Annotated in this window: 48 protein-coding genes (2 of these 48 cut by a window edge); 26 read left to right on the top strand and 22 right to left on the bottom strand. The window is 60.2% G+C overall.

Going from position 1 to position 57,671, the window contains the following annotated elements; genetic code table 11:
* Together PQR62_RS07640 and PQR62_RS07635 are read right to left on the bottom strand one after the other, a co-directional pair.
* On the bottom strand, positions 1-411 hold the 5' portion of the coding sequence (locus PQR62_RS07640) for a hypothetical protein (RefSeq protein WP_408156447.1). Its footprint begins 519 nt before the window's first position; 411 of the gene's 930 nt are visible here — the first part of the coding sequence; it begins with the start codon at positions 409-411; its stop codon lies off the left edge, out of view.
* Positions 412-445: 34 nt separating this feature from the next.
* Positions 446-1,492: a glycosyltransferase family 4 protein gene (locus PQR62_RS07635; protein ID WP_408156445.1), complete on the bottom strand. Its 1,047-nt coding sequence runs from the start codon at positions 1,490-1,492 to the stop codon at positions 446-448.
* Positions 1,493-1,871: 379 nt separating this feature from the next.
* On the opposite strand from PQR62_RS07635, the gene glmU reads away from it, so the two are divergent.
* Complete coding sequence (glmU, locus tag PQR62_RS07630) at positions 1,872-3,230, top strand: bifunctional UDP-N-acetylglucosamine diphosphorylase/glucosamine-1-phosphate N-acetyltransferase GlmU (RefSeq protein WP_408156443.1); 1,359 nt, start codon at positions 1,872-1,874, stop codon at positions 3,228-3,230.
* 96 nt (positions 3,231-3,326) lie between these two features.
* Here glmU and PQR62_RS07625 read toward each other — a convergent pair whose 3' ends face one another.
* Positions 3,327-3,797, bottom strand: a complete 471-nt coding sequence (locus tag PQR62_RS07625; protein WP_408156441.1) for an Lrp/AsnC family transcriptional regulator — start codon at positions 3,795-3,797, stop codon at positions 3,327-3,329.
* A gap of 155 nt (positions 3,798-3,952) precedes the next feature.
* Between PQR62_RS07625 and glmS the strand changes: the two genes are divergently transcribed.
* Positions 3,953-5,770: a glutamine--fructose-6-phosphate transaminase (isomerizing) gene (gene glmS / locus PQR62_RS07620; RefSeq protein ID WP_408156439.1), complete on the top strand. Its 1,818-nt coding sequence runs from the start codon at positions 3,953-3,955 to the stop codon at positions 5,768-5,770.
* A gap of 91 nt (positions 5,771-5,861) precedes the next feature.
* Here the strand turns inward: glmS and PQR62_RS07615 are convergent, their stop codons facing one another.
* Positions 5,862-7,823, bottom strand: coding sequence for a putative bifunctional diguanylate cyclase/phosphodiesterase (locus PQR62_RS07615; protein ID WP_408156437.1), 1,962 nt, complete (start codon positions 7,821-7,823; stop codon positions 5,862-5,864).
* Between the two features lie 604 nt (positions 7,824-8,427).
* Between PQR62_RS07615 and pdxR the strand changes: the two genes are divergently transcribed.
* On the top strand, positions 8,428-9,912 hold the full coding sequence (gene pdxR, locus PQR62_RS07610; RefSeq protein WP_408156435.1) for a MocR-like pyridoxine biosynthesis transcription factor PdxR: 1,485 nt from the start codon (positions 8,428-8,430) through the stop codon (positions 9,910-9,912).
* A gap of 81 nt (positions 9,913-9,993) precedes the next feature.
* Here pdxR and PQR62_RS07605 read toward each other — a convergent pair whose 3' ends face one another.
* A complete protein-coding gene (locus PQR62_RS07605) occupies positions 9,994-10,638 on the bottom strand; it encodes an FMN-binding negative transcriptional regulator (RefSeq protein WP_408156433.1) in 645 nt (214 codons plus the stop codon).
* Positions 10,639-11,202: 564 nt separating this feature from the next.
* On the opposite strand from PQR62_RS07605, the gene PQR62_RS07600 reads away from it, so the two are divergent.
* The 16 genes from PQR62_RS07600 to PQR62_RS07525 all read left to right on the top strand — a co-directional run bounded on the left by PQR62_RS07600 (position 11,203) and on the right by PQR62_RS07525 (position 30,611).
* The gene (locus PQR62_RS07600) at positions 11,203-12,066 is read left to right on the top strand and encodes a VOC family protein (RefSeq protein WP_408156431.1); all 864 of its coding nucleotides are present in this window, start codon (positions 11,203-11,205) and stop codon (positions 12,064-12,066) included.
* On the top strand, positions 12,063-13,169 hold the full coding sequence (locus tag PQR62_RS07595; RefSeq protein WP_408156429.1) for a M14 family metallopeptidase: 1,107 nt from the start codon (positions 12,063-12,065) through the stop codon (positions 13,167-13,169). The genes PQR62_RS07600 and PQR62_RS07595 overlap by 4 nt, the downstream gene beginning before the upstream one ends.
* 19 nt (positions 13,170-13,188) lie before the next feature.
* Positions 13,189-14,202, top strand: a complete 1,014-nt coding sequence (locus tag PQR62_RS07590; protein ID WP_408156427.1) for a quinone oxidoreductase family protein — start codon at positions 13,189-13,191, stop codon at positions 14,200-14,202.
* The gene (locus tag PQR62_RS07585; protein WP_408156425.1) at positions 14,199-14,633 is read left to right on the top strand and encodes a PaaI family thioesterase; all 435 of its coding nucleotides are present in this window, start codon (positions 14,199-14,201) and stop codon (positions 14,631-14,633) included. Before PQR62_RS07590 ends, PQR62_RS07585 begins: the two co-directional genes overlap by 4 nt.
* 13 nt (positions 14,634-14,646) lie before the next feature.
* Positions 14,647-16,269: an ABC transporter substrate-binding protein gene (locus PQR62_RS07580; protein ID WP_408156423.1), complete on the top strand. Its 1,623-nt coding sequence runs from the start codon at positions 14,647-14,649 to the stop codon at positions 16,267-16,269.
* Positions 16,270-16,280: 11 nt separating this feature from the next.
* A complete protein-coding gene (locus PQR62_RS07575; RefSeq protein ID WP_408156421.1) occupies positions 16,281-17,249 on the top strand; it encodes an ABC transporter permease in 969 nt (322 codons plus the stop codon).
* A gap of 1 nt (position 17,250) precedes the next feature.
* Positions 17,251-18,135: an ABC transporter permease gene (locus tag PQR62_RS07570; RefSeq protein WP_408156419.1), complete on the top strand. Its 885-nt coding sequence runs from the start codon at positions 17,251-17,253 to the stop codon at positions 18,133-18,135.
* Positions 18,136-18,165: 30 nt separating this feature from the next.
* Positions 18,166-19,701, top strand: a complete 1,536-nt coding sequence (locus tag PQR62_RS07565) for a class I adenylate-forming enzyme family protein (RefSeq protein ID WP_408156417.1) — start codon at positions 18,166-18,168, stop codon at positions 19,699-19,701.
* On the top strand, positions 19,698-20,462 hold the full coding sequence (locus PQR62_RS07560) for an SDR family oxidoreductase (protein WP_408156415.1): 765 nt from the start codon (positions 19,698-19,700) through the stop codon (positions 20,460-20,462). The genes PQR62_RS07565 and PQR62_RS07560 overlap by 4 nt, the downstream gene beginning before the upstream one ends.
* 21 nt (positions 20,463-20,483) lie before the next feature.
* Positions 20,484-22,124, top strand: coding sequence for an ABC transporter ATP-binding protein (locus tag PQR62_RS07555; protein ID WP_408156413.1), 1,641 nt, complete (start codon positions 20,484-20,486; stop codon positions 22,122-22,124).
* Positions 22,125-22,688: 564 nt separating this feature from the next.
* Positions 22,689-24,152, top strand: a complete 1,464-nt coding sequence (locus PQR62_RS07550) for an FAD-binding oxidoreductase (protein ID WP_408156411.1) — start codon at positions 22,689-22,691, stop codon at positions 24,150-24,152.
* A 70-nt stretch (positions 24,153-24,222) separates the two neighbouring features.
* Positions 24,223-25,539 carry a sensor domain-containing diguanylate cyclase gene (locus PQR62_RS07545; protein WP_408156409.1) on the top strand — a complete coding sequence of 439 codons (1,317 nt, stop codon included), beginning with the start codon at positions 24,223-24,225 and terminating at the stop codon, positions 25,537-25,539.
* Between the two features lie 31 nt (positions 25,540-25,570).
* Positions 25,571-26,407, top strand: a complete 837-nt coding sequence (locus PQR62_RS07540) for a TIGR02285 family protein (protein ID WP_408156407.1) — start codon at positions 25,571-25,573, stop codon at positions 26,405-26,407.
* 256 nt (positions 26,408-26,663) lie between these two features.
* A complete protein-coding gene (locus tag PQR62_RS07535; protein WP_408156405.1) occupies positions 26,664-27,245 on the top strand; it encodes an RNA polymerase sigma factor in 582 nt (193 codons plus the stop codon).
* 38 nt (positions 27,246-27,283) lie between these two features.
* Complete coding sequence (locus PQR62_RS07530; protein ID WP_408156403.1) at positions 27,284-28,108, top strand: FecR family protein; 825 nt, start codon at positions 27,284-27,286, stop codon at positions 28,106-28,108.
* Between the two features lie 79 nt (positions 28,109-28,187).
* Positions 28,188-30,611, top strand: coding sequence for a TonB-dependent siderophore receptor (locus PQR62_RS07525; protein ID WP_408156401.1), 2,424 nt, complete (start codon positions 28,188-28,190; stop codon positions 30,609-30,611).
* Positions 30,612-30,843: 232 nt separating this feature from the next.
* Here PQR62_RS07525 and PQR62_RS07520 read toward each other — a convergent pair whose 3' ends face one another.
* The 4 genes from PQR62_RS07520 to PQR62_RS07505 form a co-directional block, all read right to left on the bottom strand.
* Positions 30,844-33,390 (bottom strand): TonB-dependent siderophore receptor, encoded by a 2,547-nt coding sequence (locus tag PQR62_RS07520; protein WP_408156399.1) that lies wholly within the window; start codon positions 33,388-33,390, stop codon positions 30,844-30,846.
* A 239-nt stretch (positions 33,391-33,629) separates the two neighbouring features.
* The gene (locus tag PQR62_RS07515; RefSeq protein WP_408156397.1) at positions 33,630-34,649 is read right to left on the bottom strand and encodes a FecR domain-containing protein; all 1,020 of its coding nucleotides are present in this window, start codon (positions 34,647-34,649) and stop codon (positions 33,630-33,632) included.
* A gap of 3 nt (positions 34,650-34,652) precedes the next feature.
* Complete coding sequence (locus PQR62_RS07510) at positions 34,653-35,180, bottom strand: sigma-70 family RNA polymerase sigma factor (protein ID WP_408156395.1); 528 nt, start codon at positions 35,178-35,180, stop codon at positions 34,653-34,655.
* 312 nt (positions 35,181-35,492) lie between these two features.
* Entirely contained in the window at positions 35,493-37,664 is a 2,172-nt protein-coding gene (locus PQR62_RS07505) for a TonB-dependent receptor (RefSeq protein ID WP_408156393.1), read from the bottom strand.
* An 18-nt stretch (positions 37,665-37,682) separates the two neighbouring features.
* Here PQR62_RS07505 and PQR62_RS07500 point away from each other — a divergent pair, with 18 nt between their 5' ends.
* Complete coding sequence (locus PQR62_RS07500) at positions 37,683-37,904, top strand: hypothetical protein (RefSeq protein ID WP_408156392.1); 222 nt, start codon at positions 37,683-37,685, stop codon at positions 37,902-37,904.
* A 93-nt stretch (positions 37,905-37,997) separates the two neighbouring features.
* On the opposite strand, the gene PQR62_RS07495 is transcribed toward PQR62_RS07500, so the two are convergent.
* Both PQR62_RS07495 and PQR62_RS07490 read right to left on the bottom strand, forming a co-directional pair.
* The gene (locus PQR62_RS07495) at positions 37,998-38,729 is read right to left on the bottom strand and encodes a DUF2076 domain-containing protein (protein WP_408156390.1); all 732 of its coding nucleotides are present in this window, start codon (positions 38,727-38,729) and stop codon (positions 37,998-38,000) included.
* Positions 38,730-38,956: 227 nt separating this feature from the next.
* Positions 38,957-39,736 carry an alpha/beta fold hydrolase gene (locus PQR62_RS07490; RefSeq protein ID WP_408156388.1) on the bottom strand — a complete coding sequence of 260 codons (780 nt, stop codon included), beginning with the start codon at positions 39,734-39,736 and terminating at the stop codon, positions 38,957-38,959.
* A 148-nt stretch (positions 39,737-39,884) separates the two neighbouring features.
* On the opposite strand from PQR62_RS07490, the gene PQR62_RS07485 reads away from it, so the two are divergent.
* Positions 39,885-40,676, top strand: coding sequence for an AraC family transcriptional regulator (locus PQR62_RS07485; RefSeq protein ID WP_408156386.1), 792 nt, complete (start codon positions 39,885-39,887; stop codon positions 40,674-40,676).
* A 180-nt stretch (positions 40,677-40,856) separates the two neighbouring features.
* Here the strand turns inward: PQR62_RS07485 and PQR62_RS07480 are convergent, their stop codons facing one another.
* A complete protein-coding gene (locus tag PQR62_RS07480) occupies positions 40,857-41,420 on the bottom strand; it encodes a hypothetical protein (RefSeq protein WP_408156384.1) in 564 nt (187 codons plus the stop codon).
* Between the two features lie 665 nt (positions 41,421-42,085).
* Here PQR62_RS07480 and PQR62_RS07475 point away from each other — a divergent pair.
* Positions 42,086-43,330: a cyclic di-GMP phosphodiesterase gene (locus tag PQR62_RS07475; protein WP_408156382.1), complete on the top strand. Its 1,245-nt coding sequence runs from the start codon at positions 42,086-42,088 to the stop codon at positions 43,328-43,330.
* Here PQR62_RS07475 and PQR62_RS07470 read toward each other — a convergent pair.
* Complete coding sequence (locus tag PQR62_RS07470) at positions 43,267-44,211, bottom strand: LysR substrate-binding domain-containing protein (protein ID WP_408156380.1); 945 nt, start codon at positions 44,209-44,211, stop codon at positions 43,267-43,269. The two genes, PQR62_RS07475 and PQR62_RS07470, sit on opposite strands and share 64 nt — an antisense overlap.
* Before the next feature lie 124 nt (positions 44,212-44,335).
* On the opposite strand from PQR62_RS07470, the gene PQR62_RS07465 reads away from it, so the two are divergent.
* Positions 44,336-44,497 carry a hypothetical protein gene (locus PQR62_RS07465; protein WP_408156378.1) on the top strand — a complete coding sequence of 54 codons (162 nt, stop codon included), beginning with the start codon at positions 44,336-44,338 and terminating at the stop codon, positions 44,495-44,497.
* Here PQR62_RS07465 and PQR62_RS07460 read toward each other — a convergent pair.
* Together PQR62_RS07460 and PQR62_RS07455 are read right to left on the bottom strand one after the other, a co-directional pair.
* Complete coding sequence (locus PQR62_RS07460; RefSeq protein WP_408156872.1) at positions 44,494-46,527, bottom strand: response regulator; 2,034 nt, start codon at positions 46,525-46,527, stop codon at positions 44,494-44,496. The genes PQR62_RS07465 and PQR62_RS07460 overlap by 4 nt on opposite strands.
* 160 nt (positions 46,528-46,687) lie before the next feature.
* Positions 46,688-47,671 (bottom strand): AraC family transcriptional regulator, encoded by a 984-nt coding sequence (locus PQR62_RS07455; protein ID WP_408156376.1) that lies wholly within the window; start codon positions 47,669-47,671, stop codon positions 46,688-46,690.
* 126 nt (positions 47,672-47,797) lie between these two features.
* On the opposite strand from PQR62_RS07455, the gene PQR62_RS07450 reads away from it, so the two are divergent.
* Positions 47,798-49,042: an MFS transporter gene (locus PQR62_RS07450; RefSeq protein ID WP_408156374.1), complete on the top strand. Its 1,245-nt coding sequence runs from the start codon at positions 47,798-47,800 to the stop codon at positions 49,040-49,042.
* Between the two features lie 225 nt (positions 49,043-49,267).
* Here the strand turns inward: PQR62_RS07450 and PQR62_RS07445 are convergent, their stop codons facing one another.
* The 3 genes from PQR62_RS07445 to PQR62_RS07435 all read right to left on the bottom strand — a co-directional run bounded on the left by PQR62_RS07445 (position 49,268) and on the right by PQR62_RS07435 (position 51,313).
* Positions 49,268-49,807, bottom strand: coding sequence for a hypothetical protein (locus PQR62_RS07445; protein ID WP_408156372.1), 540 nt, complete (start codon positions 49,805-49,807; stop codon positions 49,268-49,270).
* A 61-nt stretch (positions 49,808-49,868) separates the two neighbouring features.
* On the bottom strand, positions 49,869-50,618 hold the full coding sequence (locus tag PQR62_RS07440; protein ID WP_408156370.1) for a siderophore-interacting protein: 750 nt from the start codon (positions 50,616-50,618) through the stop codon (positions 49,869-49,871).
* Positions 50,615-51,313: an O-methyltransferase gene (locus tag PQR62_RS07435; RefSeq protein WP_408156368.1), complete on the bottom strand. Its 699-nt coding sequence runs from the start codon at positions 51,311-51,313 to the stop codon at positions 50,615-50,617. Before PQR62_RS07435 ends, PQR62_RS07440 begins: the two co-directional genes overlap by 4 nt.
* A 168-nt stretch (positions 51,314-51,481) precedes the next feature.
* Between PQR62_RS07435 and PQR62_RS07430 the strand changes: the two genes are divergently transcribed.
* A complete protein-coding gene (locus tag PQR62_RS07430; RefSeq protein WP_408156366.1) occupies positions 51,482-52,327 on the top strand; it encodes an AraC family transcriptional regulator in 846 nt (281 codons plus the stop codon).
* A gap of 16 nt (positions 52,328-52,343) precedes the next feature.
* On the opposite strand, the gene PQR62_RS07425 is transcribed toward PQR62_RS07430, so the two are convergent.
* Together PQR62_RS07425 and PQR62_RS07420 are read right to left on the bottom strand one after the other, a co-directional pair.
* Positions 52,344-53,561, bottom strand: coding sequence for an arabinose transporter (locus tag PQR62_RS07425; protein ID WP_408156364.1), 1,218 nt, complete (start codon positions 53,559-53,561; stop codon positions 52,344-52,346).
* A 41-nt stretch (positions 53,562-53,602) separates the two neighbouring features.
* A complete protein-coding gene (locus PQR62_RS07420; protein ID WP_408156363.1) occupies positions 53,603-54,268 on the bottom strand; it encodes an O-methyltransferase in 666 nt (221 codons plus the stop codon).
* Positions 54,269-54,394: 126 nt separating this feature from the next.
* Here PQR62_RS07420 and PQR62_RS07415 point away from each other — a divergent pair, with 126 nt between their 5' ends.
* Positions 54,395-55,027, top strand: coding sequence for a TetR/AcrR family transcriptional regulator (locus PQR62_RS07415; protein WP_408156361.1), 633 nt, complete (start codon positions 54,395-54,397; stop codon positions 55,025-55,027).
* A gap of 28 nt (positions 55,028-55,055) precedes the next feature.
* On the opposite strand, the gene PQR62_RS07410 is transcribed toward PQR62_RS07415, so the two are convergent.
* Together PQR62_RS07410 and PQR62_RS07405 are read right to left on the bottom strand one after the other, a co-directional pair.
* Positions 55,056-56,969 (bottom strand): sensor histidine kinase, encoded by a 1,914-nt coding sequence (locus tag PQR62_RS07410; RefSeq protein WP_408156359.1) that lies wholly within the window; start codon positions 56,967-56,969, stop codon positions 55,056-55,058.
* 143 nt (positions 56,970-57,112) lie between these two features.
* Positions 57,113-57,671 carry the 3' portion of a dipeptide ABC transporter ATP-binding protein gene (locus PQR62_RS07405; RefSeq protein ID WP_408156357.1) on the bottom strand. Its footprint extends 1,112 nt past the window's final position, so the window shows 559 of its 1,671 coding nt (coding positions 1,113-1,671); its start codon lies off the right edge, out of view — the gene reads right to left on this strand; its stop codon occupies positions 57,113-57,115.

Genomic DNA, 57,671 nt, shown 5'->3' with positions numbered 1-57,671 from the left:
GTGAATGGGCAAAGTGTCCTGCCCGCTGATGATCAGATAGTCGATGTTGGCATCATCATATTGCTGCGCAAGCTGCAGAGCTTTTGCTTCATATTTTTTGCAACTGATGATCAATGCAATATTGCGGATAGCAGCTGATTTACGCACCAGGCTCTGATATTCAGCCAGTACATCGTTGTTGTAGGGCACCAGTGCCACAGCCTTGCGAGCATGGCGAATGGCACCTGGCGTATCACCACGCACCTTGCATATCTGAGAGCGCTTGTATTCGATCGCCCATAGAAATCCCGAGGGAATATAGAGATTATCCAACTCAATCTGCGTGCACTCCTGCAACAGATGGTGAGCATTGATCAAGGTGGTGGGGGTATGCAGCAAAGCGGTTACCCGCTGATTAAAATCCAGGCTCATATAAGTCTTTCAGGATTGGTGTACCGGGAGCGATTCAATATCCCATCTTGGTAATTTCCGCCTGAGTCTGCGCACGATAGATGATGCGTTCGAACTCTTCGGCCCAATCACTGGTCAGGTTATTCAACAGAAGCTTCTTGCCGCCCCTGGTTACGCTCTTGCGCAAGGCTTCGCTGGTCAGCAGCATGCGCAGATTGGTCGACAGCATTTCGATATTGCCGACCGGGTGCAGCATGGCATTGCGCGCGTGATGCAGCCCGACGTGACGATAGGTTTCCAGATCCGACAGGCAGACCGGCACTTCCAGCTCGAAGGCTTCCCAGATGGTCAGCGGCTGCGATTCGCTATAGCTGGCCAGCACGTAGGCGTCCGCGGAAGCCAGGTAGCAAAGGGTCTCTTCATTGGGCAGCTCCCCCAGAAAACGGTAGCGTTCGGGCGCCGCCTCGACCAGCTGTCTGGCGGCATCGCTTATCTGCAGAAACTTGCCGATGAACACGCACTCGACCTGCTCGCGCAGGCTTTCATCCATCGCTTCGACAGCCATGATGGTGTCCTCCATGCGCTTGCGCGGTTCGATGGTGCCGATGCAGACAATGCGTTTTTTTTCCTTGGGGACCGGCTGCAGATGTTCCTGCTTGTAGATAGCATCATTCCAGAACGGTAAGACATGCACCGTGGCAGGACTGTCAAACAGGAAACTGCCGTAGACAATCTTTTGGTATGTGGTCTGAAAAACGATGTGCGAGGCATGCTTGAAACCAGGCGCCAGTTGCGGAAAACGCAGGATCATGTCGCGCCCCACTTCGGCCTCGTGTATCCACCAGACCACCGGACATTTCGGCGCCGCTTCTGCCACGTGCGCGCCGGCCATCAAGGTATTGGCGACCAGCAAGTCGACTGATTGGATATTCTTGACGATAGGCACACCGAGCGCTTCAAATTTCTTTTTGATTTCGCCGTCGCCGTCGATACGCGACATTACGGTCACTTCATGATGCTGCACCAGGCGCTCGGCCAGGCGCAGCATGGCAATGCTGGCGCCGGTGGTATAAAACTCATCGTTCAACAAAAGAATCTTCATGCACTGCCTTAAATGGAGTCCGTCTGACACACGTAATTTTGACCGGCTGAGCTTTTGATCTTCACATTGCCTTCCCGGCATTCTTTTCGATCAGCCCGGCGCCACTGAATGTTCAATGCAGCGCTGCTGGAGCATAGCTGTACAGCCCGGCAACCAGCGAGTGGATGCAATATCAACCGGCTATCATCTTAATCAGCAGCCTCTGAGTCAAATTGCCGAGAACACGCCGAATTGACCCTCAACTTTGCCCATGCACAATCGGCCGGCCGCCTGATCACGGCGATATCTGCATGCTAAACTTCCCGCTCCGTTGTTTCACCCCATTTTTGAGCCCATTTCTTGCGCTCGTCTTTAGCGCACTCTTCCCCGCCATCCTCCTATGAACATCGTCATCCTCGCTGCCGGCATGGGCAAGCGCATGCAGTCTGCATTACCCAAGGTGCTGCACCCCCTGGCCGGCAAACCTTTGCTGGGCCATGTGATCGATACCGCGCGCGCCTTGTCGCCAGGGCGGCTGTGCGTGATTTACGGTCATGGCGGCGATGCGGTGCCGTCGGCCTTTCAGGCGGCGGATCTGAGTTTTGCCAAGCAGGAGCCGCAACTCGGCACCGGCCATGCGGTGATGCAGGCACTGCCCTTCATTGATGACGGCGCACCGACGCTGATCCTGTACGGCGACGTGCCCTTGACTACAGCGGCATCGCTCCAGCGCCTGCTGGAAGCGGCCGGCAGCGACAAGGTCGGCATTCTCACCATCACGCTGGACAACCCGACCGGCTACGGCCGCATCGTGCGCGAGAACGGCAAGATCGTGCGCATCGTCGAGCAAAAAGACGCCAGCGAGGCCGAACGCGCCATCGGTGAAATCAATACCGGCATCATCGTCGCGCCGACGGCTCAGCTGCGCCAGTGGCTGGCAACGCTGTCGAACAACAATGCGCAAGGCGAGTACTACCTGACCGACATCATCGGCCGCGCAGTGGCGGATGGCGTGGAAGTGGTGTCGGCGCAGCCGGACGACGTGGCCGAGACGCTGGGCGTCAACAGCAAGGTGCAACTGGCCGAGCTGGAGCGCGTGCATCAGCGCAACGTCGCCCATGCCTTGCTGGAACGCGGCGTAATGCTGTTCGACCCGGCGCGACTGGATGTGCGCGGCTCGCTGGAATGCGGACGCGATGTCAGCATCGACGTCAACTGCGTGTTCGAAGGCAAGGTTGAAATCGCCGACGGCGCCGTCATCGGCGCCAATTGCGTAATCAAGAACGCGCGCATCGGCGCCGGCGCCCACATCAAGGCCTTCACCCATATCGAAGACGCGGTGGTCGGACCCAATGCACAGATCGGCCCCTATGCCCGCCTGCGCCCCGGCACCGACCTGGCGGCCGACGTGCATATCGGCAACTTCGTGGAAGTCAAAAACAGCCAGATCGCCGCCGGCAGCAAGGCCAATCATCTGGCCTACGTGGGCGACGCCGACATAGGCAGCCGCGTCAACATCGGCGCCGGCGTGATCACCTGCAACTATGACGGCGCCAATAAATTCCGCACCATCATCGAAGACGACGTCTTCGTCGGCAGCGACACCCAGCTCATCGCGCCGGTGCGCGTCGGCAAAGGCGCCACCATCGGCGCCGGCACCACGCTGACCAAGGACGCCCCGGCCGATCAACTGACCCTGTCGCGCGCCAAGCAGCTTTCGCTGCCCGGCTGGCAGCGTCCGCTGAAGATCAAGAAATAGACTCCCGCCGATATCGGCCAGGCAATAAAAAGCCGGCTTGCCATCATGGCGGCCGGCTTTGTTTTCAAGCGATCCGTTCTTGCCCGCCTTACGGCCTCACACCGCAACGCGCGTCTCAAACTTGCTGCGATGGACCGAGAAATAGCTGCGCACATTGCGCACGTTCTTGTGCCCGGCAAACAGCCGATGCGCCAGCGCGTGATACGCCGGCATGTCAGCCACCTGCACCATCAGCACAAAATCCGGCCCCGGCGTGACCCGATAGCATTGCAGCACGCTGCTCTCCTGCGCCACCAAAGCCTCAAACTCAAGCTGATGCTCATCACCCTGGCGATCCAGCGTGATTTCCACAATCGCGGTCAGGCTGGGCCCCAGCTTCTCCGGCGCCAGCAAGGCTACCTGCCGCAATATCACGCCGCCCTCCACCATGCGCTTGACGCGCCGCAGACACGTCGGCGGTGAAGCATGCACGGCGGCCGCCAGTTGATGATTGGTCTGGCCGGCATCGGCTTGCAGGGCATTCAGGATGCGACGATCCAGTTCATCCAATTCAAAAATCTGGCTCATTTGAAATATTAGTTAAATTAAAATAATTAAATGAATTTAAAATTCATGATAAATATTATTAGAAATAATAATTCATTTTTAAGTCTAATTAGAAAGCTTATTTCAAACGGTGTGACCTAAGATGCTTTCACACTTTTCTTCTTCGGAGAACTTCCATGTGCGGTATCGTCGGCGCAGTCTCGCAACAAAACGTCACCCCGGTCTTGCTTGAAGGCCTGAAACGCCTCGAATACCGCGGCTACGATTCCTGCGGCATCGCGCTGCATATCGACGGCAAGCTGCAGCGCTCACGCAGCACCTCACGCGTGGCCGATCTGCAAACCCTGGTCGACGAAGCCAAACTGAGCGGCTTCACCGGCATCGCCCACACGCGCTGGGCTACCCACGGGGCGCCTGCCACGCACAACGCCCACCCGCATTTCTCGCGCGAGCGCATCGCGCTGGTCCACAACGGCATCATCGAAAACCACGACGAACTGCGCGCCGAGCTGCAAGCGCTGGGCTACACCTTTGAAAGCCAGACCGATACCGAAGTCATCGCCCACCTGGTCGACCACATGTACAGCGGCGATCTGTTCGAGACCGTGCAACTGGCCGTGCGCCGCCTGACCGGTGCTTATGCAATTGCCGTCTTCAGCGCCGACGAACCGCACCGCGTGGTCGCCGCGCGCCATGGCTCGCCGCTGATCGTCGGCGTCGGCAAAGGACAGAACTTCGTCGCCTCGGATGCGATGGCGCTGGCCGGCACCACCGACCAGATCATCTATCTGGAAGAAGGCGACGTGGTCGACCTGCAATTGCAACGCTGCTGGATCGTCGACATCGACGGCAAGCCGGTCGAACGCGAAGTCAAGACCGTGCACGCCTTCACCAGCGCGGTCGAACTCGGCCCTTATCAGCATTTCATGCAGAAAGAAATCTTCGAGCAGCCGCGCGCCATCGCCGACACGCTGGAAGGCATCGCCGGCATCATGCCCGAGCTGTTCGGCGATCAGGCCTACAAGGTATTCAAGGAGATTGATTCGGTATTGATCCTGGCCTGCGGCACCAGTTATTACTCCGGCCTGACTGCCAAGTACTGGATCGAAGCCATCGCCAGGATCCCGGTCAATGTCGAAATCGCCAGCGAATATCGCTATCGCGACAGTGTGCCGAATCCGAAATCGCTGGTCGTCACGATTTCACAAAGCGGCGAAACCGCAGACACGCTGGCGGCGCTCAAGCACGCCCGCAAACTCGGCATGGAAAACACGCTGACCATTTGCAATGTCGCCACCAGCGCCATGGTGCGCGAATGCAAACTGGCCTACATCACGCGCGCCGGCGTGGAAGTCGGCGTGGCCTCGACCAAGGCCTTCACCACGCAACTCGCCGCGCTGTTCCTGCTGACGCTGACGCTGGCGCAATCCAAGGGACTGCTGAGCGAACAGCAAGAAGCCGGTCACCTGAAAGCCATGCGCCATCTGCCGGTGGCACTGCAAAGCGTGCTGGCGCTGGAACCCAGCATCGCCGCGTGGGCCAATGCTTTCGCGCGCAAGGAAAACGCGCTCTTCCTCGGCCGCGGCCTGCACTATCCGATCGCTCTGGAAGGTGCGCTGAAGCTCAAGGAAATTACCTACATCCACGCTGAAGCCTACGCCGCCGGCGAACTCAAGCACGGCCCGCTGGCCCTGGTCACGGAAGAAATGCCGGTCGTCACCGTCGCGCCGAACGACGCCCTGATCGAAAAACTGAAATCGAACATGCAGGAAGTCCGCGCACGCGGCGGCGAACTCTACGTCTTCGCCGACGCCGATTCCAGCATCACCTCAGGCAATGGCGTCCACGTCATCCGCATGCCGGAACACTACGGTCTGCTGTCGCCCATCCTGCACGTGGTGCCTTTGCAATTGCTGGCGTATCACACGGCCTTAGCACGCGGAACGGATGTCGACAAGCCACGTAACCTTGCGAAATCCGTGACAGTTGAATGAGGAGCAAAATGCATGCAGGTCTTTGCGTGGAGTGACATTGAATAGGGATCGACTTCTGAAAATCTTGCGCGCGCAGAGGTACATCTTCGCTCTAGGATTCTGTCGCTTGCTGAACATTGACGACTTCGCGACCGGCCAGCCACATGGAAGTCTCTTCTGCGTTCAATGCCGGTGCAAATAAGTAACCCTGTGCAAGGGACGCCCCAAGATCCGACAAAAGCGCTCTTTGATTTTCTGTTTCAACACCTTCCACAACACAAACCAGGTTCATGTCCTTGCTTAATGCCAGCAAGGATTTGACTATCTTGTAGCTTGCCTGCTTGTCTTCTATGCCTGTAATGAAGCTTTTGTCGATTTTTATTTTTGTCAGCGGCAGTGCATGAAGTTGGCTCAGACTTGAATAGCCCGTTCCGAAGTCATCCAGCGTTACACCGCATCCCAACTGACGCAAGGATTCGATTGCGCATTTTGTTTTGCCCAGATCATAGAGTATTGCCGTTTCTGTTATTTCAAGATCGAGGCGATGCGGATCATAGCCGGAGTCATTGATGACTTTAACGATCTCGCCGAGTCCATGGGCGCTGTTTAAATCGTTCGCGGATAGATTGAAAGACAGGAGTATATCCACCGGCCAATGATCCGCTATCGCCAAAGCCTTTTTCATTAGCGTGACACTCAGCTGATTAATGATGCCCATTCGCTCTGCGGCAGGGATGAATTCCATTGGAGATACAGCGCCGACCAAAGGGCTAGTCCAACGTGCAAGCGCCTCAAATGCGACGGTTGTTCGCCCCTGGATATTTACGATCGGTTGAAAATAGACAGTTAATTCGGTGTCGAAATCTGCGAGCCGCAGCGCCTGATCGATGTTTGCCTTTTTGTGGATCTGCTTCTTATCCTCGTCCGAAAACAAAGTGACTGTGCCACGATGGCTGCGCTTTCCATGATAGAGGGCGTAGTCTGCATGTTCGTAAAGCGTGTGCGCATCCACCGCCATATCGGGAAAAGTGGCGACTCCCATAGAGGCAGCGACTTGAACTTTGATATTGAAGAGAGCGAACGGGCTGCGAAGGTGCTGACATATTTCGTCACCAGTGATTTGTAATTGCTGGTCATCCATATCACGGTCGAAAATCAATGCGAATTCATCTCCACCCAAACGGGCGAGATGAATATGCTCATCACATTTCTGCAGCAGTCTTCTCCCGACTTCGGTAAGCAACTCATCGCCGTAAGAATGACCATATAAATCATTTACCGCCTTGAAACCGTCAAGATCAATGATGGCTATCGAAAAGCGGGAGCCGCTCACCTGGGCTCGATCACATGTTGCGTCAAGCGATGCAAAGAATTTTCTTCGATTAGGAATTTGAGTCAATGAATCCAGGTTGGCCAGTTGCAGATTCTCGTTGCTGAGTTTGGCGGCCTTGAGCTGAGCGTCAATCAGCAGGGTGAAGTCCCGATAATGGCTTGTCACGATGACGAGCATTGCACCCGTGACCAGAGCCACATTCAACGCTGCAGCAATGAACGTGGGTAAATTTGAGGAAACAAAAAAGACAGTGAAAATTCCGTTGACGATGAGAGCGGCCGTCAACGCGGCAGAACGAAGGTACATCAGACAGAAGATGCAGCAGATGACTGTGATGCCCATGTAAAAAGCAACATGCGCCTGGGCATAAGCATCTCCGTACGGGAAAAGCAGCACCGCCCATACTGAAAAGCTGATTGCAATCGGGGGGACCAGCAGGTTAGTTCTTGATAGCACTCGCCACGCTTGTTCCGGGGTGGGATCAATGTTGCGGTTTCGCCGCCAGAAAAAGAAACGCACCACACAAAAAAAGGACAATGCCGCCGGGCAATAAATGATGAGCCAGGAAGGAGCAGAATCAAAGTGAGTAAAAGCCAGCGCCCAACTATTGATCACCAAGATGAGATACATCATCGGAATTTTTCCGGAGAACGCCTTGTATTGCGCCTTCAGTAATTCCGGCCTGTCTCGCTCGAGAGACCAGTAGCGACGAAGGGTGTTTATTAGTGTGGTCAACATCATCACGATTCGTCTCGCTCTTGGGTTATTTTGCGGGTTGTGTTTGAGTTTAGCTTCTCCGAGAGTATCTTGATAGAAGGTCCCTGCATGCAATAAGAAATAATTATTGCCTTTTCAGTTGGTTGCGTCGATTGAGAAGGCACATTCTGACGTCGCGAAAATTTGCATGGGAGCGACTCTCATCATTCACGATCGATTTGGGGAGCCCCGGGCTACATTTTCTTTCCGTCTTCCCTGTATTTGGAGAGGGCAGAAATAAGGAAGATCTTATATATCATTCCATGATGGAAAAATAGGGATATTCCTGAATACGGAAGTCCACAACAATTTTTTTTACGCCAGAATCCGTCCATTTTTATGACAGCCATTGCGGCGCAAACTCCATGCATGGTCTGAACCGGCAAAGCGCTTCCGTCAAGAGTTGAACCGTATTTCTATTTCCGGATTGCATCAGGTTCACTCTGAGCAGCGACAAAACGGCGTGTCGACCGGCACGCGAAAACGTGTCAATCACCTTGGCGGACAGGTTCGCTTGAGCGACTTTCTTTGCGTCTTACTGGTTTAAGATGCCAAGCCAAATTGATCAATTCTTCCCGAACCAGAATTTATGGCGCGCCGACCTAAAGTAGTGGAACTCCCTGCACTGGGAAGTCTTGACCGTTCTGCGGGCAATCTCGCACGGCAACTCACTGTGCTGCTGAGAGACGCGGTTCAACGAGGCGACCTCATACCGGGTGAGTTGCTGCCTTCATCACGCTTCCTCGCGCAAGCGCTGGAGGTGGCCCGAGGGACCGTAGTTGAAGCCTTTAGCCAGCTTCTGGCTGAGGGGGTGCTTGAAACAAAGCTGGGTGGCGGGACCAGCGTCGCCAGTTCCTTGCCGCCGACTCCGGCCAAGGGAAAACAAGCGAGGCCGAGAGCATTGGCCACCCCGCTCGCCTTGACCGGGCGCGCGACTCAGTTCGCCGAAGTCGCTGCTTTGATGCATCCGCTGCCGCATGTCCCGTTCGCGGTCTCTGTCCCGGTCGGCCTGGCCGCTCCGGATGACGTCTGGCGTAGGCTCGGCAACAAGATACGCGCACGCGGCCCCGGCGCTCCGGCAAGCTACGATGATCCTCAGGGCATTCGCGTGTTGAGGGAGGCCATTGCAGACTATGCAAGGCGCTCAAGGTCGGTGCATTGCACGGCCGAACAGGTGATCGTCACGTCCGGAACGCAACAGGGTCTGTATCTTTCCAGCCAGGTGCTCCTCGAGCCGGGCGATCTTGCGTGGGTGGAAGACCCCGGATATCGCGGGTTGAGCGCGATCCTGGAGAACACCATTGGCCACCGACAGATGGCTTGCATTCCGGTTGACGAAGAGGGCCTCGATGTCGCCGCCGGCATCCGTACAAATGGCGCTGCGCGGGTGGCGTTCGTTACGCCCTCTCATCAATATCCGCTGGGGATGCCGCTGAGCATGGCGCGACGCAGTGCACTTCTGTCCTGGGCGCAAAAGCACAAGGCATGGATTGTCGAGGATGACTACGACAGCGAGCTGCGCTACGCCGGCCATCCATTCCCGGCACTGCAAGGCATGGCGCCTGAGCGTGTGATCTACCTGGGGACATTCAGCAAAATATTGTTCCCATCGCTGCGCCTGGGCTATGCGATTGTTCCGCCCGGACTCGAGAAATCCTTCATCGGTGCGCGGATTTTGATGGACAGGCATCCGCCGACGGCTGACCAGCATGTCTTGGCGGCCTTCATGGAAGAGGGCCATCTGGACCGCCATATTCGACGTATCAGAAACGTCTATGCCGAACGCCGCGAACAGATTATCGGGCTGCTTCACAAGCACATTCGGCGGAGTTCAGCGTGGCTGCAGCCGAGCGACCAGGGCGCCCACCTCGTCCTCCTGCTGGCAGAACACATGAACGACCGGGACGTGGCGAGAGCGGCGCTTAAACGCGGGGTCTCGGTACGCGCTCTTTCCCCCATGTATTCTGCCGGCAAGGCTCGCCCGGGGCTGATACTCGGATTGGTCGACTTTCCCTATGAGCAGCTTGAGGCGGCGGTAGTAGCTTTGTCCAAAGCCATCAAGAGCTGCGCATAAGTTGAACATCCGTGAACATGAGCTGAGCATGAAAATGGCCCTCGCAAGGGCCATTTTCATGAGGCGCCGGCAACATCCATCTCAGGACTGCGATTTCTCCTTCTCGTCCGCAGCGCGCAGCGTTGCTGCCCCCAGAATGTCGGAGCCGCGCGCTGTCAGCACTTCGCCAACGTTGCGCACATCACGCACATCCTTGTTCTGACTGAGCTTGATCTTGCCGACCATACTGGTGATGTCAATCTCGATACCGACAATCGCCTTCAGCAGCCCGTCGATGAAATCGGCAGGTCCGTCCGACATTTTCCAAGGCTTTTGCATTGACGCTTCGTGGGTACGGGTCAAACGCGCCACCACGCCGCGCACATAGCGCTCGTCATCGTGGATGCTGATACGGCCGTGCACATGAGTGACCATGTAGTTCCACGTCGGAACCTGCTTGTGATGCTCTTGCTTGCTTGGATACCAGGTCGGGGAGATATATGAGTCTGCGGCCTTGAACACGACCAGCACCTCATCCCCGTTCTGCACATCCTGCCACACCGGATTGGCGCGAGCCACGTGCGCCGTCAGCTTGCCCAGCCCTTCCGCTTCGAGCACTTCGAATGGAATATGGTTGGCGTCCAGCCCGCTTTTGCCATTGGTCACCAGGAGACCGAAGGGATAGGTCTTGATGAATTCCTTCAATACTTCTGGATTGGACTCACTGAAATGCGCTGGAACATACATTTGGCTTACTCCTCAGCAAAAAGGGAAAACTACAATCGTTAAAGGGCATGTCAGCCCACAGCTCGGACATATCCACGTCTCCTAAGCACGATTGCTGCGTTAACGAAATCGACTTGCTTGTCGGATTGACTTAGCGCTTACTTTAGCCTGACAGTGGCCCATGGTACAGATCCAAATTCGAACATTTTTAATGAACCAGAATTGCAGACGGCTAAAAGCATCGTCCCTGAAATGCTGAAAGGCTGGTGCTGATGTCGCCGGCCCTGCCGGTACCGGATGAACCGGTTTCGGCGCCCATGTATCGGCCCAGGTGTAAATTCTCAAGCGTCCGCATCAGTTGAAGAAGGGACTGGAGCGTTCCTTTCCACTCATCTCACATAACGCACGGCCACTGCGCTGCATCACTGAAAGCAGCATTAGCATATACGCGCACTGCTCGCATTTTGTACGCGCTACAGCGGGCCCACTGAGCGCAAGACCGTATATGAATATTCGGAATCCTTCGTTCACGCAAGCAAGGATCGCATGCAAGCTTGCATGTCTTAAGTATGCAAGGAGCATTTGATGTCGCTGCCATCCGTGACCGGACTGGATCATTACATTATCCGTGTCAACGATCTGGAATCCGCAACCGAATTCTATAAAAAGCTGGGGTTCTCTCTCGCGCCTCAAGGCCGCCACCACACTGGTACCCGCAACCAGACGCTGATCCTCGATTCAAACTACCTCGAGCTGCTGTACTTCCCGCCTGAGCAAGTCGCCACCTCGCGCTTCAGGCACTTCCCCGATCACTATGAAGGCCCGGTCGCCGTGGCCTTGCAGACCACGGACAGCGCTGCAGTAAAGCGCGAGCTGGCAGCCGTCGGCATCGAAGCAGAAGCGCCGGTCAGCGGCGGGCGGCCGGTGCATCTTGCACAGGGATCGGAAGACGCTGCGTGGCTCAACCTGAATTTTCCGCAAGGCGTTTTCGGCGTGCCGGACTTCTTTACCTGTGGTCACCAGACGCGTCACCTCGTTTTTCGGCCTGAGTGGCAGGAGCACGCCAACACCGCACGTCGCATTCGTGCGCTGATCGCCGTGCACCCCGATCCGAACAGCCTGCAGGCGAAATACCTCCAGGCGTTCGGCGCCATCTCCATCGGCGCGGCCAGCGATGAAGGCTGGCTGCTGCGACGTGATTCGCTGCGCTTGCAATTCCTGACACCGGCCGCATTCGCCGCCCGCTATCCGGGCGTCAGGATTCCGGACGGCGTGGACAATGTATGGCTGGCCGGTTCCGTAATTGAAGTACGCGATCTGGAGACGACGCGCAAGCTGCTGAGCCGCAACGCAGTGCCCTTCCGCGATGGTCCGCATGGCGAGCTGCTGATCGATCCGGCTTACACCGCCGGCACCTTGCAAGCCTTTGTTCAGGAGCAGCAGTCATGAGCAACGCTCTGGAACACTGGCAGGCGTTTTCGCGCGACTACGCCGACGGCCGCGCGCGCTTTACCGCGCAGGCAAAAGCGGCCGGCGCGCTGCTGCAGCGCTATACCCATCCCGACAAGCAAACGCCGGACGGTCTGCCCTTGAGCATCGACGTCGCACGCCTCGGCCCGGCCGATGCCACGCGCACGCTGCTGTTGATCAGCGGCACGCATGGACTGGAAGGTGCCGCCGGGTCGGCCGCACAGATCGGCTGGCTGGCGACGCAAAGTGCAGCCTCACTGCCGGCCGACACCAACGTGGTGCTGATCCATGCGATCAACCCTTATGGCTGGTCGCATGAGACGCGCACCACGGAAAACAATGTCGATCTGAATCGCAACTTCATCGATCACAGCAAGCCTTATCCGCCCAACGATGCCTACGACATCTTGCACCCGCATCTGCTTCCGGCCCAATGGAGCGAGGCCGGGCTGGCCGGCGTCAAGCAAGCGGTCGATGCCTTTCGCGACGAGCACGGCGCCGACGCCACCTTCAATGCCACCGCCAGCGGCCAGTATCGTCACCCCCAAGGCCTGGTGTTTGGCGGCGCGCAACGCGAATGGTCCAACCTGACGCTGGAAATCATCCTGCGCGAGCATCTGCCGCATGCAGAAAAAGTCGCGCTGATCGACTGGCACACCGGCATCGGTGAATACGGCGAGCCTTTCTTCCTGTGCTTCAACGCCGAGGGCAGCGAAGAACAGCAACAGGCCGCCGGCTGGTGGGGCCGCGAACGCGTGCTCGACCAGCGTCCGCATGGCCTGGCACGCCCCGACTATCAAGGTTTGGTGTTTCGCGGCGTCGAGCATTTCCTGCCGGGCCGCAAGATCGCCGGCGCGGTGGTCGAATTCGGCACACGCGGCCGTCACGTCGGGGAAGCGCTGCGCCTGGACCAATGGCTGCGCTTCAAAGCTGCAGATCAGGCCGACGCCACCCGCGACTACATTCTGCGGCACGACCTGATCGATGCCTTCGTGCCTTACGCCAGCGTCTGGCGCCAGTCCGTGCTGCGTCACGGCATCCACATTACTGACCAGGCCCTGCAAGGCCTGGCCGCCTGGTAACCCTCATTAGAAATTCCCCATGAAAGCCATCGTCCTGCATGAACACGGCGACAACGACAAGTTGACGCTGGATCACCATTTCCCCGATCCGACACCTGGCCCGGATGACGTTGTCGTCCGCGTCAAGGCCTCGTCGCTGAATTACCACGACGTCTTCACGCGGCGCGGCATGCCCGGCATCCGCCTGAATTTCCCCATCGTCATCGGCCTGGATGTCGCCGGTGAAATTGCCGAGGTCGGCGCCGACGTCAAGGACTGGAAAGCCGGCGACCGCGTGCTGGTCGATCCTATCGACCGCGTCAATGGCGGTCTGGTGGGCGAGACCATCCATGGCGGACTGGCAGAGCTATGCCGCGTCGGCGCACATCAGTTGATCAGGCTGCCGGACGAAGTCAGCTTCAGCGAAGCAGCGGCATTGCCGGTCGCCTACGGCACAGCGCTGCGCATGATGGAAACCATAGGCCGCATCAAGGCCGGCGAGAAGGTGCTGATCCTCGGCGCCAGCGGCGGCGTCGGCGTCTGTGCCGTACAACTGGCCAAGCTGGCCGGAGCTACCGTGATTGCGGCGGCCGGCTCGCAAGAGAAAGCCGACCGCCTGCGCGAACTGGGCGCCGACGACGTCATCCTGTATACCGAAGAAGATTTCGTCAAAGCGATCTACACGCGTTACGGCAAACCGGGACGCCGCCGCAGCGGCCCGCAGGCCGGTGTCGATGTGGTGGTGAACTTCACCGGCGGCGATACCTGGACCAAATCGCTGCGCTGTCTGCGCGTCGGCGGCCGGGTGCTGACCTGTGGCGCCACCGCGGGTTACGACCCGAAGGAAGACCTGCGCTTCATCTGGACCTTCGAACTGCAGATCCTGGGTTCGAACGGCTGGGAGCGCGAGGACCTGCATCGACTGCTGGAGCTGGTGCAGGCCAGGAAACTCAAGGTGCTGATCAACAAGCAATGGCCGCTGGAACAAGGCGCACAAGCCCTGGCAAGCCTGGAAGACCGCAATGTCTTCGGCAAGGTATTGGTGGGCGGATGAGCACATCGACACCTGCTCTCAAACTCGACGCCGCCGCCATTCAGGGCTACTTCGACCGCTCGCCCTTCATTGCCTCGCTGCAGCTGGAGGTAAAGGAAGCCGATCATGAAAAAGGGCTGCTGACAGTCTTCGCCCCCTTCTTGCCGGCGTTCGAGCGCGGCGCTCAGAGCGGCCAATGGCATGGAGGCCCGCTGGCGGCGATCATCGATACCGTCGGCGATTTCGCGGTCGGCATGCAGCTCGGCCGCGGCCTGCCCACCATCAACTTTCGCGTCGATTATCTGCGCCCGGCGATCAACACCAGTCTGCTGGCCGTGGCGCAGGTGCGCCGCGCCGGCAAATCGGTCGGCGTGGCCGATGTCGACCTGTTCAACGATCAAGGCGTGCTGGTGGCCATCGGCCGCGCCAGCTATTCCACGCTCTCTGCATAAAAGGAACAACATCATGAGCAGCACCTCCGGCCTGTCGCGCCGTCAATTCATTTTCCGCAGCGTCTCGGGCGCGGCACTGGCCGCCACTTCCAGCTGGACACTGCCGGCCATTGCACAAAACACGGCGCCCAAACGCGGCGGTACGCTGGTCGCCACCTGGGGCGGGCTCGAACCGCAGGCGCTGTTCGTTCCCGGCGGCGGCGGCTCCAGCCCGTTTCAGACTTCCACCAAGATCCTGGAACGCCTGCTGAAGCTCGATGAGAAACTGGAATTCCAGCCCGTGCTGGCCGAAACCATCACGCCCTCGGCCGACTTCAAGCAATACACGATCGTCCTGCGCAAGGGTGTGAAATGGCATGACGGCGCCGATTTCGATGCCAAGGACGTGGCCTACAATTTCCTGCAGCACTGGAAGCCGATCTCCGCCGGCATCGCGCTCAAGGCCCTGAGCAAGGTCAGTGCGCCGGACAGCCATACCGTGGTGCTGAATTTCGACCAGCCGACGCCCGAGTTCTTCCTGAAATCCATCCTCGCCGGCCAGTACCAGCTGGTGGTGCCGCGCCATCTGTATGAAGGCAAGGATCTGCTGACCAATCCGCTGAACAACACGCCGGTGGGCACCGGCCCCTGGAAGTACGGCCAATGGGTGCGCGGCAGTCATGTGCTGTACGCGCGCAACACCGGTTACTGGAGCGCCAACCGCCCCTATCTCGACAAGCTGATCATCCGCTGGTGGGGCGACCCGGCCTCGCGCAGCGCGGCGCTGGAAACCGGCGAGTTGTCGGTGGCCTATTCCAACCCGGTGCCGGCGCGCGACATCGACCGTCTGGTCAAGACCGGCAAGGTGGTGGTCGACACGCGCGGCTACGAAAACTCGGCCTGGACCGTCACGGCGGAATTCAACCAGCGCCGCGAACACGTCAAGCGCAAGGAAGTGCGCCAGGCGCTGCTGCATGCGATCAACCGCCAGTTCATCGTCGACACCATCTATTACGGTCGCGGCAAACCCGCCGTTTCGCCCATCTTCAGCAGTAACGCACAGTTCTACACCAGCGACGTGCCGCGCTATCCCTTCGATCCGAAGAAGGCCGCCGCATTGCTCGACGCCGCCGGCCTGCCGCTGAAGGATGGCAAGCGCTTCACGGTGAACGTAGTGGCTGCGGCATGGTTTGAAGAGAATGCCAAACTGGGTCAATACATCAAGCAAGCGCTGGAAGATGTGGGCGTGGCGGTCAAGCTGGACTCGGTCGACCGCGCCACCGCGCTCAAGCGTATCTACGGCGACTACGACTACGACATCGCGCTCTCCAACTTCACCGCGCCGCTGGAGCCGGTGCCGATCGTGACGCAATTCTTTACCACCGACGGCATCGTCAAGGGCGCCGCCTTCCGCAACGCAACGGGATACTCCAGCAAGGAAATGGATGCGCTGGTCGCGCGCCTCATGACGGAGACCAACCCCAAGGCGCGTCAGAAACTGGCGTGGGAGTTTGCCCGACTGGCGTCGACCGACGTGCCTATCGTTCCGCTGGTGGAGATGGAGTCGTTCACGCTGGCCGGCAAAAAGGTCCGCAATTTCACCCGAGGTGCAAACGTCCAGGGCGAGTCGCTGGACGACGCCTGGATCGACAGCTAGAGGTTGATGCCATGCTTGCCCTGATCTTGCGCCGTCTGCTCCAGGCTGTTCCGCTGTTGCTGGGCGTGGTGGTGCTTAACTTCACTTTGATCCAGATGGTGCCCGGCACCTTTCTCGACGTGATGACGGCCGAACAACAAGTGACCGATCAGGCCATGATCGAGCGCCTGCGCGTGACCTACGGCATGGACCAGCCGCCCGCCGTCCAGCTGCTCAAATACATAGGCTCGGTGGCGCGGCTGGATCTGGGCTACTCGTATCGCCACAACCTGCCGGTGATCGATGTCCTGTGGGCGCACCTGCCCGCCACCTTGCTGCTGATGCTGGCGGCCTTGCTGATCGCGGTGCTGGTGGGCTCGACCGCCGGCATCGTCTCGGCGCTGAAGGTCAACACCTGGTGGGACACCGCCGTCTCGGTGTTTGCCGTGCTGTGCTTTGCGGCGCCGAGCTTCTGGCTCGGCATCATGCTGATCATTCTCTTTTGCGTGAAGCTGGGCTGGTTCCCGGTCGGCGGCATGCTCACCATCGGCCTCGACGACGGCTTCTGGACGCAGGCGCTGGACATCCTGCATCACCTGTTCCTGCCGGCCTTGACGCTGGGGCTGTTCTACAGTGCCAACTACGCGCGCGTGATGCGCGCCTCGATGCTGGAAGTCAGCCGCATGGATCACGTGCGCACTGCTTACGCCAAAGGCCTGAAGCACAGCACCGTGGTGCTGCGGCACATGGCCCGCAATGCCATGCTGCCGGTGGTCACCTTGTTCGGCCTGCAGCTGGGCGCGGTGCTGGGCGGCAGTATTGTGGTGGAAGCGGTGTTCAGCTGGCCGGGCATCGGCGGCGTGCTGTTCGACAGCGTGATGAGCCGCAACTACCCGGTGGTGCTGGGCATTCTGGTACTGAGTTCGGCCGTGGTGATCCTGTCCAATATCCTGATCGACCTGCTCTACGTCCGGCTCGATCCCCGCATCAAGGGACACTGACATGACTAGCTCTTCCATCCTGCGCTCGGCGCCGCTTGCACCGGCCAGACGCACCGAGCATTTCCTCGCACGCTTCGCGCGTCATCGCGGCGCGCTGATCGGCGCCCTGCTGCTGGGCGTCGTGGTGTTACTGGCGCTCACCGCCGGCCTGCTGTATCCCGGCAATCCCTTGCGCATTGTGGCCGCGCCCGAGATCTGGCCGTTCGAGAACTGGGCCTTTCCGCTCGGCACCGATGCCATGGGCCGCGACATCACGGCGATGATCGTGCATGGCGCGCGCGCGACACTGCTGATCGGCCTGGTGGCGGCGGCGGCGGCCACGGCCATCGGCGTGACTGTCGGCGCCTTATCGGCCTGGTGCGGCGGCTGGGTGGAAGAAATCCTGATGCGCCTGACCGAGCTGTTCCAGATCATTCCGAATGTGGTCTTTGTCCTGACCGTGGTCTCGATACTGGGCCCGCATATCGGCAACATCACGCTGGCGGTCGGCCTGGTCTCCTGGCCGCCCATCGCTCGTCTGACGCGCGCGGAATTCCTGTCGCTCAAGGAGCGCGAATTCGTGCAGGCCTGCCGTGCGGTGGCCTTGAATCCCTGGCGCATCATGTTCCGCGAAATCCTGCCCAATGCACTGCCGCCGGTCATCGTCATGGCTTCGCTGGTGGTCGCGGGGGCCATCCTTTATGAATCGGTCGTCTCCTTCCTCGGCCTGGGCGACCCCAACATTGCCAGCTGGGGCCGCATGGTCGGCGAGGGACGCACGCTGATCCGATCCTCGTGGTATCTGAGCGCAGTGCCCGGCGTCGCGATCATGCTGGTCGTGCTGGCGCTCAATCTGGTCGGCGACGGCCTGAACGATGCCCTGAATCCCAAACTGCGCAAGCGATAAACGCTGGCGCGGCATTTTTAGCTAAACATCATGACTGACTTTCGTTACAACCTGGGCGATCTGAACGATCCCGCCCTGTCGCTGGAAACCCCGGCCATCGTCGATCTGCTGGACTTCGACCGGCCTCGCCATTACAGCCATGCGCAGATCCGCTCCCTGGCCGGCGGCGTCGCGCGCTGGCTGCAGGAGCAAGGCCTGCCGCGCGGCGCGCGCATCGCGATCGCCTCACTCAACCGGGCTGAATTCCTGATCACCTATTTCGGCATCATGCGCGCCGGCTATGTCGCGGTGCCGGTCAACATCAAACAAGCCGGCGACACCATCGCCTATGTGCTGAAAGATGCGCAGATCGTGCTGGCCTTCACCGATGGCGCCCGCCGCGAATTTTTCTCAGCGCAGGTCCCCGTGATCGACTTCGACGACGCCGGCCCGGAGGGTTTCGCCGCCAGGATTGCGCCCGCCGGCTTCGACAGCATCCGCCCTGCCGCAGACCAGGAGGCGCAGATGCTCTACACCTCCGGCTCCACCGGCAAACCCAAAGGCGTGCCGCTGACGCATGCCGGGCAGTTATGGGCCTTGCAGGTCAGCACGCCGCCGGCCCCCGAGCCGCAGCGTTTGTTGCTGGCGCAGCCGCTGTTCCACATGAACGGTTTGTTCATGGCCAAGCGCGCCTTCGCGCTGCATTCGCAACTGGTGATCCTGCCCGGCTTCGACGTCGACCATTATCTTGAAGCGCTGGAGCGCTACCGCATCAATGTGTTGACGGCGGTGCCGACCATGTTCGCCCGCCTCATCAAAGATCCGCTGCGTCTGCAAGGCCGCGATTTCTCCGCGCTCAAACGGGTAGCGCTGGCCTCGGCGCCGATGACGCTGGACCTGCTGCAACGCCTGCAAGCCGCATTTCCGACCACCCAGTTCGCCCACGGCTATGGCACGACCGAGGCCGGCCCCTCGGTGTTCGGCCCGCATCCCGAGGGCATTCCGGCGCCCGGCCTGGCGGTCGGCCACCCCATCAATGTGGATCACGTGCGCCTGGCCGATGGCCCCGACGAGAATGAAGGCGTGCTGCTGATGCGCAACCCGGCGGTGCTGAAGGGCTACCACAATCTGCCGGAGAAAAGCGCGCAGGTGCTCAAGGATGGCTGGTACTACAGCGGCGACGTGATGCGCCGTGACGCACAAGGCTTCTACTACTTCATCGGCCGCGCCGACGACATGTTTGTCTGCTCGGGCGAAAACATCTATCCGGTCGAAGTGGAAAAGCTGCTTGAACGCCACCCCGACGTCACCCACGTGAGCGTGGTGCCGTTGCCGGACGAGGAGCGAGCCCATGTGCCGGTGGCCTTTGTGGTGCGGCGCCCGGGCAGCACACTGGACGCCGACGCGCTCAAACGCTTTGCGCTGGAGCATGGCCCGGCGTATCAGCATCCGCGCCGTGTCCGCTTCCTGGCGGAACTGCCCTGGGCCGGCACCAACAAGGTAGACCGCCACGTGCTGATCCAGCTGGCGCGCGAACTCGAAGCCACGCAAAACTGGCAGACAACTGACGATGAGGTGAACGCATGAGCCGTTTTGATCTGACCGGAAAGATCGCACTGGTGACCGGCGCCAGCCGCGGCATCGGCCGCGCGATTGCAGTCGCGCTCGCCGAGCAAGGCGCGCGCCTCATCGTGCATTACAACCAGGCTGCCGACGCGGCGGAGACCCTGGCCGCCACCATCCGCCAGCACGGCGGACAGGCCTGGACGGTGGCGGCCGATTTGTCTGCCGCCGACGGCGCCAGGGCGCTGGCCTGCGCGACCAAAGCGGTGATCAAGGAAGCCGGTGCCGACGGACTCGATATTCTGGTCAACAATGCCGGCGTCGGTCTGCGCGCACGCATTGCGGACGTGCGTGAAGAAGACTTCGATCGCGTGCTGCAGGTGAACCTGAAGACCCCTTTCTTCCTGATCCAGCAGCTGCTGCCGAGCTTGCGCGATGGCGGCCGCATCATCAACGTCTCGTCCATGGGCACGCGTGCGGCCTACCCGGAGATGAGCGTCTACGCGCCGGCCAAGGCCGGCCTCGAGGCGCTGAGCTTATTGCTGGCGGCAGAGCTCGGGCCACGCAACATCACGGTCAATGCCGTGCTGCCCGGCGCCACTGCCACCGATCTCAATACGCGCGCCCGTGATCCCGAAATCGCCAGGGTGATCGCGCAGACCATCGCCCTGGGCCGTGTCGGCCAGCCTGACGATATCGCCGGCATCGTCGCCTTTCTGGCGAGCGACGCCGGCCGCTGGGTGACCGGGCAGAACATCGATGCCACCGGCGGCCAGCGCCTCTGAACCGCCTTCACCAGGACGCCCATGACTGCCCTGCTTTCCATCCAGAACCTCAGCATTGCACTGCCGCCCGGCGGTGATCGTCCGCATGCACTGGCCGCTATCAACCTTGACGTGCATCCGGGCGAAGTGCTCTGCGTGGTGGGCGAAAGCGGGTCCGGCAAGTCGCTGACTGCAGCCGCCGTGCTCGGCCTGCTGCCGGAAGGCGTGGCGATCAGCGCCGGGCGCATCGCCTGGAACGGCGAAGATCTGCGCACCGCCAGCTCCGAGCGCCTGCGCCGTTTGCGCGGCCGGGAAGTCGGCATGATCTTTCAGGAGCCGATGACCGCCCTGAATCCGCTGTACACCATCGGCGACCAGATCGGCGAATTGTTCCGCGCGCACACTCGCCTCAAGCGCAAGGAAATCGAAACGCGCACGATTGCGCTGCTGGAGTCGGTGCATATTCCCGATCCCGGCAAGGCCGCTCATGCCTACCCGCATGAACTTTCCGGCGGCCAGCGGCAGCGCGCCATGATCGCCATGGCGCTGGCGCTGGAACCGAAACTATTGATTGCCGATGAGCCGACCACCGCGCTGGACGTGACCACGCAGGCGCAGATCCTGCAGCTGATCAAGGAACTGCAGCAGCGCAAAGGCACGGCGGTTCTGTTCATCACCCACGATTTCGGTGTGGTCGCCGACATCGCCGACCGCGTTGCCGTGATGCAGAAAGGCCGTCTGGTCGAGAGCGGCCCGGCCGGGGCGGTGCTGAACCATCCGCAAGATCCTTACACCCGCGCCTTGATTGCCGCGGTTCCGCCCTTGCAAGCTGCGCTGCGCGCACGCACCGAAGAACGTCCTACTGCGCTGAGCCTGAGCGGCCTCTCCAAGACCTACGGCAAGCCAAGCTGGCTCAAGCGCGATGCGCGCGTCACCCATGCCGTCAACAATGTGTCGCTCAGTCTGGCCGCCGGCAGCACGCTGGGCATCGTCGGCGAAAGCGGTTCCGGCAAATCGACCCTGGCCCGCAACGTGCTCGGCCTGCTGGTGCCCGAGGCCGGCGAGATGAGGATTTTCGGCGAGCCGGTCGACCTTGGCAGTGCTGCCGGGCGACGCCATCACGCCGCGCAGGTACAGATGGTGTTCCAGGATCCGTATGCCTCGCTCAATCCGCGTCGCCGGGTCGGCGACATCGTCACCCAAGGCCCCATCGCCCACGGCAAAACACATACTGCGGCGTGGAAGCACGCGCGTGAACTGTTCGATCTGGTCGGGCTGAGACAGGACGCTCTGGAACGCTATCCGCATGAATTTTCAGGCGGCCAGCGCCAGCGCGTGGGCCTGGCGCGGGCCCTGGCCATGGATCCGAAAATCCTGGTGGCCGATGAGCCGGTGTCGGCGCTTGATGTGTCGGTACAGGCGCAAGTACTGGCGCTGCTGGCCCGCTTGCAGGATCAGTTGCAGTTGTCGATTCTGTTCATTACGCATGACTTGCGGGTCGCTGCACAAGTCTGCGACCACATCGCTGTGATGAAATCGGGCCAGATCGTGGAGCAAGGGGAGAGTGCGCGCGTGTTCAGCAATCCGGCTCATCCTTACACGCGGGCACTCCTGGCCGCCGTGCCCGGAAAACACTGGGTGCCTGCGGCTATCGATTCCGGCAGGGCAACGAACGCCGCCTAAAACATTTTTATTTGGGTAAGGGCCAGCCTGGAAGAATTGTTGCGCCCTCGTTGCATGTTGCATGACCAGCATCGGACTGCACACACAAATAGCCCAATAGCCTGTAATGCCGTTCAGTTGAGAACTGAACGGCATTTTTTGTACTGTCTGATTTCAACTCCGCTCGCCCTGATGCACTCTAAACGCCCCATGCCGGCTTCGATACGGCCCTGCGGACCTGCTCAGCCCGAACGGCTTGCCCGGGAAATTTAACTGGCTGAACGGCATTAGCGCTATTTTTTTGACGGCCGGTAAGCCCTCATCGGGCCACAGTCGTTTAGCACTGCAAGGCGTTATTCACTGCCGATATTGCCCGCCGGAAATCTGACGGCGTCCACCAAGCGCGGTTAATCATAAATAAAGTTAAGAAAGGACTGAGTTTGTTGACCGAGGCAAAAAAATCGAAATAATACGGGTCGGATAGAATTGCTTCGCAAAGCGGGTCAATTCCACGGGTAGAGAAAAAATAAACTTCAGGGGGAATTGATGATGCGTGATTTGAATACTTTGCCGCGGCGCAGGTTTTTGCAAGCCGGGGCCGCGCTGCTGTACGCGAGCAGTTTCCCTGCAGCACTGAATGCAGCGCCGGCACTGCACTCGCCGAAAAATTTACGGGCTTTAAGCAAGAGTCTGCACGGTCGCCTGATATTGCCGGGTGAAATGGGCTATGCCATGGCGGCCGCACCCAACAACGCCCGTTATGCGGATGTACTGCCGCGCGCCGTGGCGATGTGCGCCGATGCGCACGACGTCCAGCTGTGTCTGCGCTGGGCCGCCGACCACCGCGAAAAATTTGCGATTCGCTCGGGCGGTCACAACTATGCCGGATTCTCGACCACCAAAGGCTTGCTGATCGACGTCAAGGCCATGAACAAGGTGTGGTTCGATCTCGACAAGAATCGCGGCTACATCCAGGCCGGCGCCAGTAACCAGAACATGGCCGATGCCTTCAGCGGCACCAGCTTTTCGATTCCCTCCGGCCGTTGCCCCACCGTGGGCGCCAGCGGTCTGGTGCTCGGTGGCGGCTGGGGCTTCGCCGCTACCCATGCCGGGCTGACCTGCGACAGTCTGGTGCAAACGGATCTGGTGCTGGCCAATGGCCGCCAGGTCAGCGCCGACGCCAAGGGCGACTACAAGGATCTGTTCTGGGCCCTGCGCGGCGGCGGCGGCGGCAACTTCGGCGTCAACACCGGATTCAGTTTCGACCTGCACGAGGTCAAGGATGACGTGACGATTTTCAACATCCTGTGGCCCGGTGAAAAACAGATCGAACTGCTGACGACCTTGCAGGAAATCCAGAACAACCACGCGCGGGAAATTTCGACCCGCACCAAGGCTTATCCCGAAGCCCCCGGACCAAGACCGCAACGCAATCAGCTGCAGGTGGCCACGCTGGGCCAGTTTTACGGGCCGATCGAAAAGGCCCTGGAAGCGCTGGCGCCTGCACTCAAGCTGGTCAAGCCGATCAAGAGCGATATTCGCCAGATGAGCTACTGGCAGGCGCGCGACTACCTGATCACCGATGATCCGAACGGCATGTATGACATGCGCTCAAGCTACGTGGCCGACGCCCTGCCGCCGGAAGCGCTGGAGACCATGCTGCAATGGATGATGAAGTGGCCGGGCGGCTCGCTGCTGCCGGAAAATATGGGCATTCTGTTTGCGATCGGCGGCAAGGTCAGGGACGTGGCGCCCGCTGCCACCGCCTACGTGCACCGAAACGCCAACTACATCTTTGAAATGGAAAGCGCCTGGGCGCCGATAGATCGTCCGGATGTGGTGCGCAGGCAGCAAGCCTGGCTCACGGAATATTTTGCCGCCATGCAGCCATTCATGCTGCCGCAATCCTATGTCAACTTCCCTAGCCGCAACCTGCCGAACTGGGCAAAGGCTTACTATGGAGACAACCTGGCACAATTGATGCGTGTGAAAAACAGATACGATCCCGGCAACTTGTTTTCCTTTGAGCAAAGCATACCTTCCGCTTAAGAACATGAATTTTGTATCAAAGCATTCTTTGGCTGTCCATTTACTCCGCATCATTTTTGGCAGTTACTTTGTGGTGACGCTCATTGTTACCTGCGTGCAACTGAGCGCTGACTACCAGCACACGAAAACCGGTATCGACAATGAATTGATGGCCATGGATCTGACCTTTGGCGCCAGTCTGGCCAGCTCAACCTGGCGCTTTCAGGGGGACGTACAAAAGGCCACGCTCACGGGCATCAGCAATCTGCCGGTCGTGACCGGCGTCAAGATAGAAGATCCGCAAGGACGGCTGGTGCTCGCCCTCGGCAATATTTATGACGGCAACGGCAAGCAGATTCATGTCGATGCCGACGGCGTGGGCAGCCCCGTGACGGCAGACTTCCTGAATGCCGCCATCGGCCATCGCTTTCCCATCCTGTATCGGGACGAGCACAACGTCAGCCACGATATCGGCTCCTGGACGGTGTACTCCAGCCGTCACGTGGTCGTCAAAAAAGTGGCCTATGGCTTCATGCTCATTCTCATCAACTCCATCATCAAGACCCTGGTGCTGTGGTTCATCTTCCTTTACGTGTTTCAACGCTGGCTGGGTACGCCCATCACCAAGCTCAGCTCCTTCGTGCGCGAGCAGGATCTGAACCAGCCCGGTACGCAGCAAGACATAGCATTGCCCGGCAAGAAACAGCATGAATTGCATTTTCTGGCCGACGCCATCAACGCCATGCTGGCCAGCCTGAGAAAACACATGGCGCAGAACCGCACGCTCTATGACGAGTTGCAACAGGAAAAAGAGTCGCTGCGTGCGCTGAACAAGTCGCTGGAACTGCGCATTGCCGAACGTACCCGCGATCTGGCGCAGGCCAACGAGCAACTCAGGTTGCTCAGCCTGACCGACGCCCTGACCGGCATTCCCAACCGCCGCTGTTTTGATCAGACCCTGGAGCAGGAATGGCGCCGCTGCGCCCGCAATGGCAGACCGTTGACGGTCGCCTTGTTCGATGTGGACTGGTTCAAGCATTACAACGACCAGTATGGTCACATTGCAGGCGATGAGGTGCTGCGCAAAGTTGCCAGCATGCTGCAACAAAGCGTCGGCCGAGCCGGCGACACCGTGGCCCGCTTTGGCGGAGAAGAGTTTGCACTGATCGCGTCGGACACCGACACCGAAGCCGGACTCAGTATTGTGCACAAAATGTGCGACGCCATTTTCTCTCTGCATGCCCCGCACGCCTTGTCGCAGTTCGGGCGCATCACGGTCAGCGTTGGCGTGGCCAGTTGTGTGCCGCCTGCGCACGGTGGTGATATCAATACGCTGCTGCAGGCAGCCGACGCTGCCCTGTATCGCGCGAAAATTGCCGGTCGCAACCAGGTTGTGGTTGCCGAATAAGCGCCGCCGGCATCATTGAAGAAAGCAGCTGATGTTGTATAGCGTTCTGCGTTACCTTTTGCTCCCCTTGCTGATGAGTGCACTGGGCTCCAGCGCCTTGGCTGCCGACCAGATCGTCTGGGGCAAATATAATGTGCCGCCCTATATGATCCGCTCGGGAGAGTGGGCGCATCAAGGTATCTTCGACCAGGCCCTTGATGTTCTGAAGACCCAGCTGCCTCAGTACCAGCACGTGGAATTGGAGGCGCCGTTTCCACGCATCATCAGCGAGATCAAAAAAGGCAGTCATTGGTGCTATAACGGCACCTTGAAAACACCGGAGCGTGAGGCCTACGGCTATTTTTCTCTGCCCACTTCGATTTTTCTTCCCTTGCGGATCATCGTCCGTCGCGATCGCCTGAACCAGTTCAAGGGCAGGCAGTCGCTGCAGGCCCTGCTGCAGAACCCTCAGTTCATCACCTCCGTCATGCGCGACCGATCCTACAGCCCGACCGTGGACAGATTGCTGACGGCCTATCCGCCGAAAGAATATTATTCCGAGCAGGTTGAAGCCATCGGCATGTTGCTGGCGGGACGCCTCGACTACATGATCGAGTTGCCGCTGCTGGCTTCAGATCAGGCCCGTGTAATGGGCCACCCTGGAGAACTGGTCGCCATTCCCATGCAGGAGGCAGACGAAGTCGTATTCAACCGGGTGATGTGCCCAAAGAATGAATGGGGGCGCAAGGTAGTCGAGAAGGTCAACAAGGTGCTGATCGCCCATCGCGGCAAACCCTATTACCGCCATATCGTCGAAAAGTGGCACGATCCTGAGTCAGTGGCTGAAATCCGTAAAATTTACGATGGGGTATTTCTCAAGACCCCATGAAGCGCTGCGTGACATGTCGATTCTGCGGACAGGCAACGTAAAACGAATACGCCGCAGGAAGCAATTTTTTCAAGACCGCTAGCCGCTGGCCATCCTTGAACGGCGCGATAGCACCGCCGACGCCCATCAGAAAATATCCGCGTAGTTTGCATGGCCGCGGTCAGCAGGAAATGGGGAGTCGCCGCGCAAAGGATAATAATTCTCATTATTGTAGTATCCTTTGCGCTCCGTACCGTTTCGCCCCCCCCTCGCTGCGATGCTGTCCAACAATGCCCGCCCACCCCTGCTTGACCGTCTGGTTCATCACTACGATGAACTGGTGAGTTACGTCTGTCGCGCCACCGGCAGGTTTCATTCGGACCATCGCCAGGTACGCGACAGCGCACGCGAAGCGGTGCATGACATCTGCCTGCAGTTGTTAGGCAACAATGATGCGGCGGAAGAGATCAAGGTGCCGCTGGCGTTCCTGCGTACGCTCTCCAAGCGGCGCGCCATCGACAATCTGCGCCGGGACGTCGCCTGGGCCCGGTTCGCGGCCAGGGCCGAGGATCATCCTGAGCTCAACGAGCTGGCCGCCGGCGCGTCCGACGAGCCCGAACATCGCCTGCTGGCGAAGCAGCGGCTCGCGCTGCTGGCGCAGGCGATAGAGTCGCTGCCGCCGCGCTGCCGCGAAGTATTCGTGCTGCACAAGATCCACGAATGGCCGCAGGCCGAAGTTGCCGATTATTTAGGCATTTCCATCAAGACGGTAGAAAAACACATGCGTATCGCCGTTGCCTGCTGCCGTTTCGCACTGGGCGATCTGCTGCCGCAGCCCGGCGCACGAGGGAGGGCATGATGCAGCGCGCGCAGACAGCCCAGGGCCATGAAAAGACCATGCCACCAAGGGAAGAGTTGGCGATGGCGGTCGACGAACACCGCGCCGCACTCAAGGCCATGTTCCCGCTGCCGCCGCCGCGCGCGCCGCGCCGCAAGCAGGCCGCCGTGGCGGGCGCGGTGCTCGCGCTGCTGGTGTGCGCCGGCCTGTGGTGGCTGGATCCGGTCTATCACCACGAGGAATTCGCCACCCGGATCGGCCAGATCGTCGACATACAACTGGCCGACGCCAGCCATGTCGTGCTGGACACCAACACCCGCCTGAACGTGCAATGGCGCTTGCGCTCACGCCGGATGGAGCTGGCGCAGGGGCGCGCGCATTTCGACGTGGCGCATTCTTCGCTGCGCCCCTTATTCGTGGATGCCGGTCCGGCCCAGGTCAGGGTGGTCGGCACCCACTTCGACGTCTGGCGCCAGACCGCCGCCACCCAGGTCTCGGTCTATCAGGGCAAGGTCGCCGTCTGGCGCAGCGGCAGCATGCCGGACAGCGGCATTGTTCTCACACCGCTGCAACAGACCACGGTGAGCGCCGCCGGCGCTGAGACCCTCCCGCTGCAAGCGCGTGCGCTGGAAAATGCCGAGCGCCAGGTCTGGCGCCAGGGCCGGCTCGTATTCAGCGACACGCCTCTGGATGAAGTCATCGCGACCCTGCAGCGCTACCGCAGCCAGCCGCTGACGCTGTCCGATCGCAGACTGGCCGGCCTGACGGTATCGGGCGTATTCGATGCCGCCAACATCGGCCAGTTGCTGGCGATGCTGCCGGAAACCCTGCCGGTCGCCCTGCGTCGCACATCCGATGGCGGCACCGAAATCCGGCCGCGATAAAAATATTGTCAGCGGAAGGTAGGGTTGCCGGCACACTGGAACGACATGTATTCCTGAGACCAATCAACCCGAGGGAATCATGTCCTGTCATCCGCGCCACCCCAAGATCACCCGTCCGAAGCACACCATCACCCGCCACGCCATGGCAGCCGGCATGGCCCTGGCCATCGCCGCCTGGCACGTCAACGTCCAGGCACAAACCGCCCCGCGCACGGAAATGGCGGCGACGCATCAAATCAATTTGCCGGCGGCGCCGCTGACGCAGTCGCTCAATGCCCTGGCGCAGCAGTCGGGCGTGCAGATTCTGTATGCCGGAAACCTGACCAGCAAGCGCAATGCGCCCGCTCTGCAAGGCAGCTTCACGGTGGCCCAGGCCTTGCAACGACTGCTCGCAGAGACCGGACTCAAGGCCATGGCGCGCGGCGACAAGACCTGGAGCATTGTGCCTGAAGCCGATACTGCGGACGGCGCACAGGCGCTGCCGGCCTTGACGGTCAGCGCCATCAAGGATGGCGCCAGTGAAGGGACAGACTCTTACACCACAGGCGCGACCAGCGCGGCCACCAGGATCAATCTGTCGATGCGCGAGACGCCGCAAACCATCACGGTGACCACGCGCGCCAAGATGGACGACTTCAGGCTCAACACCATCAATGAGGTGCTGGCCAACACCGCCGGCGTCACCACCGACAAAGCGGAAACCGAGCGCACCTACTTCACTGCACGCGGCTTCGACGTCACCAACTTCACCTTCGACGGCGTCGGCGTGCCCCTGACTTATGGCGCCCAGGCCGGCGATCTCGACACCGCCATGTTCGACCGCATCGAGGTACTGGCAGGCGCCAACGGCCTGAGCGTATCGACCGGCAATCCGTCGGCCACGGTCAACTTCGTGCGCAAGCGCCCGACTTCCGACTTTCAGGCGGCGGCCGGCCTGACCCTCAGCTCCTGGAACACCAGGCGGCTCGACGCCGACATCTCCGGTCCCCTGAACGAAGCCGGTACGGTTTCCGGCCGTATCGTCGCGGCGCATCAGGAAGGCGACTCTTATCTCAACCGCTACCAATCCACCAAGGACCTGTTCTACGGCGTGGTGCAGGCTGAACTCGGCCATTCGACCACGGCGACCCTGGGCTACAGCTATCAGAAGGTGCATGCCCGCGGCGCCATGTGGGGCGCCCTGCCGCTGACCAATGCCGACGGCAGCCAGGCCCGGTACGGCGTGGGCGCCAGCACTTCGGCCGACTGGTCGTTCTACGATTCGACGGAGCAGCGCGCCTTCGCTGAACTGAACCAGAAACTCGGCGACAACTGGCAATGGAAAACCTCGCTGAACCATGACGTGATCGATAGCGACAGCTCGCTCTTCTACGTCGCCGGCGCCTACGATGCCGCGACCGGCACCGGCCTGCTCGGCTTTCCCTCGATGACCACCAGCAGCAACAAGCGCAGCTTCATCGACAGCAATGTAACCGGCAAATACACACTGTTCGGCCGCCGGCACGATCTGAGCGTGGGCCTGAGCTGGTCGCGCTCCAAGCAGGATCAGCTCAGTCGCAACACCGACTCCGGCGCCGGCGGCTATTACTACGACATCTCGCTGGCGCAAGCCTTCGGCGGCGCCTTTCCCTCACCGGTCTACAACGGCGACATGACCACCGAAGCCTATGTCGATACGCGCAAGACCATCTATGCCGCCACGCGCCTGAACCTGCATGATCGCGTCAAGCTGCTGCTGGGCGCCAACTACACCAGGGCCGATTCCAGCGGCTACGCTGAAAGCGACACCCATGTGCTGAGTCAGTCGGCAGTGTCGCCCTATGCCGGACTGGTGGTCGATCTGAGCCGGAACATCTCTGCCTTCGGCAGTTACACCAAGATCTTCAATCCGCAGTATCAGGTTGACGTCAATCACGCGACGCTGGCCGCCGCAAAAGGCGACAGCTACGAGCTCGGTCTGAAGGGTGAGTTTTTCGAACGCAGCCTCAACACCTCGGCCTCGGTGTTCCGCGCCAGGCAAACCGGGCTGGCCGACTATGCCGGTTCCTTCGCTGACTTCTCTTACTACTATCAAGGCATCAACGCCAGATCGGAAGGGGCCGACTTCAGCCTGAACGGCCAACTCGGCAGGAACTGGCAGGCGGGAATGGGGCTGGTGCTCATGCGTATGACTGACGATAACGGCAACTCGGTGCGTACCTTCGTGCCGCGTCGCCAGTTGCGCATGTCGACCACTTACCGGTTGCCGCAAATGGAACAGATCAAGGTCGGCGCCAGCCTGCTCTACCAAAGCAAGACCAGCTACGACGCCACCAACGCGGCCTATCAGGGCGGCTATTCGGTGCTCAATCTGATGTCCAGCTACGAGATCAGCAAGAACCTGAGCGTGTCGTTCAACCTGAACAATGTATTCAACAAAAAATATCTCTACAGCGTGAAGCAGGGATCGGGCTACTACGCCCCGCCTATCAATGGCAGCGTGGCGATCAACTGGAAGTATTGATGCGCGCGCGCCGGGCCGGCCTGGCCTGGCTGCGGTGCTTGATGCCTGTATGAGTCAGCAGCGACCAGGGCCGCGGGCATTTAGCGGCAGCCTGACCAGGCGCTGCCGTCAGCCAAGAATCAGACCGTATCGACAGAAGCCTCCAGCCGGAGGCTTCTGTCTTTTCAGCACTTGTTGTATTCACTCAGTCGCATGCTCTTGCGAATCGTCGATCTGCGTCCGATCGCAGCGACTAGAAGTCCACGCTGGCGGACAAGCTCACGACGCGAGGCTGCCCCACGTACAGCCAGCTTCCCGAGCCGCTGGCCCAGTAGGAGCGGTTGAACAGGTTCTGGATACCGGCCTTGAATACCGTGGATTTGCCCGCGATGATGGTCTTGTAACGTGCCCCGATGTCCCAGCGCGTCCATCCGGCAATGCTTCGGGTATTGGCCTCGTCGAGGTATTGCGAACTGCTGCTGATGGCACGCGCCGACAGCGTGATGCCCGGCAGTGAAGCAGGATCATATTCACCACCAAGATTGAGCTGCCAGCGCGAGACGTTGGCGGCCATCTTGCCATCGTTGGCACCGCCGTCGGTGCCCGTCAACCTGGGATCGGTGTAGGTGGCCCCGCCCAGCAGCCGGACACCGCGTGCAACTTCGCCGTAGAAGCTGAGTTCAAGCCCTCGATTGCGTTGCTCGCCGCTGACCCGATAAGTGTAAGTACCGTCGCCGTTGGCGACCGACAAGCCGCTTGGCTTTTGAACCTGAAACAGGCTCGCCGTCGCCATGAATCGACCGAGGTCGTATTTGGTGCCGATCTCGCGCTGCTTGGTTTTGATCGGCGGGAACACCTGTCCGGCATTGGTGGTGCCGACCGGTGCCGTATCACCCTGACCCAGCCCTTCAATGTAATTGCCATAAACCGACCAGTTCGGCTGAAGCTTGAACACCGCCGCCAGCACGGGGGTAAGTGCGCTCTGGTCGTAAGTCGTGGTGCCGGCGCCGGTAGCGGTGTCGTAGGCAATGAACTTGACCCGCTGATGACGTGCGCCCACCGTCAGCGCGATGCGATCATCCAGAAAAGAGAGCGTGTCGGAGAGCGCCACCGACGGCAGTTCCAGCGTATCGGTTTTAGCCGGATCGGAAGAAAAGCCCGCCAGTGATGGCGCCGCAACCGACGGGGGGTTGTAGATGTTGGTAGCGAAACTGGTGAAGCCGTAGTAGTCCGTCGTATAGCCGTGGTCTTTCTTCAGATAGGTGGCGCCGAGATTGATCTGGTGCCGGATGCCGCCGGTATTGAACTTGCCCTTGATACCGCCTTGCACGACCCGGTAGTTGTACCAGTCAGGCCAGTAATAAACGGTCGCTTGCGCATTGCCCTGAGCATCGGAGACGTAAGTGTCGGTGGACAGGTAACTGAATGTGTTGTTGCTGCCGCCCGCTGCACCGTAGATGCTCCAGTCGGGATTGATATCGTATTCGCCCTTGAGTAGCAGGTAACTGCTGCGGGTCCTGGAAAACTCCCAGTCCTGGGCCACGCGCGTGCTGCCGGCAGGCGCACTGACCACCGCGATGGCATCATCGATCCCGAAGCCGCCGGACCCCTGGGGCGCCTTGTTGTTGAGAGTCTGGTGGCCGGCATCCAGAGATACCCGCAGCTCACGTCCGCGATAGTCGATGCCGATGGTGGCCACGCTCAGTTCGACCGACTGGCCCTCGGTTGGCGTATTGCCATTGCGATAGGAGCCATTGAAGCGCACGCCCCACTGGTTCTCTTCACCAAAACGCCGGCCGAGATCAAGGTGGCCGCCGACGATGCCATCCGACATATAGGACGCCGTGACTCTGGTCAGCGGCTGATCGTCGGCCCGCTTGGGCACCATGTTGATCGCACCGCCAACGGAGCCGCCGGCGCCCGGCGCCATGCCGTTGAGCAGAGCATTCGGTCCCTTGAGCACTTCGATGCGCTCGGCGGTTTCGACCGGTAGCGTGCGGGAGGGAGCAATGCCGGGAATACCGTCGAACAGCACGGAGTTCTGGATGGAAAAGCCGCGGATGAGGAAAGAATCGCCGGCGCCGGCCGCATTGGTCAATCCATAGGAAACGGAGCGCACCGCCGGATCATTGGCCAGAACGTCCGCCAGGGTAATGGCTTGCTGGTTTTCCATCAGTTCGGCGGTGTAGCTGATCGTGCTGAACGGCGTATCCAGCACATCCTTGTTGCCGAGCAATCCGGCCCGGGAGCCACGCGCCACCTGGCTCCCGGCGTAAGGCGCCGGCAAGCCGCTGACCTCGGCGCTGGCATTGACCTGCACCGTCGGCAGGGTAGCGCCGGCAGGCAGCGCGGTGCTGACCGGTATCACCGCGAACGTGCCATCCGCCTGCCGAGCGGCCTGCAGTCCGGTCCCTTCCAATGCCGCCTGGAAGGCGCCATCGACCGAGTATTTGCCGCGTACGCCCGGGCTGTTTTTTCCTGCGGTGACTGAGGTCGGCACGCTCAGCAGCAGGTTGGCCTGGTCTGCGAGGCGATTCAAGGTGCTTGCCAGCGGACCCGCCGGAACATCAAAGCTGCGCACGGCGACTTGCCCGGCCTGATCGCCCGACGATGTCTGCGCATGCGCCGGCAGCGTCGCAGAAATGCCGCTCACCGTCATCATGGCAAGCAGCGCCAGCCTGGTCGCCAGAACACCGGGGCGCGGATGACTTTGCCAGGCATCGCCTTCACGTGCGATCAAGGCAGGACGCTTGTCATGCTTGTTATTTGAGTGGCGATGTTGCTGATGCTGGCGATGCATAGGACGAATTCCCCGTAGAGGTTGGCAAGGAGAGGCCCATTTCGCATCCATCAGCGCCAGCTATCGGCGCTGGCCATGCCCGTCGAATGGTCCTCTTTCATTCATTACCCGAACGAGGAGCAAAAAAACGAACTGATTTTTGAAAAATAATTATTCAGCACGAAGAGCAAGTCGGCCAACAGTGCCCGCCTGCTTTTTTAGCCGGCTTCTGAGCTACTTTTTTGAGCTGGCTTTTTTTGCTATTTCTTTCTGATACTGAACCACCACGGCAGAGGCCGGGATATCTGAATCGGCAAATCACGTTCAAGCATGCCCAGCACTTTGGGCAAATTGGCGACGGGATAGCGGCCGCTCACACGCAAGCCGGCGATATCGGGCGAAACGCCGACGTAGGCGCGCTGATACCGCGCCAGCTCTATCACCAGCTCGTCCAGGGAGATGTCTTCGGCCAGGATGACGCCGCGCGACCAGGCTTGCCTGGCGGCATCAGCCGGCATTGCGTCGGCAATGCTGTCTGCAGAGAATTGGCGCTGCTGACCGGCCGGGACGATGGCGCGCTGGCCGGCCAGGTTGCGGATTTCCACACGCCCTTCAAACACGGTCAGCTGCGTGTAGTCACGCGTCTGACGGACCACAAAGCGAGTTCCCAATGCCTCCATTCGCCCGAAGTCGGTGGTAAGGAAGAACGGCCGCCCGGCGCCGTCTTTCGCGGTATCGACCAGCACCTCGCCCACACGCAATCTGAGCAGGCGCCGGGAATCGTCGAACGCGACATCCAGCGCGCTGAAGGTGTTGAGCCAGATATGGCTGCCATCGGCCAGGAAGAAGTCCTTGATCTCGCCGACCGCCGTGTGATGATCGGCGCTCCAGGCCAGCACCGTGTCGGCAACCGGCGTGAAGCGCCAGGCGCCCCAGGCGGCAAGACCAGCGCCGCCGAGCGCGGCGAGGCCGCGCAACACGGTTCGACGCTTCCTGGTCTGGATCGACTGCGTGGATGAAACGCTGATGGCCACCGCCGCTGCCTGACGCTCTCCGTCGGCCCGGAGCGGGGAGAAACGATGGCTGACCGCTTCTACATGAGTCCACGCGCGGCGGTTTTGCGGCCGCGCGGCCAGCCACTCCTGCCAGGCGATCTTCTGTTCGTCGGACACCTGATTGACCTGCAGCGAGGCGTACCAGCGCGCAGCCTGCTCCAGGCTATCGTAGTCCGCTTGTGCATCGTCTTTGGGTGCGCGCTGATGGCGTAGGGGAGCCGGCATGCTTCAGTTACTCAAACCCGCATCCACCAGAATCAGACTCAGCATGGCCTGCGAGAGATATTTTTGCACCATCCGTTCAGACACGCCCAGCTCCAGCGCGATGTCGCGGGTCGGCATGCCATGGATTTGCGCCATGACGAAGGCCTGCTGGGCTTTTTGCCCGAGGCGGCTGATGAGGGCACCGATTTCCATCAGCGTCTCAATGACGATGGCGCGATGTTCGGGCGAGGGGAAAACCGCCTCCGGCTGTGCCGCCAAGGTATCCAGCCAGGCCTGCTCGACTTGCCGACGACGCCAGAGGTCAATGCACATGCCCTGAGCAACAGTGCGCAGGTAGGCACGGGCCTCTCCCGGACTGCGCATATCGCCCGGCGCCGGCTTCAGGATCAGTCGCAAGAATGTCTCCTGCGCCAGATCCGCCGCATCGGCCGCATTTCCCATGCGCCACTTCAGCCAGCCAAACAGCCAACCATGATGGTCGCTGTACAGAACGCGCAGATCCAGCTGTGCAGGCATTTTTGCTGCGGGCATGACAATACCTTGGGAGAAGTCGACAAATGGGAATAATTTTCATTTATATCTTAAGTCCAGCCGGCTTTGCAAGAACGTATTGGTTTTATTGATGTCCGCGACACCCAAAAGAAGACCGGCTTCCAAAGCGGAGCGCCTGCGAAACTTGCCTGCGTTTCAGAGGCCGCTCAAGCTGAAACGTCCATGCGCCGCTCTTGGGGCCTGCCCGCTTCCCACTCCCAAAAAACAAAAGCCGCCGAACCTTTACAGGTCCGGCGGCAACAGCGTGCAAAAGCTCGGCTACGCCCAAATGCGCACGCTTGCTTGGTTACATCAGAAGTCGACCTGCGCCGACAGCACGAAAGTACGGCCGGAAGCGGTACCGACGTAACCGTTCTGCATCACCCAGTAGTTCTTGTCGAACAGGTTTTCGATGTTGGCGCGATAAGTCACGACCTGACCGGCGGTCTTGGTGATGTAGCGTGCGCCGATATCGACGCGGGTCCAGGCTGGAACCTTGATCGCGTTGCTGTTGTTGTACCACATGGCGCCGGTACGGGCGATGCGGGTATTCAAGGCCAGCCCTTGCAGCCACGGCGTATCCCAATCCAGGCCCAAGTTGAAGTTGTTGCTTGGCACCGCGCCGACTTCCTTGCCGTCGGTTGCGCCACCGGCAGTGTGCGACTGCTGGGTGTCAAAGAAAGTACCGCTGGCATTGAAACGCAGACCGCGCTGGATCTCGCCGTAGGCCGACAACTCCAGGCCACGGATGCGCGCACGGCCATCCTGCGTGGCGTAGGTCAGACCGTTGATCACCTGAGTCGAGCTGTTTTGCTGCTCGATCTGGAACACGGCGGCAGTGGTCGTGATGCGGCCCCAGTCGACCTTGGCGCCGGTTTCATATTGCTTGGACTTGGTCGGTGCGAACGCCTCGCCTGCATTCGCATATTGAGCGCCCGCAAAGCCGCCGGACGTCAGTGCCGCCGTGTAATTGGCGTACAGGGACAGATTCTCGACCGGCTTGACGACAACGGCCGCCACCGGCGAAATGGCGGTCTTGTTGGAAGTCTGCGAGCCGGTGGTCAGGCCATGATTGTAGACTTGCTGGCGACGCAGACCGACGGTCAGGCGCAGACGGTCATCCAGCATCGACAGGGTGTCGGTCAGCGCCAGGCTGGTCAGGCGTGTCTGGCTTTGTGGACTCGGCTCGCCACGCACGAAGTTCAGCGCACCCAGCGCGGCCGGGTTGTACAGATTGGAGGCGACCGCCGTCCCGCTCATCTGATAAAAGTAGTCGGTCTGCTGGTCCAGCATGTTGGCACCCGCGATCAGCGTGTGCTTGATACCGCCCGTGTTGAAGCGTGTGCGCAGGCCGACATCGGCCGAGGTGGAAGTCACCTTCTGGTCGTAGTAGCCATTGGTGACGCTGGTGGCGCCTTGCACCGACGTGATCGTTGCACGCGGGAAGTTCTGCGCCGATTGCGCAACGTGATAACCGACCGCGCCATAGGCCGTCAGGTTGTCGTTGATATCGAATTCCAGACGCGTCGCTACGGCCTTGTCATCGGACTGCAGCGTATTGCCCGGATACAGGTTAGCGCTGCCGGAGGGAGCATCAGGCATCGAAGTCAGGTTGCCGATGCTGAACTGAGGACGGAAGTTGCGCGCATCTTCGTGCTGGGTGTAGGCGTCCAGACTCCAGCGCAAGCGGCTACCGTTATAGTCCAGGCCGACCGAACCCATGGTTTGCTGCTGATTGCTGCCCGACAGACCGGTATTGCCGTCGGCATACAGCGCATTGACGCGGATGCCCCATTCCTGGTTATCGCCAAAGCGACGGCCGATGTCGCCCTTCAGGCCGAACTGCGAATTGGACAGGTAAGTCGCCGTCACGCTGGAGGTCGGATCTTCATGGGCGCGCTTGGCCACCAGATTGACCGCGCCGCCGATGCCGCCGGCCGGGCCCATGCCGTACATCAGGGTGCCCGGCCCCTTCAGCACTTCAATACGCTCGACCATCGCAATCGGCATGCGAGTCAGAGGCACCAGACCGTAGAGGCCATTGAACGCCACATCGTTGGCCGACATGGTGAAGCCCCGGATCTGATAACTGTCGCCGAAACCGCCATTGCCGTTGGTATTGCGCACCGATGCGTCATTGGCGATCACGTCGCCGATGGCGCGCGCCTGCACATCTTCGATGCCCTGGGAGGTGTAGTTCACGGTGCTGAACGGCGTGTCCATCACGCTGGCCGTGCCGAGCACACCCAGGCTGCCGCCGCGGGCGACCAGGCCACCGGCGTAAGGCGCAGTAGGATCGGCGCTTTCGGTGACGGTCACGGTCGGCAACACGGCGTTGCTATTGCTGCCGGTGGTGGTGGCAGTCGATGTCGTCGTGGCGGCAGCATCGGCTGAAGTCGACGTCGTCTGCGCATAGGCGACCGGTGCGGCCAGCATCGGCGTCATCAGCACCAGATAGCGCGCGGCGGATGCCACTGCCCTCATTTGAAAAACGGAATTGCGTTGGCGCTTCGACGCGCGGACCTGCTCCATGATCTGACCTTTCGTTCTGGAATGAGAAAATTGAAACGCTCATTGACCAAAATGAAGCGTTCCTATTTGGATGTCACGCCAGAATCAGAAAAGGCTCAGATCAATTCAAAAAAATATACAACCGGCGGGATCAGGCTCACGGGCAACATTTCTCAAACCTCGGGAATTGCTGTCCTGCCTGATGATGCGTAAACGACAAAGCCTGCTTTCGCAGGCTTTGCTTGCATCCTTGTCATCGCGCTTCTGAAATTTGCAGCCGGCCTGCAGGGTATGCAGGGTGGGTAATTACGCCGTGGAGTCGTCGTAACCGCTGCTGTCGCTGCTGCCATCAAGATCAATATTGCTCAAGTCCGCAAGATCATTGCCGGATGCCGTTTCACTGCCGCCGTCGTCGCGGGCTTGAGCCCGCTCTTTGTCGGCGTCAGCGCCGTAGTAGTTATTGACGGTGGTGTTTTCAACATTTTCCACCGGCGTGCTCAAGCCATTCTGATGCATCAGCCCCGAGCCGCTGCCGCTATTCATCATATGTTCTATGCCTTGAAACAAAAATGCGCCACCCGCCACACCTGCGGCGGTGGCCGCGACGGTACCCAGCATGCTGCCCATGCCGCCGCCGAAGAAACCCGAAGACGGCGCCGGGGCCGCCTGGTATGGCGAAGCTGGCTGCGCGGGTGCGGCTGCGGGGGTATAAGCCGGCACATAAGCAGGAGCGGGTCCGGAACGGGGGGATGCCGCAGGCGCATTGCCCCAGGCATTGCTGTCGAGAAATCCATGCGCCGGGGCCGCACCTGACTGCAAAGCCTGCAGCTGGCTTTGCAATGATGCAATCTGAGCCTTGGACGTCGCGAGCGCCTGGTCCATCAACAGCGCTCGCTGTACCAGCAAGTAGGCCGCATCCGGCTGCTGCGCGACGGCGGACGAGATCATCGCGTCCGCCTGGGCATCTTTGCCAATGCCGCGGACCTGCGTCAATTGATTGAGAAAATCTTGAAGCGTTTGCGTTTCTTGAGGACTCATGGTGCCTGGCTCCCTGCCTGTGTGATACCGAACGATAAAACGACAATGTACGGCAGCCGATAGACTGCCAGGGAAGCAATTATGCGCGTGATTTCACCCTGCATTTGTGGCCGCAATTGCAAAGTTCGAAACAGCTTGTAACGTAGCCGGGGCAGCCACAGACAAGAGCAAGCTGAAGCCGTCGCTATTCTCCATGCGCTGCTTCATGTGAAGCCATGCTCCGTTTCTCAGTTGATGGCGCCGGCTTCTTTCAGCACCTTGAGAAGAAATCCTTCGATGGCCGCGACCAGTGCCAGCGGCGTTTCATTCATCGGATAGTGGCCCGCATTTTCGAGGACCTCAATGCCGGCCAGCGGATATCGTCGCAGGTAGGTCTCAGTCATCAGCGTGGTATTGAAGGTCGGATCATTCGCTCCGACCAATACCTTCACCGGGTGTCGTCCCGCAATATCATCGCTGAAGTCGGTATCGGCCCAGGCGCGCAAATATGCGGCGAATGCCGTCTTGGAAGAACACGCTGCCGAAGAGGCCGCCTTCCATGCAATCCAGGATGAAGGCAAGCAATTGCCGGTACTGCGATCAATGATCGTCTCGCGGTGAATCTGCGAGTTTGCCGCAGCATCAAACAATGCGCGTCTTTCCGCATCGAACCGGATGCCGCCGCAGGGCACCGGCGCGATCGGCACCAGCGCACGCACTCGCTCGGGCGCGCGCACCGCGATCTTTTCGATTGCCATGCCTCCCATCGAGTGTCCCATCAGACTGAAGCTGGAAAATCCGAGATCGTCGGCCAGCGCAAGTGCATCGGCGGCAATTTCATCGATCGTGTAGTCGCCGCAGGCATCCTTCATTCCTCCGTATCCGCGATAGTCCATGAAGACGTAGCTGAACACAGCTTGCGAGAGCCAGGGTTCAATCGGCTCGAATGAGCGTGCATCGCCGAACCAGCCATGCAGCACAAGGACAGGGTGCGGGCCATTGCCCACCCGATGGAAGGTATTAGGCATCTCATCTCCGAAACAATGAAATTGTTGAACTGAACGGCGTAGCCGGCGTGTCTGCACGACATGCGATGCGCCTGTTGGATGCCACATCTTAGGGATGACGGCGGCATGCCGCCTTCGACCGCAGGTCAAAGACGCTAGAATTCGGGCCATGCGCAATACACTTCTCGATCCTTACGAGGATATTCCCCGCTGCGTTGTCGTCACCGCGAACGACTATCCGGCCAGCTCGACGTTTCCCTCGCACTCGCATCGGCGCGGACAATTTGCATTTGCATCGTGCGGCGCCATCAGTCTGGCAACGCCGGAGGGACACTGGCTGGTGCCGCCGCAGCGCGCGTGCTGGGTTCCCGCGGGCGTCGAGCACGCCATGACGATGAACGGCGCAGTCACGATGATCAACACATTCATCTCGGAAGAAGCGGCCCGGGCCGCAGGACTGGCAGCGCGGTGCGGCGTGTTTGGCGTATCGGCGCTATTGAGACAGCTGATCGGCGAGGCCATCGACCTGCCCGCCCTGTACGACACCGACGGCCGCGCCGGCAAGCTGATGGCGCTGCTGGTGGCCGAGATCGCGAGCATGCCAGCGCTGTCATTGAACGCGCCCTTGCCTGCGGATGCACGGCTTGCCCGTGTCTGTCAGCGCGTGTTCGATTCGCCTTTGATTACAACTGATCTGGATTCCGTCGCACTCGAAGCCGGGATGAGCCGACGCAGCTTCACCCGCCTGTTCAGGGCGCAGACCGGCATCAGTTTCGGAGAATGGCGACAGCAGGTCTGCCTGATGGCAGCCATCAAGCGCCTGAGCCTGGGCCAGTCTGTGACCCGGGTCGCGCTTGATCTGGGCTATGCGAGTCCCAGCGCATTTACGACCGCCTTCCGTCGCGTGCTGGGCAAAACACCCAGTCAATACGTGGAAGCGCAGCCGCAGCCGGCACATTAATAAGTCCGAGCGGATGGATGTTGGTCATTGCTACGGCATGGCGGGAGTGTACGGCAATCACCGCCGCGCCCTATGACTGCGCGAAAGTTGGCAGGCGACAAAAAACGAACATCAGCATCCCGCTCAGGCTTAACCTCGAACGGGGCTCTGAACTCATCCGGCACACTGGATGCGCAGCATTCAAAGAACAGCAGCCGCACCCTGCAAAGCCAGGTGCCGCGTCATGGTGTAAGCCGGGTCATTCGGAATCGCGCCCGGGGTGAACAGGAAAAAACCGACCGGCGGTGTAACCCTGCTGTGCGCCATCGATTTTCTCGCCACGGCGTCGTGCAATGTGCCTGAGGTAAAGGGGGAAAACTTGCCGGCTGTCATCACGACAATGCCATCGTATCTTTCATCCTCATCGCTCAATCTGTCCGCCAGCACGTTCAGCATGTCGATCCTGGAGGAAAATCTGTCGCAAATGAAATCCTCTTTTTCACATGCATCCAATGGGCTGAAGGGAAGCACATATTTTTCCTGGTGATTGACGCAAATCAGGGAAACATCAATGTGCATGTCCGCGACCAAGTTAGGCACCATCAAGCGCAGGGCCGCCAGATCAGATTTGGTCACGCACCCCGACGCATCAAAGAGGAGCAATACATGCCTCCTGGTTTGCAAAGTGTTCAGCGTTCTGGCGATCACCGAATGCTGAATGAACTGATAGATACTTGACTTCATCTTTTGCTTCCCGGCCTTCATTCCTGGCATCCTGATTGAACAGTTCTCCCCCAGTCCCATCAATGCTCTTCTTCGCTACCGGCTCGCGCAGCAGATACTACGGTCTTGCTTCATCGCCGGACTATTTTTGTGATCTTTTTGATAAGCCGGCTCAGGTCTTCGCTAATGTAGTACATGACCCGGCAGTTGATAAGATGGCAAATATTTAGTTAACTCGTTAACAATATTTAACAATCAGATCGCGATTGGGCCGGTAGCTGCCGACAGCTGCCGACAGGCAATACGAAAAGATGCCCAGGAGAAATCAGCTGGTATCGGAGCCGCACGCCAGTCGCTGGAATTGATGCAGCCAAGGCCACGGACGGCCGAAATCTCCATTCTTAAATCTGATTAATGAATCTAGTCACCATTTGCCCACTAATCAATTGCCTGTGCATGTAATACATTCGCCAACATATTGAGCTGCGCACCTGAATACCCGGCCACTTCGCCCACTTGCTTCCCGTGAATCAATTGCAACTGATTCGATGCCGGAAACGCCTGAGCCACTCCTTATCAAGACAGACGTTCAAGTTCTGACTTCGAATAAAACACCCTCGTGAACGGCCACATCGCCGAAACCGAGTGCGTGATCTGAATGACAGCCTGGTTTCAGTCGCATTCGCCCACCCTGCATTTAAGAAAAAATGAGTCAGCTAAAGAAAATCAGCGTCGGCGACCTTACCCTGGATATGTATTTCTGCGGCTTCGATGGCCCATGGATGGACACGCCTTTCTGGCGAGCGAAGTTCTTGATCCGGCGCGCCAGCGAGATTGCCCAGGCACAATCCTCGGGATATGAGTTTTGCTGGATCGATCCTGCGCAGGGGAAGGACGTCGAGCACGTCACGCCTGCACCGCAAGCCGGCAGCGAGGCACTGACTGCGCCTCCCAAAACTGCTGAGGAAGAATTTCAGAGCGAGCTGAATGAAGCCTTGCGTCTTTATGAAAGCGCAAAGCAGACTACCCAGGTCGTTTTTAAACAAGCCCGCCTGGGAAAAACGCTGGACATGGACAAGTGCCAGGATCTGGTGGAGGAAATCACCGCCTCGCTGCAGCGCAATTCGAATGCCTTGCTGAGCATCGTCAGACTCAAGCGCGCCGACGAATACACCTATCTGCATTCGATCGCGGTGTGCACCATGATGGTGGCCCTGGGCCGCACGCTGGGCATGGATGATGTTTCGTGCAAGGAAGCGGGACTGGCGGGTTACCTGCACGATGTGGGCAAGGCCTTTATCCCGCTCGATATTCTCAACAAGCCGGGAAAACTGACGGACCAGGAATACCGCGTCATTCAACGTCATCCGATCCTGGGATATGAATATCTGCGAAGCTCCTCCAGCGTGCCCGACTATGTATCGGAAGTCTGCCGGCACCACCATGAAAAGATGGATGGCAGCGGCTATCCGAACAAGCAGGTCGGCAATCAGATTTCCATCTATTCGCGCATGGCTGCAATCTGCGATGTATATGATGCGGTGACTTCCGACCGGCCTTATAAAACAGGATGGGATCCTGCGGAGTCGGTTGCACAGATGTCCTCCTGGGCCGGGCATTTTGACCGTTCCATCTACCTCGCGTTTGTCAAAACACTGGGCATCTATCCGATTGGTTCAATCGTGAAGTTACAGTCAGGACGGACGGCGGTGGTGATCCGGCAGAATTATCAGGATCTGACCAAGCCGGTGATTAAAGCGTTTACGACGACTGACTCGGTTGATGTGGTGGAGAGTCAGATCATCGATCTGTCGGACCCGGCGCAGGATGACGTCATCGTCGAGCGCAGCGGCCAGGACTGGATGAAACTCAAGAATCTCGGTCAAGACTATCCGGCGACTTTGGATGCGCCTTCCGAAGTCGCGACGACGCCGAGTACAGAAGCCGGGTGATGCAAGCTGAAATAGGTCTGTATGTGCTCAATGCATTTCTTGACCTTCAAGGGAATTTCATCGCGATGCCTGGTGGTCAGGTAGGCGGTGAAACTATCCAGACGCCATTGCGGCAATACCACGACCAACTGCCCTGAATCGATATCGGCCTGAACTTTTGCCTGCAGCAGCCGGGCGATGCCATGCCCCTGCAATGCAAGCCGATGCAGAGCGCGCGCATGATTGGCGCTGACGCGCGGCTGCAGGCGCACGCGCACCGAGTCGCCGGACTGGTTCTTCAGATCAACGCAACTCTGCTCTCCATGAGGCGTGAACAGGAGAAAATCGTGCTGATGCAAATCAGCCGGTGTCTGAATCGCCTGATGTGTTTCCAGATAGGCCGGCGCCGCGCACAATACCGCATTGAGCCGCGTCAGATGGATATCCCCGTATTTGGCCGTACTCCCCACGCGCAAGGCCAGATCAATGCGGCTTTCCACCAAATCGATGTTGTGGTCGCTCACATCGAGCGATACATTGATCTTGGGATTGCTTTTGATGAAATCCTCGAGCGCCGGCACCAGATAATTGGCCGCCATAAAACTTGAAGCCGCAATGCGCAGCTCACCGACAGGCTCATTGTTCAGGGTCGCAATATTTTGCTGCGCCTCGCGCGCTTCGGTAACGACTCTGGCGCAATTCTGATAGAACAGACTGCCGGCTTCCGTCAGACTGAGTTTGCGGGTAGTCCGGTGCAGCAAGGTGGTGCCCAGGAAGCCTTCCAATGCCCGGATGTGCTGACTCACCGAAGAAGCCGTGAGTCCCAGCTCCCTGGCTGCCTTGGAAAATGCACCCAGTTCGACCACGCGCGCAAAAATTGCCATGCGAGGAAGGTATTCCATTCCAGGTTTTTTCATTTTTTGCTTTGGCCGGACTGCGATTTTATTGACAACGCCCGACTATAGAGCGCGTGCCATATTCTGGTGAGGCGAACAGCCCCGCTTAAATGCTGCAATTCGGAATATCTTGCATGAAACAGCTTTTATGATCGGCCTGCCGCCCCGCGAATTGCTGCGCGGGGCTTCGCTGAATATGGAAGGAGTGAAATTGAATTGTCTGGATGATTTGCCACTTGGCCCGGAACAGGCCCGGAACAGCGAATTCGGTTCCGGGCGCAGTCTTGCTTAAACGGGCTCGTGCCCCTCGCCGCCCGCCAACTCCTTGACCCGACGGGCCAGCACATCGGCGGCGAAGGGCTTGGTCAATACCTGCATGCCGCGTTCGAGATGTCCGTGATTCAGCACGGCGTTTTCCGCATAGCCGGTAACGAACAGCACCGGCACATCCGGCCGCTGCGCCCTGACTGCATCGGCGAGTTGCCGGCCGTTCATGCCATTGGGCAGGCCGACATCCGTGAGCAAAAGATCGATATCAGGATGTGCAGCAATCACCTTCAGCGCCGCAACACCATCGTCAGCCTCGACCACGAAGTAACCCAGTTCTTCAAGGATCTCGACGGCAACCATGCGAACCAGCGGCTCATCGTCCACCACCAGAATCGTCTTGCGCCCCGATGCGCCCGGCGAAGGGCCTTCCGCCGGCGCCAGATTTTCCAGGCTCTCTTCACCAAGGTGACGCGGCAGATAGATCGAGACCAGCGTGCCCTTGCCGACTTCAGAGTAAATGCGGACTACGCCGCCGGACTGGCCGGCGAAGCCGTAGACCATGGACAAACCCAGGCCGGTTCCCTGCCCGATGGGCTTGGTCGTGAAGAAGGGATCGAAGGCGCGCGCCACCACGTCCGGCGACATGCCGGTGCCGGTGTCGCTGACCGACAGCGATACGTACTGGCCGGCAGGCACGCCGCGTTGCGCGGCGGTGCGATCGTCCAGCCAGCGGTTGGCCGTCTCGATCATGAGCTTTCCGCCGTCCGGCATGGCATCGCGCGCGTTGAGGCACAGATTGAGCAGGGCATTTTCGAGTTGGCCGACGTCGACGAAGGCGGCCCATAGTCCGCCCGCCGACACGGTTTCCACCGCAATGCCGGGGCCGACGCTGCGGCCGATCAGCTCATGCATGCCGGCGACGATCTGGTTGAGATTGGAGGGTTTGGGGTCGAGCGTCTGCCGGCGTGAAAATGCGAGCAGACGCTGTGTCAGCGCTGCAGCACGCTTAACGGCTGACTGGGCGCCGCTGAGATGGCGATCGATGTCGGCGATGCGGCCCTGGGCCAGACGTATCTTCATCAACTCCAGACTGCCGCCGATCCCGGCCAGGATGTTGTTGAAATCGTGCGCCAGTCCGCCGGTCAGCTGCCCTACCGCTTCCATCTTCTGCGCCTGGCGCAGCGCTTCCTCGGCGCTGAGCAGCGCGGTGGTACGCTCTTCGACCTTTTGCTCCAGCGTTTCGTTGAGCGAGCGCAGCGCGGCAATCGCGCTATCGCGCTCGGCCTCCACGTTGCGGCGTCCTTCAATATCGATCAGCACGCCGGGAAATGTGCTCGGCGTACCGTCGGGCATGAGCTCGACCCGGCCATTCGCTTCCAACCAGTAATATTGGCCGTCCTGCCGCCGCGTCCGGTACTGGTGAGCGTAGGCGCCGCCGCGCGCAACCGCTTGCTCGACTGCCCGGGCAAGACCGTCACGGTCGTCCGGGTGAACCGACTCGACCACTTCGGCAAGCGTGAGGCCGCTGCGCCCCTTGGCGGCATCAAACCCGAATGCGTTGGCGAAACCGTCATCCACGCGAAACCGGTCCGACGGTATATCCCAGAGCCAGGTGCCGATGATGGCGCCGGCCGCCATCGCCAGTTGCACGCGCTGCACGTTCTCACGCAACTCGGCTTCCGTTTTCTTGCGCTGGGTAACATCACGAAACAGCACCGAGACCTGGCACATCTCGACCGAGCCGACGCGCGTGGCCGAGACCTCGATATGGCGTCCGACGGCGACGAACTCCTGTTCAAAACGCACCGGCTCGCCGGTACGAAGCACTTTTCCGTACATGTCGAGCCAGGTGTCTGCATGATCCGGCTCGATCTCGCGCAGGCGCTTGCCGATGATGTCGCGGATGCCGGTATGGCGCTCGTATCCGGAGTTCGCTTCAATATGGATGTAGTCGCTTAATGGGCCATGGGGGCCATCAATGAACTTGATGATGCAGAAGCCGTCGTCGATCGCTTCGAACAGGGCGAGGCGCTGCACCTTGCCCAGAGCCACCTCTTCTTCAAGCGCGGCACGGCTGAGCGATGCCAATTCAATGTCCAAGATAACGCCTTTCGTCGTCAGGAAGACCCGGGATGATCTGCATCCGATGAGATCGAAACAGCCCCTGCAATCCAGATGGCATGAATTGTAATGCAGTCTGGATGGTCGCCCGCTAGGCGCTGCGCGCCTTGCTCGGCGGGTGACCGATGATGCGCTTGAAGGCCCGGCTGAAGGAGGCTTCGGAATCGTAACCAAGCCGGCTGGCGACCACCGCCACGCGCATGCCCTCGCTTGCGATCCATTGCCGCGCCTGGAACATCTTGACCCGGGCCACGTACTTCGCCGGCGTTTCGCCGACGGTGCTGGAGAATTTGTCGATGAAGCTGGAACGCGAGGCGCCCATCACCTCGGCCAGTTCAGCCACCGACCATTCACGTTCAGGCTGCAGGTGGACCGCTGCCAGCACGCGTCCGATCTGGGGACATCGCACGGCCGCAATCCAGCCGGTCGCGTCGCTGCAGGCGCATTCCACCCAGGCGCGGATGATGCTGGCCGACAGCACATCCGCCAGACGCGCCAGAATGCCGCAGGCGCCGATGCGATTGAGCGTAACCTCGCGCTCCATGGCCTCCAGCATGGCCAGCACCGCCGGATCGCTCTGGCCGAGATCGCAGGCGCGCATGACGTCCGGCATCATGGCCAGCAGCGGATGCAAGGGATCGAGATTGAAACGCAGCGCGCCGCAGAACAACACATGTGAAGGCAGCGCAGCATCGTCGTGCTCTGCGATCTGCTCACCCGGCTTCACATCGTGCTTGCCATCGACCAGATACAGATCTGGCGACAGCACCTTACGCGTCAGCGTATCGATGTCAACAGCGGGCACCTCGGGCGCACTCGCCACCACATGACGGGTGCCGCGCGGCAACAGCAAGGCATCGCCGGGATTGAGATGGACCCAGTCGGTCAGCGGCATGCGCATCCAGCAATTGCCTTGCGCAATGAAATGGAAGGTCGCTTCACGCCGGGCGGGAAACGCCACCGCCCACGGCGCGCGCATCACGTAGCGGCCATACTCCACACCGTCCAGGCGCAAGCCCAGCAGAATTTCGGTCAAGGTGTCCGGGACATCTTTGGGGACATCTTTGATTTCCATGGCTGCATCCTTTTTGCTCAGGTTTTGCCGGTTTGGACGAATAATCAATAAATACGGAGTTACCGGCATGGAAAGTCTATCATTTCAATCATACACTGCAGGTCCCATGTCATCTTGAGGTCTTCCATGCGCGACGCCGCTTGCATCGAAAATAACAGCTCGCACTATGCCGACGGTGCCGGCCCCGCCCAGCCATGCCATACAGCTACGCCGGTTCACGAACAGGCCGGCGCCAACTGGGCCGGCATTGCAACCCTGGCGCTGGGCGTGTTCGGTCTGGTCACCGCCGAATTCCTGCCGGCCAGCTTGCTGACCGCCATGTCCACCGATCTGGGTGTATCCGACGGCGCCGCCGGTCAGGCGGTCACCGCGACGGCCATCGTCGGCGCCATTGCAGCGCCGACAATTCCTGTACTCACCCGCAACTTCGATCGCAAACGCGTCGTTCTGGCCCTGAGCCTGCTGCTGGTGATCTCGAACGTGCTTGCCGCTACCGCCGGCAATCTCTCGGTATTGCTGGTTTCGCGCGTGCTGCTGGGCATCGCGCTGGGCGGTTTCTGGTCCATGGCGGCGGCGCTGGCGATGCGTCTGGTGCCGGAAAAACTGTTCCCGCGCGCCATGTCCGCCATCCTCACCGGCGTATCGGTGGCCACCGTCTGCGCGGCGCCCATCGGCGCCTATATGGGTAATCTGTGGGGCTGGCGCAGCGCCTTCGTCGCAGCCGGCATCGTCAGCGTCGTCACACTGCTCGCGCAGCTGGTCGCCATTCCCAAATTGCCGCCCAAAGATAATCCGAGCGTGAAGATTCTGTTCGAGCTGCTGGGCCGCACCAATGTGCGTATCGCCTTGCTGGCTGTCTTGCTGGTGGTGTCGGGGCACTTCGCCGGCTTTACCTACATCCGGCCCTTGATGGAACAGGTCACCCATCTCTCGGTCAGCGCGATTTCAGCGGTGCTGCTGGGCTACGGCATCGGAGGTTTCTTCGGCAACTTCGCCGGCGGCTTCATTGCCGAACGCAGCGAGCGCCATGCCATCGTTTTCGGCGCCGCATTCATCACCGTGCTTGCCGCGTCATTGTGGATAGCCGGCTCCTCACCGGTGGTCGCCGCCGTTGCAATTGCGCTGTGGGGCTTCGCCTTCGGCGCCTTTCCGGTCGGTTTCCAGACCTGGATCGTGCGCGCTGCGCCCGACCACGCCGAAAGTGCCGGCGGCCTGCTGGTGGCGGCCTTTCAGATTGCCATCGCAGGCGGCGCCATCGGCGGCGGCGTGCTGGTGGATCATGTCGGCGCGCTGGGCGGCCCGATCTTCGCCACCGTCGCGATGGCACTGGGCACTTTGCTGACGCTGCGCTATGGGCCGCGTACGCGTTAAGAATAAGAAAAAAGGGGGCAACACCGCAGCGAAACGCGCTGACCGCACAGCGCCATCGCCGCTAGTCCGTTGCGCTTATTTCAAGCTCTTTCTTGCACCTGTTTCTTGGTGCTCAGCAATGCGGGAGTTCATGCTAAGCGGCAAACCGGGGCAAGCGCTTCGCTCAGGAACGGGCATCGATGCCAAAAATTCCTGAGCGCCCGCAGATGCCATTCGCCATTCTGTTCAACGGCACTCGGAATAGTGACGCGCTTCCAGCTTTGCGCGCTCGCCATACTCCGAGCTGGTTTGAACGCCTGCCGGGAAGCGGCCGTCGCGTGAATATCCTGGAAGTACTCGTTGAGCCGTAGGCTCGCCGCTGCCGGCGCTGTTCATCTGCAAGCGCAGGGTGCGGCAGGACGAGCTCTCCGACCGCGCATCGGCGAGCCTCGACATGGCCGAACCGGATTCGCCGGGCATATTGACGAGTGCGATCCTGACGGATGATGCGTGCGGCGACATTGCCCGGTCGAAATCGCTTTGGCTCGAGACTGCAAATGCGTCGGCAGCCAGGACCATGGTGAATGCGGAAAAGAGGTAGCTCACTAAACGAATGCGCATGATGGATGACTCCGTATTGAAATGATCAAATCGCCAACGCCAACAGAATTCAGCCGCCGTTTGGCCTGCTTCTGCTGCCGACACCTGCCAGAAAGCTCTGGTATGGACGTAGTTTGCGCATCCCCGGTTAAGCGGATATTGCAAAAACGCCGGCGTTTGTTTCAATTGAAATCCTGCATGCGATAGCGTGCGATCAAGCTGCCTGCACCGCACGAGCCCGGCTTTATCAGTCCAGTCCGGTCTTGCCGGCGGCCCAGTAGGCTTTGGCTTTCAGGCGCGAGCCCGGCACGCCCAGAGACTTGAGAGCGCTGCGCAGGCGCTGGATGAAAGCGGCCCGGCCCGTCAGGATAAAGCTTGCCTGGGTTGCGGCAAGCGCTGGCAAGCGGTGCTCGATCTGCGTGAGATGCGCATCGTTTTCCCTTCGCTCGAAGAGTTCGACACCATCCAGATCGAGTCGTGCGAGCACCGCCAGCGCACTGGCTCGGTCGCTCACTTCAAACAGAGTTTGCAGGGGAATGCCGGAAACCTGGCGGTGCAATGCATAGGCCAGCCCGATTGAGGTTTCGTCACCCAGCATGATGCACATGCCGTCTGCCTGACTCAGATCCAGCGATGCACGCGGCCCGAAAACATGGCATTCGTCCCCCGGACTGGCGTCGCGAAGCCAGCTGCTTCCTGGCCCGTGCCCATGCATGTATCCCAGAATGCGGGTACGGCCAGCCGCCTGATCCCATTCGATGGGCGTGAAGGTGCGCGCGACAAAGGCGGAGCCCATCGTGATCTGGATCTTCTGTCCGGGCAGCCAAGGCAGCTGCTTGAACGCAGGGCTTTCCAGGGTAAGGAGCCGGAAGTTCTCCGCAAGCGCTTCGGTCCCGGCAACACGCGCCTGTTTCATCAGCATGCGGATCAAGGCCCGGCTCAGGCGTCCCGGCGGGCGTGGCGCCGTTGCATTGCGGTCGGGTGCAGGCGTCATCATCGCGTGAAGATCGTGAATTCGTTGCCCCTGCCCTCGCTGATGGGAATCGCTTGCGAAAGGTAGCCGTTGGCGGGATCGCGGACATAGGCCAGGTAGATGTTGTCCTGATCAAAGGCATTTTCAGCCAGGATGGGCGAGCCTGTTTTCAGCCGCGACTCCAGCAATTTCAGCACCGGCAGATAAAGACTGAATGCGCCATCGAGCAGCACCAGATCGACTTCTCCGCCGACATCGGCCAGGGTCTCGCGGGCGTCTCCCTCGCGAATCTCGACCAGGTCGGCGAGCCCTGCCGCTTCAAGATTGGCGCGTGCGCGCGCCGCCTTGCCGGCTTCCAGTTCGGTGCCGATCAGGTGACCGCCGCCCATATCGCGCAAGGCCGCAGCGAGATAGATCGTGGATATCCCCATGGACGTGCCGAACTCGACTATCCGTGTCGCCTTGCGCGCGCGGGCGATCTGGTAAAGAAATCGGCCATACTCCGGCGTCACGTTCAGAAAGTTGTTGGCGTAGCCACGATAGAAGCCGCGCACATCGCGACTTTCTTGCGCAAAGTGTTCGGCGATGCTGTCGGCCATCAATTGTTCGGGCTGCTCGGCGTTGATGAACTGCGCCATCAATGCACGATCTGCCAGTTCGGCCTCTTTGAAAAGCCGTTGCAGTGTGTCGGCCACGCGGCCGGTGCTCAATGAATCCATGGTCTCGAGTCCTCAGTAAGTCTGGGTAAGACGCGGCTGCGGGAAATTCCGTGACCGCCTTGCGAGCATGGTAGACATGACGGCCCTTGGCATCATTGCTTAATTTTGCCAAAATATATGTAAATCCTGCCAATCCGGCAGCATCATCGTCCCCAAGGCCAATCAAACATGCCTGTCCTCAATGAATTTTCTGATGCGGGGGAGTGGATGGACCCCGATCTGGTACCGCGCCCGGTAGTAAGCTTCGGCGCCAGCGGTACCGTGACGGCCAGCGTGCTGGAGGAGCAAGCGCGTTTCTACAGCGATCGCAAGGAGATGGATTTCCATCGTCATCGCAAAGGGCAGCTGCTGCTGGCGCTGCGCGGCATTCTCAGCTGCGAGGTGCAAGGCGGATTCTGGATCGTGCCGCCTCAAAGTGCGATCTGGATACCCTGTGAAACGCTGCACAAGATCACCGCCGCCGGCACGGTCGAATGCTATGTGGTCTTCATCACGCCCGAAGCCGCATCCACGCTGCCGCCGGCTTGCTGCACCGTAGTCGCAACGCCGCTGTTGCGTGAACTGCTGATCCGCTCTGCCAGTTTTCCTTTGCTTTATCCCGAGGGCGGCATGGAATCCCATCTGGCGACCTTGATTCTCGACGAAATTGCCATGGCGCCGACCGGCAATCTGCATCTGCCGATGCCGACGGATGCGCGGCTGCGCAAGATAGTCGATCTGATCATGGAAAATCCGGCCGACCGCGGCACCACGCAAACCTGGGCGCGACGAGTGGGACTGAGCGAGCGAACGCTGGCGCGACTGCTCACCCAGGAAACGGGCATGAGCTTCGGCCGCTGGCGTCAGCAATTCCATCTCATGCTCGCGGTGAAATGGCTGGGCAGCGGATCTGCTGTCCAGCAAGTCGCAGACGACCTGGGCTATGAAAGCGCCGGCAGCTTTGTGACCATGTTTCGCAAAGCGCTCGGCACTTCACCGGCCCGTTACATGGCGCAACGCAAGCGCAGCAGCTGAGCATCGGGGCTTTCCCTTAGCCGCGCTTCTGCTTGCCGCTCAACAGCACCAAGGCCACCAGGAAAGACAAGGACACCGAAGCTGCGCCGGCGAGATAGACCGCGCCCACACCCCAGGCCCCGGCCAGCGCACCCGCCAGCGGGCTGGTGATGCCCAGCGAGATATCCAGAAATGCGACATAAGCGCCCATTGCCAGTCCGCGTGTTTGTGGCGGCGCACGCCGCATGGCTTCGACGCCGAAGCCGGGGAAGGCCAGCGAATAGCCGAAGCCTGTGAGCGCCGCGCCGAGGTAGGCCGACGATGTCGTATCGGCGCCCCAGATCAGCAACTGGCCGGCCACCTCAATCACCACACAGACCAGCGCCACGCGTGCGCCGCCCAGCTTGTCCGGCAGGTGGCCGAAGCAGATGCGTGCGGCAATGAACGCGGCGCCAAAGGCCGAGAACGCAAGTGAAGAACTGCCCCAGGATTTGGCCGCGAACAAGAGTGCAATGAAGGCCGTGATCACGCCGAAGCCGACACTGGAAAACGCCAGCCCGATACCCGGCAACCAGACCGCACCCAGCACTTTGTAGAACGGCGTGCGGCGGCTTGCGGTAGGCGCCAGAGCACGCATGCCGGAGATGGCCGCGAGCGCCAGCCATGGAATCGCGACGGTGGCCACTGCGATGCCGGCGAAGCCACGATAGTTGTTGAGCGCCACACCGGCCGGCGCACCGACGGCATAGGCGGCGAACATGGCCATGCCCAGCCAGGCCATCACCTTGCCGCCGTTCTGCGGGCCGACCAGGGCGATGCCCCAGCCCATGGTGCCGGTGACGATCAGGCTTTCAGCCAGCGCCAGCAACACACGTCCGAGCACCAGCACCCAGACCGACGCCTGCGGCATATCAATGACGCTCAGCGAAGCGAGATAGATCAGACCGGAGGCCGAAGCGAACAGAAATCCGCTCACCACGGCACGCTTGCCGCCGCGCATGTCAGCGAAGTTGCCGGCCCAGGCGCGCGACAGCAAAGCTGCAGCGAACTGCGCGCCGACCACCAGGCCCACGACGGTCGGGCCCATGCCCAGCGCATCATGCAGGTGCAGCGGCAGCACCGGCAACTGTATGCCGATGGTCAGAAAGGCGATGAATACCGCCAGCGTGAGCGGCGCAAGTTTAAGGAAAACATTGACGCCCGGCGGCGCCGTGGCCGCCATCGAGGGCGACTGCTGCATGTGTTTGTGAGTCATGATTTTCACTGATATTAAATGCGTGGATGAATGGCTGCGCTTCAGAACAGCCGCAACGACAGCTCGACGTCCTCAGGCTGTGGCAAAGACAGGTAACCGTTGGCGGCGGAGCGGACCTTCGCCAGATATTCGGGGCTGTAGCCGCTGTTGTCGGCAATGATCAAGGCGCCCGGTCGCAGACGACTTTCCAGCAGATTGAGGATGTCCGGATAGAGCGCCTTTGCGCCATCCAGCAGAAGCAGGTCGATGGTGTCGGGCATATCCTGCGCCAGCGTTTGCAAGGCATCGCCTTCACGGATTTCGACCAGGTCGATGAGATCGGCCTCTTCCAGATTGGCGCGGGCGCGCGCCACTTTGGAAGGCTCGAATTCAGTGGTGATCAGCAGCCCGCCGCCGTTGTCGCGCAGCGCAGCGGCGAGATGCAGGGTCGACACGCCGAAGGAGGTGCCGAATTCGACGATAGAGCGCGCCTTGCTTGCACGCGCCAGCATGTAGAGCAGCAGACCGGTCTCGCGCGAAACTGCCAGCGGCAGATGTTTGAGGCCGCTATAGAGCGCAAGATATTCAGTCTTGCTGCGCATCAGCCGCTGCCGGTCGGCTTCGCTGAGCTGAGAAAGAAAAATGCTGCTGTCCGGCGAGATCGCCGTCGTCTCCTGGAACAGCCGTTCCAACAGACTTGAAAACTGGGGTGAGGTGAACTTGGTCATGTGAAATCCGGTATCGGGTTGAGCGCATCGGTGCGCGGGAGTAAAATGCGACGAATTCGTCAGATGGAAGTATGCGACGAATTAGTCATGTTTTCTATTCGCATTATTTAACTGCCCTCAATTCCCATGACCGAACGCCGCAAACCCCAGATTTCCCTGCGCAAGCAGCCGCAACAAGCGCGCTCGACAGAACTTGTCGCAGCGATTCTGCAAGCAGCTGTTCAGGTTTTGCTCAAGGAGGGCGCGCAGCGTTTCACCACCGCAAGGGTGGCCGAGAAGGCCGGCGTGAGCGTGGGGTCGGTGTATCAGTATTTTCCGAACAAGGTCGCCATCCTGTTCAGGCTGCAGGCGGACGAGTGGAAGCAGACCACGGAACTGGTGTGCGACATTCTCGAAGATAGCGCTCAGAAGCCGCTGGAACGACTGCGCGCGCTGGTGCATGCCTTCATCCGGACCGAGTTTGACGAAGCGCAGGTACGCATGGCCCTCAACGACGCCGCGCCCTTGTATCGCGATATCGCCGAAGCGCAGGAGATAGAAGAATCCTGGGATGCAACCGTCAGCAAGTTCATGCTGGAAGTCTTGCCGACGACATCGGACGCCACCCGCGCCCTGGCCGGCGATCTGATCATTACGACGCTGACCACGGTGGGCGAGCAATTGTCGGGCAGCGAACGCACGCAGGAAGATATAGAAGCCTACGGCAATGCCATGGCGGACATGTTCTGTGTTTATCTCAAGGCCTTGCGCAAGGGATAAGCGCCATCTGCAAACGCGTATGCGATGTTCAGTGACGCGCCGGAAAATGGATCGGCAACTGCAGCGTCATTCTGGTACCCGTATCATCCGAATCCCAATGTACGGCAGCGCCGATCGACGCTGCGCGGCGCATCTGATTGTTGAGGCCCTTGCCTTTGCGCACCGATTCATGGGCGCGCTGGAAGCCGCTTCCGTTATCCGTCACGATCACCAGCACATGATCAGGCCGGACCACCGTCGCCACCCGGATTTCAGTGGCCTGCGCATGCTTGATGATGTTGGCGAAAGCCTCTTGCAGGATGCGCAATATGTGCAGCGCATTGCGCGGGTCCAGCCAGTCCAGCGCAGGCACGTTGTCGATATCCCAGCGCAGCCTGATGCCGGCGCTCTCCAGCCGCGGCGTGAGGCGAAAGCGCAGCGTCGCCAGCAACAGCAGCAGATCGGTCTGCACCGGCTCCATCGAATCGATGGTCAGCTTGAGATCGTCGATGCAGTTGCGCAGCACATCGGCCAGCATGCTCTTGTCGAGATTGCCCCTCTCGGCTGCCAGCAGCGCCGTCAGCAGCGATGAGCCCATGCCGTCGTGCATGTCCTGCATGATGCGCTGGCGTTCATTGCTCAGCATCTGGCGATGTTCGATTTCGCGCAGGCGCTGATAGCTTTCCTGCAGTTCATCCTCGCGTTGCTGCAGCCTGCTTTTCAAGGTGGCATTGGCCAGCCGGACGCTTTCATTGGCGTGAATGTAGCGCCGGAAAATGATGTACATGAAGATGGCAAAAGCGCCGCCGTTGCTGTACGGCCCCAGATACAGGCTCTCGACGCTGACGTAATTGTTCTGCAGCAGCCAGTCATGCACGCCCATCAGCATGCCCAGCAAGCCCCAGCCGCTCAGCAGCAGTCCGTCGCCGGAACGGGCGCGCCAGGATTGCCGTGCGCCGAACACCGATACCGACGACCCCACCAGAATCAACATGACATAGACCAGCGGCGCCAGCCCGTACAGATCGATCAAGGAACCTGACACCAGCGGCATGGTGAGCACCGACATCGCCAGCGTGACCGTGAGCACCATCCGGTTGATCCAGCGCGAAGGACGACGGTGCAGATAGTTAAGAAAGTAATGCGTGGCCAGCACCAGCCAGTAGATCGAATTGACGGTGAGCCAGCTGAACCACTCGTCGGACAGCGGCAGACGGCCTTCTCCTACGTGATAGTGCAAGGTGCGCAGGAAGGAGGCCACCGCGATGTAGAACAGCAGCAGATACGAGGACTCGCTGCGGAATTTGCACCAGACGAAAAAGGAGAACAGGCCGACCGCCAGAAAGGCGGCGCTGCTGGTGTAAGGCAGCTGGATCTGCAACAGATAGCGCAGGCGGTAACGCCAGATCAGGTCGGCGCTCTCGCCGACCCACAGCGAAGAAATACCGCCGCTGGAATCGCGCGGCCGCTCGATGCGCAGCAGAATCGTGTGCGGCACGGCGGCGCCGGCGGTGGCCTTCAAGGGTATCCACAGCGGGATATTCCAGCCGTTCCAGTACACGCTGGCATGCGAGGCGTACAGCAAGTGATTGTCGCCGTAGACGGCAAGCTGGCCATCGGTCTTCCAGCGCGGGATGTATAGCGCGTCCGGGACGCCGTTTTCGGCGCCGGCGGCAACCCGCATCCGATACCAGCTCACCGTGGTCGGCGGACCTTCAGCGCCATTGACGCTATGGGCGGCGGTGTCGACATCGCTTGCGCCGGGCGGCAGCAAGGGCCGCACCAGAGCATGCGGCAGCGCGACCTTTTCCCACTTGCCTTGCTGCAATACTTCAGCGACATCTTGCGCCTGATACGGCGGCGCGCTGTAGCCATGGGCGGGCAGATTGAGCAACTCCGCGCTGGTGATGTGCAAGGGCGTGGCCGCGCGCGCCGCAGCGCTGGTGAAAACGGCGAGCGCCATCACCATGAGCAAGAGCCCTGTCCATCTTCTATGCACCGTTAAATCCCTGATCGCGCGCCGTGTAAGTCGCCGTATAAGTCGCTGTGTAAATTACCGTGTATCGCTGGGCAGCAATACTAACCGGCGGGCGATCTTTGGGCAAATCAGCCGGCAGGCTGCTCGCGCGCGAACATGAAATCGCGGCCCGGCGCAGCCGCCAGCAGCTTGCGCGTGTATTCCTCGCGAGGCGCAAAGAACACATCGTCTACCGCACCCTGCTCCACAATCAGGCCGCGCTGCATGACGATCACGTGGTCGCAGATCTGGCTGGCCACGCGCAGATCGTGGGTGATGAACAGAATTCCGATCGAGAGGCGGCGCTGGATTTCATCCAGCAAGGTGAGAATCTGCGCCTGCACCGAGACGTCCAGCGCAGAGACGGCTTCGTCGGCAATCAGCACCTTGGGTTCACAGGCCAGTGCGCGCGCGATGGAGATGCGCTGACGCTGCCCGCCGGAAAATTCATTCGGATAGCGCTTCAGCGCTTCCGGCTTCATGCGCACCAGATGCATCAGTTCTTCAGCCCGCTTCCAGGCATCGCTGCGCGACATGCCGAAATTGAGCGCGCCTTCGATGATGGATTCACCCACGGTCTGACGCGGATTGAGCGATCGATACGGATCCTGAAACACCACTTGCACCGAACGCCGGAACGGCGACAAT

Origin of the sequence: Herbaspirillum lusitanum (genome assembly GCF_046025995.1) — a bacterium.
In the GTDB taxonomy this organism is placed as follows: Bacteria; Pseudomonadota; Gammaproteobacteria; order Burkholderiales; family Burkholderiaceae_D; genus Herbaspirillum; species Herbaspirillum lusitanum_A.
Note: the sequence above shows the minus strand (reverse complement) of the source record. Positions and strands in the feature narration are given on the sequence as shown.

What these genes read in the sequence shown, in the direction of transcription:
- PQR62_RS07485 (WP_408156386.1), top strand. Translation starts at nt 39,885, where the DNA reads ATGCGCAATACACTTCTCGATCCTTACGAGGATATTCCCCGCTGCGTT.
- PQR62_RS07540 (WP_408156407.1), top strand. Translation starts at nt 25,571, where the DNA reads ATGTTGTATAGCGTTCTGCGTTACCTTTTGCTCCCCTTGCTGATGAGT.
- glmU (WP_408156443.1), top strand. Translation starts at nt 1,872, where the DNA reads ATGAACATCGTCATCCTCGCTGCCGGCATGGGCAAGCGCATGCAGTCT.
- PQR62_RS07515 (WP_408156397.1), bottom strand. Translation starts at nt 34,649, where the DNA reads ATGCCGGCTCCCCTACGCCATCAGCGCGCACCCAAAGACGATGCACAA.
- PQR62_RS07510 (WP_408156395.1), bottom strand. Translation starts at nt 35,180, where the DNA reads ATGCCCGCAGCAAAAATGCCTGCACAGCTGGATCTGCGCGTTCTGTAC.
- PQR62_RS07635 (WP_408156445.1), bottom strand. Translation starts at nt 1,492, where the DNA reads ATGAAGATTCTTTTGTTGAACGATGAGTTTTATACCACCGGCGCCAGC.
- PQR62_RS07495 (WP_408156390.1), bottom strand. Translation starts at nt 38,729, where the DNA reads ATGAGTCCTCAAGAAACGCAAACGCTTCAAGATTTTCTCAATCAATTG.
- PQR62_RS07570 (WP_408156419.1), top strand. Translation starts at nt 17,251, where the DNA reads ATGACTAGCTCTTCCATCCTGCGCTCGGCGCCGCTTGCACCGGCCAGA.
- PQR62_RS07565 (WP_408156417.1), top strand. Translation starts at nt 18,166, where the DNA reads ATGACTGACTTTCGTTACAACCTGGGCGATCTGAACGATCCCGCCCTG.
- PQR62_RS07425 (WP_408156364.1), bottom strand. Translation starts at nt 53,561, where the DNA reads ATGACTCACAAACACATGCAGCAGTCGCCCTCGATGGCGGCCACGGCG.
- PQR62_RS07435 (WP_408156368.1), bottom strand. Translation starts at nt 51,313, where the DNA reads ATGGATTCATTGAGCACCGGCCGCGTGGCCGACACACTGCAACGGCTT.
- PQR62_RS07505 (WP_408156393.1), bottom strand. Translation starts at nt 37,664, where the DNA reads ATGAGGGCAGTGGCATCCGCCGCGCGCTATCTGGTGCTGATGACGCCG.
- PQR62_RS07600 (WP_408156431.1), top strand. Translation starts at nt 11,203, where the DNA reads ATGTCGCTGCCATCCGTGACCGGACTGGATCATTACATTATCCGTGTC.
- glmS (WP_408156439.1), top strand. Translation starts at nt 3,953, where the DNA reads ATGTGCGGTATCGTCGGCGCAGTCTCGCAACAAAACGTCACCCCGGTC.
- PQR62_RS07430 (WP_408156366.1), top strand. Translation starts at nt 51,482, where the DNA reads ATGCCTGTCCTCAATGAATTTTCTGATGCGGGGGAGTGGATGGACCCC.
- PQR62_RS07415 (WP_408156361.1), top strand. Translation starts at nt 54,395, where the DNA reads ATGACCGAACGCCGCAAACCCCAGATTTCCCTGCGCAAGCAGCCGCAA.
- PQR62_RS07475 (WP_408156382.1), top strand. Translation starts at nt 42,086, where the DNA reads ATGAGTCAGCTAAAGAAAATCAGCGTCGGCGACCTTACCCTGGATATG.
- PQR62_RS07555 (WP_408156413.1), top strand. Translation starts at nt 20,484, where the DNA reads ATGACTGCCCTGCTTTCCATCCAGAACCTCAGCATTGCACTGCCGCCC.
- PQR62_RS07455 (WP_408156376.1), bottom strand. Translation starts at nt 47,671, where the DNA reads ATGGAAATCAAAGATGTCCCCAAAGATGTCCCGGACACCTTGACCGAA.
- PQR62_RS07560 (WP_408156415.1), top strand. Translation starts at nt 19,698, where the DNA reads ATGAGCCGTTTTGATCTGACCGGAAAGATCGCACTGGTGACCGGCGCC.
- PQR62_RS07480 (WP_408156384.1), bottom strand. Translation starts at nt 41,420, where the DNA reads ATGAAGGCCGGGAAGCAAAAGATGAAGTCAAGTATCTATCAGTTCATT.
- PQR62_RS07590 (WP_408156427.1), top strand. Translation starts at nt 13,189, where the DNA reads ATGAAAGCCATCGTCCTGCATGAACACGGCGACAACGACAAGTTGACG.
- PQR62_RS07520 (WP_408156399.1), bottom strand. Translation starts at nt 33,390, where the DNA reads ATGCATCGCCAGCATCAGCAACATCGCCACTCAAATAACAAGCATGAC.
- PQR62_RS07470 (WP_408156380.1), bottom strand. Translation starts at nt 44,211, where the DNA reads ATGGAATACCTTCCTCGCATGGCAATTTTTGCGCGCGTGGTCGAACTG.
- PQR62_RS07420 (WP_408156363.1), bottom strand. Translation starts at nt 54,268, where the DNA reads ATGACCAAGTTCACCTCACCCCAGTTTTCAAGTCTGTTGGAACGGCTG.
- PQR62_RS07605 (WP_408156433.1), bottom strand. Translation starts at nt 10,638, where the DNA reads ATGTATGTTCCAGCGCATTTCAGTGAGTCCAATCCAGAAGTATTGAAG.
- PQR62_RS07585 (WP_408156425.1), top strand. Translation starts at nt 14,199, where the DNA reads ATGAGCACATCGACACCTGCTCTCAAACTCGACGCCGCCGCCATTCAG.
- PQR62_RS07450 (WP_408156374.1), top strand. Translation starts at nt 47,798, where the DNA reads ATGCGCGACGCCGCTTGCATCGAAAATAACAGCTCGCACTATGCCGAC.
- PQR62_RS07580 (WP_408156423.1), top strand. Translation starts at nt 14,647, where the DNA reads ATGAGCAGCACCTCCGGCCTGTCGCGCCGTCAATTCATTTTCCGCAGC.
- PQR62_RS07575 (WP_408156421.1), top strand. Translation starts at nt 16,281, where the DNA reads ATGCTTGCCCTGATCTTGCGCCGTCTGCTCCAGGCTGTTCCGCTGTTG.
- PQR62_RS07410 (WP_408156359.1), bottom strand. Translation starts at nt 56,969, where the DNA reads ATGGCGCTCGCCGTTTTCACCAGCGCTGCGGCGCGCGCGGCCACGCCC.
- PQR62_RS07535 (WP_408156405.1), top strand. Translation starts at nt 26,664, where the DNA reads ATGCTGTCCAACAATGCCCGCCCACCCCTGCTTGACCGTCTGGTTCAT.
- PQR62_RS07440 (WP_408156370.1), bottom strand. Translation starts at nt 50,618, where the DNA reads ATGATGACGCCTGCACCCGACCGCAATGCAACGGCGCCACGCCCGCCG.
- pdxR (WP_408156435.1), top strand. Translation starts at nt 8,428, where the DNA reads ATGGCGCGCCGACCTAAAGTAGTGGAACTCCCTGCACTGGGAAGTCTT.
- PQR62_RS07615 (WP_408156437.1), bottom strand. Translation starts at nt 7,823, where the DNA reads ATGATGTTGACCACACTAATAAACACCCTTCGTCGCTACTGGTCTCTC.
- PQR62_RS07595 (WP_408156429.1), top strand. Translation starts at nt 12,063, where the DNA reads ATGAGCAACGCTCTGGAACACTGGCAGGCGTTTTCGCGCGACTACGCC.
- PQR62_RS07525 (WP_408156401.1), top strand. Translation starts at nt 28,188, where the DNA reads ATGTCCTGTCATCCGCGCCACCCCAAGATCACCCGTCCGAAGCACACC.
- PQR62_RS07625 (WP_408156441.1), bottom strand. Translation starts at nt 3,797, where the DNA reads ATGAGCCAGATTTTTGAATTGGATGAACTGGATCGTCGCATCCTGAAT.
- PQR62_RS07490 (WP_408156388.1), bottom strand. Translation starts at nt 39,736, where the DNA reads ATGCCTAATACCTTCCATCGGGTGGGCAATGGCCCGCACCCTGTCCTT.
- PQR62_RS07530 (WP_408156403.1), top strand. Translation starts at nt 27,284, where the DNA reads ATGCCACCAAGGGAAGAGTTGGCGATGGCGGTCGACGAACACCGCGCC.